Here is a 57,671-nt window from a genome sequence, read left to right as displayed (position 1 = left end):
AACGTGTGGCAAATGCCCGCACCCGTCTCGATCACGGGAACCGTGGCATTCTGAATGACGTTCTGGATCAGCGAGGCGCCGCCTCTGGGAATGACGACGTCCAGAAGCCCGTTCAGCTTCAGCATTTCATCCACGGAGCCGCGGCTCGGATCCTCGATCAGCTGGATCGCGTCCGGCGGGATTTCCGTTATGGCCAGCGCTTCGCGCAGGATCCGGACGATGCACCGGTTGGAGGAGAGGGCGGAGGAGCCGCCGCGGAGGACGACCGCGTTGCCCGTCTTCAGGCACAGGGCGGCGGCGTCAACCGTCACGTTCGGGCGGGCTTCGTAAATCATCCCGACGACGCCGAGCGGCACGCGCCGTTTCTCGATATGCATGCCGTTGGGCCGCGTGTAGCTTTCGAGAAGATCGCCGACCGGGTCAGGCAAGGCGATGATTTGGCGGATGCCTTCGGCGATGCCGGCGATCCGCTCTTCGTTCAGCTTCAGCCGGTCGAGCAGCGAGGGGGAGGTGCCCGACTCGCGGCCGCGGGCCAAATCTTCTTCGTTCGCTTTTATGATTTCCTGCGCGCCCGACAGCAGAGCGTCGGCCATTCCGCCCAGCGCGCCGTTTTTCGCTTCCGTGGTCAACCGGGCCAGAATGCCGGTCGTTTCCTGGGCCGCCAGCGCTTTGGCTTTCACTTCACTCATGGGAACCAGCCTCCTTCAAAATCGGGGTCGCGACCCATTCGTCGCGGTGGATGACTTCTACACGGGACACTTCGACCCGTTTCATCGCTTCTTCGGTGCCGAGCTTCGCCACCGCAGTCACTTGCCAGGAAGCGTAATGGGTGACGCCCCTGCCGAGCGTCCTGCCATCCGGACCGGCAACTTCCACGACATCTCCGGGATGGAACTCCCCTTCCACGGAGACGATCCCGGCGGGGAGCAGGCTTTTGCCCCCGTGCAGCAAAGCCGATTCGGCTCCCGCGTCGACGTGGATGCGGCCTTGGGGCACCGAAAGGAAGCCGATCCATTGCTTCTTGGCGGAGAGGGAGTGGAGAGAGGAGGAGAAGTAAGTGCCCCTGCCGTCACCTGCCACTGCGGCCCGTAGGTCGCCCGGCTTGGCGACTTTTCCGATGAATGTCGGAATGCCGCCCTGCATGGCGATCCGCGCGGCTTCGATTTTGGAGCGCATACCGCCCGTTCCGACGGCCGACCCGGCGCCGCTCGCGATCCGGTACAAATCTTCGGAGATGACGTCGACGCGTCCGATCTTCTCGGCGTCCGGCGTCTTCCGCGGGTCGGCGGTGTACAGCCCGTCCATGTCCGTGAGGATGTACAGGCCGTCGGCCTTGACCAAGTTCGCCGTCTGCGCGGACAGCGTATCGTTCTCGCCGAACTTCAATTCGTCGACGGCGACCGTGTCGTTCTCGTTGAAAATCGGGATGACCCGCTGCTTGAGCAGCTCCTCGATCGTCCGCCGGGCGTTCAGGGCGCGGCTTCGGTTGCCGAAATCCGGCCGGGTGAGCAAGATTTGCGCGACCGAAATGCCATGGCTGCCGAACGCCTCGTGGTAAGCCTGCATGAGCAGGGCTTGGCCGACGGCGGCGGCCGCTTGCTTCTCGTGCACCAGCTTGGGCCGGACGGCATAGCCGATGCTGCGGAAACCGGCGGCCACGGCGCCCGACGTCACGAGGAGCACGTCGTGGCCGGAGGCGTGCAAGGAGGCGAGCTCATCGGCGAGGAATCCGACTTTGCTACGCTCCAGCCCGCCTTCGTCGGCGGTGAGGGAGCTGCTTCCGATTTTGACGACGATCCTTTGCCTCATTTTTGGGATACCTGCCTTTCGCTACCGGTGTCAAATTCCGAAATAATGGGAAAACCCCCCACTAATCTTCCGATTTCAGTCCGTTCTAGTCCATTTAGGTGGAAAACATACCACTAATTGCATTCATTCAACCGATTGTTGGTCCATTATCGAACATTAGTGGGAGAATTTCCGTCTATTACGTTCCAAGCCCGTGACTGGAGATCATTAGTGGTACCTTTTTCCCACTATTTTGGGAGGAGAAGGGCTTCGTCGTTTGGACGATGCGCCGACATTGCGTTTACAAAATAAAAAGCCCCCGTCCGCAAAGGACGGAAGCTCGGCTTCCGCGGTACCACCTTCGTTGACGGCCATGTGCCTAGGCTTGCAGCCGTCCTCTCGAATCCTGATAACAGCAGGAACTGTCCGGTTTGTCGCCGGCCGCTCGGGGGTGGGGGATGCGGGGGTCAACGTAAATTCTCTCAGCCTGCGGAATTTACTCTCTGATTTGCCCGGTTCCGCGTGTTGGTCCCGTCAATGCGTTTTCCTCAGAATACCATGCGCCGCAAGCCTTGTAAAGAAAACCGGCCCAATCCGGTTAGTTCCTGAACAAGCCCAGCCTTCCGATCCGCTCCGCGGCTTCTTCCAGGCGAGCCTCCGGGGCGAGCAGGCCGAGCCGGACATACCCTTCGCCGGAGGAGCCGAAGCCGTTGCCCGGAGCGACGACGACGTCGGCTTCCTCGAGCAGCAGATCGGCGAACGATTCGGACGTGTACCCTTCCGGCACCGGCAGCCAGCAGAAGAAGGAGCCGGCTGGTTTATCCGCTCTCCATCCGATCCGCTCTAGCGCCGCATACAACGCGTCGCGTCTCCGTTCGTAGGTCGCGACGAGCTCCTTGACCGGCTCCTGGGATCCGGTCAGCGCTTCGGCCGCCGCTTCCTGGATGCCGCCGAAGAGGCTGCAATAGTAGTGGTCCTGGATCAGGTTCAGCATTTCGATGACGGCGGCGTTGCCGAGCGCGAAGCCGACGCGCCATCCGGCCATATTGTAGGTTTTCGACGCGGTATAGAACTCGACTCCGACTTCCTTGGCCCCGGGAGTCTCGAGGAAGCTGACCGGCCGTTTGCCGTCGAAGCCGATCGCTCCGTATGCAAAATCGCTGGCGACCACGATCTCATGCTTGCGCGCGAAAGCGACGGTTTCCTCGTAGAAGGCGGGGGTTGCCGTCGCGGCCGTCGGATTGTTCGGGTAGTTCAGGAACATCAGCTTGGCCCGACGCAGCGTTTCCGCATCGATCCGGCTGAAATCGGGCAAGAACTTGCGCTCGGCCGTAAGCGGCATAAAGGCCATTTCGGCTTCCGCCAGCGCGACGCCGGACCAGTAATCGGGATAGCCGGGGTCGGGGACCAGGCAGACGTCTCCCGGGTTCAGCAGGCATTGGCTGATTTCCACGAGACCGGTTTTGCCGCCGAACAGAATCGCGACTTCCGCCGCCGGGTCCAAGCGGACGCCGTAATCCTCTTCGTAGCGCTTGGCGACGGCCTCCTTCAGAAACGGATAGCCGCGAAAGGGAGGATACTTGTGATAGGCGGGGTTGGCCGCCGCTTTCTGCAGCGTCTGCACGATATGCGGCGGCGTCGGCATATCCGGGTTGCCTTGTCCGAGATTGATCACGTCGCGGCCCATGGCGATGCGGGCGTTCGCTTTGGTCACTAGCGCGGCGAAAAACTGTTTGGGCAGCGTCCGGATTCGGTGTGCCGGCTGGATCGTATAAGTCTTCAAAAATCGTCACGCTCCGTCTGGCAAATGGATAAGATAGGTTGACTGTAGCATAACGGACTGGCCAGGGCAATGGAAGAGGCATATTGCCGAGCCGTCTCCGATCGGGTACGATGAGAGCATTCCATTTTGACGAAATATCGGAGGGACAAGCGTGACGGGAAATTTGCGACTGGCGCTGATCCAGATGAACATAGAAGCGGGGAACCCGGAGGACAATTTCGCCCGCATGCAGCGATGGATGACGGACGCGGTATCGCGCGATCCGAAGCCGGATGTTCTGGTGCTGCCGGAAATGTGGAACACCGGTTATGCGCTGGACCGGATCGGAGAGCTGGCCGATCCGTCCGGCGAACGGACGAAAGCTTTCTTCTCGGCCTTCTGCCGCGAACACCAGGTGAACGTGCTGGCCGGATCCGTAGCGGAGAAACGCGCGGAAGGCGGCGTCACGAACACGATTCACGCGTTCGGGCGGGACGGAAGGGAAATCGCCGAATACTCGAAAATCCACCTGTTCCAGCTGATGGACGAACATTTGCACCTCCGGGCGGGAGAACGTCCCGGCCGCTTCGAGCTGGAGGGCGTTCCGGCAGGCGCGATGATCTGCTATGACATTCGTTTTCCGGAACTCGCCCGCAGGCTGGCATTGGAAGGCGCCAAGATCCTGTTCGTGCCGGCCGAATGGCCGCATCCGCGCCTGCATCACTGGAGAACGCTGCTCCAAGCGAGAGCGATCGAGAACCAGATGTTCGTCGTTTCCTGCAACACGGTCGGGATGAGCGGAGGCACCTCGTTTTTCGGCCATTCGATGGTCATCGATCCGTGGGGCGAGGTATTGGCCGAAGCCGGGGAAGAAGAAACGGTGCTGGAAGCCGAAATCGACATGGCGTTGGTGGACGACGTGCGCGGACGGATCCCCGTCTTCGCCGACCGGCGGCCGCACTTGTATGAGTAAATGGAGGAAGCTGCCCGCAATTTGGGCAGTTTTTTCGTTTGGGGGAGTCGCTTCGTATGCGGAACAATGGAGGGTGGGGAGAGGAGTTTTTTGGAAAACATACGAGCGGTATGGAAGGGGCAGGCTGAATCGGGAACTCTGCTTCCTTAAGGTTCCGGCGCTCTCCCCCCCACCGTCAAATCAGCGCTGTCACTCCGCCTCAGTCCAACCAACCGTTCCGCTCCGCGATGCCGATCGCATCGATCCGGTTCTTCGCCTCCAGCTTCTGGATGGCTTCGGACAAATAATTGCGCACCGTGCCGGCGGAGAGATAGAGCCGCCCCGCGATGTCGCCCGCGGACAAGCCTTCGCGGGCCAGCTTGAGCACTTCGCGCTCCCGCTCGGTCAGCGGGTTTTCCGCCTCGTAGAACGACAGCGCCAGCTCGGCGTTGACCGCGCGTTTGCCGGCGTACACGTTGCGCAGCGCGGCCGCCAGTTCGTCGATCGGCGAGTCTTTGAGCATGAACCCGCGCGCGCCGGCGCGCATGGCACGCTGGAAATACCCCGCGCGCGAGAAGGTCGTCAGGATAACAACACGGCAAGGGTCGCCTTCTTCTTTCAGCTTCTCGGCCACGTCCAGTCCGGACAACTTCGGCATTTCGATGTCCAGCACGCACAAGTCGGGGCGAAGCGACCGGATGAGCTGCAGCGCCTGCTCGCCGTTCTCCGCTTGCCCGACGACTTCGATATCGTCTTCCAAATCCAGCAGCGCGCTTAAGGCGCCGCGAAGCATCCCTTGATCCTCGGCTACGATCACTTTCACCGGTTCGATCTCTCCTGTCCGGCCGATTTCGCCACGCGCGGCACTCGGATGTCGATGCGCGTGCCGCGGCCCGGTTCCGACCGCATCTCCATTTTCCCTTCGACCAATTTGAGCCGCTCGCGCATCCCTTTGAGCCCGTTTTTGCCGTCATCGACGGTATTGGCGGCCCGATACGTGCCAGCACCGTCGTCTTCGATCCATAATTCGTACGCATCCGGCGTTTCCGTCCACCCGACGGCGCAATTGCGGGCGCGGCTGTGCTTGACGACGTTCGTCACGGCTTCCCGCAAACACATGCCGAGCATGTTGTCGATCAGCGGAGAGGGAGATGGCCATTCTCTATCCGAACCGCCCTCGTGCCGAAGCTCGATTCCCGCGGACGTAAGGATGATCTTCGCCTGCGCGATTTCGTCCCGGACGGTGACGGCGTTCAAATCAGCAACGAGCTCGCGAACCTGCTTTAGCGCCGCACGCGAGGTCAGCTGGACGTCGCGGATTTCCTGCGCGGCCCGCTGCGGATTTTTCACGATCAGCTTTTCCGCGAGTTCGCTTTTGAGCGTGATGAGCGACAACGTGTGGCCGAGCGTATCGTGCAGGTCGCGTGAAATCCGCTGGCGCTCCTCGTTCTTGGACAGGCGGGCGATTTCTTCGTTGGCCAAAGAAAGCTTGTCGCGAAGTTCCCTGGAACGACGTCCGACCCGGATCGCGATCGGCATTAGCGAGATGACGAGCATTGCGGGCAGCAGCTGCAGCAATTCGTCCACGTCCGTGAACAGATGATAACGCCATCCGACCATGAGGAAAAGGGCGAAGAGTCCCGCATAGGCGGCTGCGGTTTTGCGGATGCTGTTCAGCATCGCGACGATCGGCGTCGCGTAAAACGCCAAATAGATAAAGTTCTCGTCGTACCGGTAAGCGAAATAGCCGACGATCGCGGTCAAAGCGAGCACGAAAGCCAATTTGCCCCGAGTCTCGCCAAAACCCAAGACATATACAATCGCGAACAATCCGAGCAACAGAAGACCGGCGGTCATTTGGTCCCAGGGTTGCTTCACCAAAGCGCTCACGGGAAAAATCAAATATACGAGAAAAAAAATCCGAAAGGCAAAAGGCGGCCCGTACCGGGGCCGCGAGCCGAAAACGCTCATGATCATACCGCTTCCTGCTTCTTCATGATATACGCCGATATTACCATAAACACAAGGACATACGCAGCCAGGATCAGCAGGCCGTTCCAGTCGATCGAACCGCCTCCGATCAAGTTCCAAGCGCCTTGGCCAAGCCGGTAGGTCGGGGTGAATTTGGAAATCGTCTGCAGCGCGCCCGACATCGAGGAAGTCGGGAACCATAATCCGCCCACGATCGACAGCGACATGTAGACGATCAGGGCCAGCAATTGCACGGCGTCCGGATTGCGCATCGAACCGATGAGCGATCCGAGCGCCATGAAAGAGAATCCTCCGATCCAAATCCAGAGCCCGCTTTCGAGCCAGACGGAGGCGGGGAGATCGATGTGTTTGCCGATTCCGCCGGCCATGAAGACGACAAGGATGATCAGCAAATTGATGATGCCTTGCGCGACCAGCTTCGAAAGCACGTAAGACCAGGAAGGAAGCGGGGTAAGGCGAAGCAGCCGGACCCAGCCTTGCGCGCGTTCCCTCGACAGCCGCTGGGCGAAGGAGGTCAGGCTGGCTCCCACGACCCCGTAAACGGTCATGGACATCAGGTAATAAGGGACCCAATCCACATTGTCCACCTTGACGTCGTTGCCTGCCGTGCTGGAGAAAATGAAGAAGAAGGCGACGGGCATGATGACCGAGAAGAAAACGAAACGTCTGTTTCGTACCGTGCGGAGCAGCTCCGCATTGCATTGCGCCATCGTGGCTTTCATCGTCGTATTCATCGTGTATCCGCTCCTTAGGAAACCGCCGCATTTTGGACGAGCGATTGAAACGCGTCTTCCAAACCGCCGCTTTGGATTTCGATATCCCGCATGTCTACGCGGCTTTCGATCAGCACCCGGATGAGCCTGTCCGTATCGCCGCTGTACAGCTTCACCCTGCGCCCGTTCCATTCTAGGTCCGCGACGCCGGGAAGCGACAGCAGCGATTCGGTCGTCACGGACGCGCCGGCGGTGAACGAAATCACGCGGCCCGTCGCATTCGCTTTAATTTCGCTGGGCGTGCCGTCGGCAATGATTTTGCCTTGATTGATGACCAGGATCCTGTCGGCAAGGCTGTCCGCTTCCTCCAGATAATGAGTGGTGAGGACGACCGTCTTGCCCCGAGCGGCCATCGCGCGGATCGTATCCCAGAATAACTGCCGCGACGTGACGTCCATCCCGACGGTCGGTTCGTCCAGGAAAAGAATCTCCGGATCGCTCGCCGCCGCCAAGGCGAATCCGAGCCGGCGCTGCTGGCCGCCGGAGAGCGACGTCGCCATCTTGTCCTTCGCGGACTCGAGTCCCGAAATCAGCAGCAGCTGCTCGAGCGGAAGCGGATGGGCATAGTAGCTGCGGAACAGGTCGATCGTCTCGCCGACCTTCAGGTTGTCGATGACGCTGACGTCCTGCAGCATCGCCCCGATGCGGCTTTTGATCCGCGGATCGCGGGGATCGCCGCCCAGCAGCTTTACGGTGCCGCTCGTCGGCTGCTGCAGGCCGAGGATCATGGAGATCGTCGTCGTTTTGCCCGCGCCGTTGGGCCCCAGCAGCGCCAGGACGGTGCCGGCTTCCACGCTTAGCGACAGTCCGTCGACCGCTCGCTTTCCCTTGTATGCCTTCGTAACGTTTTCCAATAGAATCGCGGTTTTCAATCGATTCACTCCTTGCGGATGGTGTTTGCTTTCGCAGCTGCGATTCGCATTTTGCGACCGCCTGAACCCATCCTAACGCAGGAGGAAACGATTCCCTACCCATGAACGTAATCACTTGGATATGACAAATGTCATCAGGGCCGCTTCGGGGTTAGATCTTCTTCAACGTACGCGTGAATACATCGATAAACGCTTCCGCGGCGTTGGACAGATACCGTCCTTTGCGGTAAGCGATGACGAGCGTCCGCGTCGGCCGTCCCTCGAGGTGCAGATAGACGGGGGCGCGGCCGTTCCAGTCGCTGCGCGTGATCATGCGCGGCACGAATGCGATGCCCATGCCCGCCGCGACGAGGGCTTGGACGGTGTCGATGTTGCCGCTCTCGAACACGACGCGTGGATCGAAGCCGGCGCTTACGCACAGCTGATGCGCGATCGCGCGGAAGCCCTGGCCTTTCTTCAGCAGGATGAACGGCTCCTTGCTTAAGCTGCCGATCGGAACAGGCTGCCCGCCGGCTTGGGATGCAAGCGGATGGTCGGGCGGAACGGCAAGGCAAATCTCCTCCTCGATGACCGGCTGATAGGCAAGGGCAGGATCGTCGATGGGCAACGAGAGCAGGCAAACGTCCGTGCTGCCGCTCACCGTCAGCTCCTCCAGGCGTTTGCTCGTTTCCTCGATGAGCACGATCTCAATGTCCGGATAGGCGGCCCGGAACGCGGGAAGCACGTCCGGAAGCACGTGAGCGCCCGTCACGGGCACGCTGCCGACGACGACGCGGCCTTTGCGCAGGTCTGCGAGATCCTCCATTTCCCGGCGGAGCTGCTCCGTCATGTCGACGATTTGCTGCGCCCGGTTCACGAATACGGTGCCCGCGTGCGTCAGCTCCACCGAGTTCGTGCTGCGTTTGAACAGCAGGACGCCGAGCTCCTTCTCCAGCTTGGACAGCTGCTGGCTGAGCGATGGCTGGGCGATATGCAGTTTCTCCGCCGCTCGGGAGAAGTTTCGTTCGTTAGCGATTTGGATGGCGTACATCAATTGGCGGAACTCCACGCGGCCAATCTCCTTCCATCAATCTATAGTTGTCAACTATTAACCTTATAGATATTATATCTTGGAACAATGAATGAGGAAATGATATGCTAGCATCAAGCTAAGAGAACCTTTTCGGGGTGAAAACACATGAGCAAACAAACGATGTTCGAGAAAATTTGGAACAACCACGTCATTGTCGCGGAAGAAGGCAAGCCAAGCATTCTGTACATCGACTTGCATCTCGTGCACGAGGTGACGTCGCCGCAGGCTTTCGAAGGCTTGCGCATGAGCGGCCGCAAGGTGCGCCGTCCGGACCTGACCTTCGCCACGATGGACCATAACGTGCCGACGAAGGACCGCTTCAACATTACCGATCCGATCTCCAAGCAGCAGGTCGACACGCTGACCCGCAACGCGCAGGAGTTCGGCGTCAAGTTGTACGACCTGAACACGATCGACCAGGGCGTCGTGCACGTCATGGGACCGGAGCTCGGCCTGACGCATCCCGGCAAAACGATCGTCTGCGGCGACAGCCACACGTCCACGCACGGCGCGTTCGGCGCGCTCGCCTTCGGCATCGGAACGAGCGAAGTCGAGCACGTGCTCGCGACCCAATGTCTGCAGCAGGCGAAGCCGAAAACGATGGAAGTCCGTTTCGTGGGCAAACGCCGTCCGGGCATCACGGCCAAGGACTTGATCCTCGGCCTGATCGCCCAATACGGGACCGACTTCGGCACCGGCTTCGTCATGGAATACACCGGCGAAGCGATCCGCAGCCTGTCGATGGAAGAGCGCATGACCGTCTGCAACATGTCGATCGAAGCGGGCGCCCGCGCCGGCCTCATCGCGCCGGACGAGACGACCTACAACTACCTGCGCGGACGCGAATACGCCCCGCAGGGCGCCGATTTCGACCGCGCCGTCGAGCGCTGGTCCGCTCTGCGCACCGATGAAGGCGCGGTATACGACAAAGTCGTCGAATTCGACGTCGAATCCCTCGTTCCGCAAGTGACCTGGGGCACGAGCCCGGGCATGGGCACGGGCATCACGTCTTCCGTGCCGGTACCGGAACAGTTGCCGACCGAGAACGAGCGCAAAGCCGCCGCCGCGGCGCTGGACTACATGGGCCTCAAACCGGGAACCCCGATGACGGAAATCCCGATCGACTATGTCTTCATCGGCTCCTGCACGAACGGCCGCATCGAAGACCTCCGTGCCGCGGCTTCGGTCGCCAAAGGCTACAAAGTGAGTCCCAACGTAACGGCGATCGTCGTGCCGGGCTCCGGCCGCGTCAAGCTGCAAGCGGAGAAGGAAGGCCTCGACAAAATCTTCGTCGAAGCCGGTTTCGAATGGCGCGACGCCGGATGCAGCATGTGCCTCGCGATGAATCCCGACGTTCTCCAGCCGGGACAACGCTGCGCGTCGACGTCCAACCGCAACTTCGAAGGACGCCAAGGCCGCGGAGGCCGCACGCACCTCGTGTCGCCCGAAATGGCGGCGGCCGCGGCGATCGCGGGACGTTTCGTCGACGTCCGCCATTGGGAATTCAAGTCCGAAGTGACGGCATAAGCGAGAGAGGAGATACGAACCATGCAACCATTTGTGAAAATGACGGGTCTCGTCGCGCCGGTCGACCGCGTGAACGTGGACACCGACGCCATCATCCCGAAACAATTCCTCAAGCGCATCGAACGCAGCGGTTTCGGCCAGTTCCTGTTCTTCGAATGGCGCTGGGACGAGAAGGGGAACGAAATCCCCGAATTCAGCCTGAACCAGCCGCGCTACCAAGGGGCTTCCGTGCTGATCTCCCGCGCCAACTTCGGCTGCGGCTCTTCCCGCGAACACGCGCCGTGGGCGATCCTGGACTACGGGTTCCGCTGCGTCATCGCGCCGAGCTTCGCCGACATTTTCTACAACAACTGCTTCAAGAACGGCATCCTTCCGATCAAGCTCAGCGAGGAGCAAGTGGAAGATCTGTTCCAGAGAACCGCGGCGAATCCGGGGTACGAGCTCACGGTCGATTTGGAAAACAAGGTCATCACGGACGGCTTGGGCCTGAACCTCTCCTTCGACCTGGACGAACACCGCCGCCAGTTCCTGCTGCAGGGCTTGGACGATATCGGTCTTACCTTGAAGCACGAGGACGCCATCGCCGCGTACGAAGCCAAGCGGGCCGCAGCCGGCATCTAAGCGGAAATTCCATCGGATCGCCAGTCATCTTTTGCAAATCCGGGCCTTTTGACCCCGAAACGGCAAGATTCGGGTCAAAGGGCCTTTTTTCGTGTCCGGATCGCAACTTTTGCGGGAGGCGAACGTCTAAATTCACGTGGGACAAGCTGGAAAGTTCGCCTCGTTTCCGGCATGGAACCGCAAGCAGAAATCATCACCGAGGTGAAGCATGAAGAAGTGGATTTCCTTGTTGTTCGTCGCTGTGGTCATGCTGTGCGTGAATGTCGCTTGGACAAGCGCGGCAGCGCAACCGAAGACGGCTGTTCCGGTTCCGAAGCTGTATATGGACGGGAAGGCATTGGAGGCGAAAGAGCCGCCCGCCATGGTTCACAATTCGGTATTGGTGCCGATTCGGACGGTCGCGGAGAAATTAGGGTATAAAGTGGGCTGGGACTCCAAGAAGAAGCAAGTCACCGTCGAACAAGGTTCCACGAAGATCCTGATGACGCTGAACAATCCGAAAGCGACGGTGAACGGCAAGACGGTCACCTTGGTGGAAGCTCCCATCTTGAAGTCGGACACGACGCTCATTCCGCTTCGGTTCGTGGGGGAAACGTTCGGCATCCAATTCCTGTGGGACAACGCGAGCAAGTCGGTGTACATGTTCTCGGACAAGTCGGATAACAGCCCGGATACCGGTTCCGTCGGAGACAAACCGGACACGGGGACAGGCGGCGAAAGCAACCCGACTCCAGGAACGGGAACCGGTACCGGAAGCGGCTCCACCCCGGCAACGGGCGACGGCAGCGGTACGAACGCGGGTACGGGTACCGGAACCGGAACGGGGACGACTCCCGGCACGGGCACGGGAAGCGGCACGGGTACGGGCACGGGAAGCGGCTCGGCCCCGGGAATGGGTACGGGGACGACTCCGGGGACGGGAACCGGCTCGGGTACGGGGGCGACTCCGGGCACGAGTACCGGCGGAGGGACCCAGACGGGAAGCTCCCCGGACGGCGGATTGATCGGCGTCGTGGAAGGCGCCGACGGCAGCGGAGGGACGGGCGCGACGAACGGAAACGCCGGTGCCGGAGGTTCCAACGGAAGCGGCACGACCGCGCCGGACGCCGCCACAGCGCATCTGCATCAAATCCGCTACGAGCCGGACGCCGTCATCATCACCTATGACGGTACGACGGCCCCGACTTCCAATGTGCTCACCGGTCCGGACCGGATCGTGATCGACATTCCGAACGCGGATTACGCCGCCGATTTCGCGGCGGGTTACGCGAACATCGTGATCCCTGACTTCACGGCCGTGAAGGGAATTCCGGGTCCGGGACAGATCGCGGAGCTGCCGGTTAGCGGCCATGAAGCATTGACCAAGGTTCGGTACTCCCAGTACTCGGACAACCCGAAGCAGGCGCGCATCGTGCTCGATTTGAGCCAGGCGTGGGGGTACGACCTCACCAACAACGCTTCTACCGGGGAAATCCGGATCGTGCTCAAGAAACCGGACATTCCGGTCAAGACGGGATATACGGTCGTGCTGGACGCGGGACACGGCGGAAGCGATCCCGGGGCCCAAAGCATTACCGGCAAGTGGGAAAAAGATTTCAATTTGTCCGTGGTGCTCAAGGTCCAGGCGATCTTGGCCAAAGAATCCAAAATCAACCTCGTCCTGACCCGGCAAGGAGATACATATCCGACGCTTGACGACCGGGTGAACCTGGCGAATTCGCTGAAGGCCGACCTGTTCCTGTCCGTTCATGCCAACAGTTATACGCCGTCCACGAACGGAACGGAAACGTACTATAACCGAGCCGAAAGCCTTTCTTTCGCCAAAATATTGCACAACAACGTGATTGCGGCCGGCGGTTTGAAGGATAATGGCGTCCGGACCGCGAATTACAAAGTGATCAAAGCGACGACGATGCCGGCCGTCCTTCTCGAAACCGGGTACCTTTCCAATGCAAGCGACGAAAAGAAGCTATTCAATGAAGAGTTTCAGAATCGGGTAGCGGAAGCGATCGCGGCATCCATCAAGCAATATTTTCATCTATCTTAAACGTCCATCCGGCCCTCTTCGGGGGGCCGGCATGTCTATGTGAAGGGGAGAGGGAACATCATGGCGAAGAAGACGCAGCTCAAAAAATGCGTAACGGCCGCCGCATTGACGGCGCTTGTGTGGACGGGAACGGTGTGGATCCCCGGCTCCGCCTCGGCAGCCGCCAACCCGTTCGGCGACGTGAAGGCAGGGCACTGGGCGGAGAAGCATGTGGTGAAGCTCGCCCTGCAAGGGATCATTAGGGGCAGCGAAGGTCAATTCCGCCCGAACGATTCGGTCCGCAGGGAGGATGCGGTCATCATCGCGCTGAAGTTCATGGGGCTCGCGGACGACGTCGGCAGCGCAGGATCGATCGCGTTTCCGAGCACGTTCCAGGTGGACGACTATGCGAAGCCTTACGTCATGGAAGCATTCAAAAGGAAGCTTCTTCTCACCGACGAAGAATTTGCGCTTGCGAACGCGGAAACGGATAAGCCGTGGGGCAAAACCCCGGCCTCGCGCGAATGGGTCGCCAAACTGCTGGTCCGCGCGATCGGTTTGCAAGCGGAAGCCGCGGCCAACGCCGGCAAAGCGACCGCCTTCTCGGATGACGCCAAAATGGACGCAAGCTTACGTGCTTACGTACTGACGGCGGTGCAGCAAGGCTTGGTCTCCGGTGTCACCCCGACGACGTTCGAACCGAAGCAGCCGATCACCCGGGCGGCGATCGCCACTTTGTTCAGCAAAGCCGAGTCGAAGGTGAACACGGCCTACTCCGGCCAAGTGTCCGGCGTCCTGCTGTCTGTCGGCGCGGACAAGCTTACCGTCCTTCACGACGACGGCTCCATCCGCGATTACACGCTCACGGCAGGCACGATGTTCGCCCGATATGATACGGACAAACCGTCTACGTTGGCCGGTTTGAAGCAGTACGGCAAAGCCATTCTCATCCATGATGCGGACGGCTCGATCGGATACGTGGAACAGACGGACGACAAATCGTACGTAACGAACGTCGACGGAACGTTTAGCAAGAATAATCCGATCGATGCGAAAATATGGCTGTCGGTCGGCAACGACTTCAAATCCTATTCGTACGACACGACTTATAAGCCCGCGGTAACGGACGCCGAAGGCAAAACGATCCAGTTGTCGGACATTCCGGAAGGCACGGCGGTCAGCCTCCTGGTGGATACGCTCCGTACCGAAGGCAAGGTTGTCGCCGTGAAGGTGAAGCAGTCCGTCGTGAACAAAAAAGGCAGCGGCGTCGTCACCGAATGGAACCCGGCTGCCGGAACCTTGAAAGTCAGCGATGCCGTCACCGGAACGGCGGAAACGTTGAACGTGTCGCCGACGGCAACGTTTAAGCAAGATGACGTCTTCGTTGGCGGCGATCAATTGAAGGTCGGCTACGCGGTCGAGTACGAAGTGAAAGCCGGCGTCGTCGTCAGCGTCAAATTCGCCAAGCCCGTCGTGACGACCGTGAACGGCAAGCTGTTTTCCGTCGACACGTCTACCCGGACAATTCAATATACCGACAACGGCAAATTGACCGCCAAGTTTTTGGCCGACAACGCCAAGGTCGAAATTCAGGGCATGACGAGCGCGGGACTCGGAGATCTGCAGCAGAACGACGACATCACGCTGGTGCTGGACGGCAACGACAAGGTGATGAAAATCTCCGTGAATAACCGGAGCGTTCAGTACCTGACGGGCGCCACGATCGCGGGGTACATCTCCGACACGAAGACGCTGTCGCTGAAGGACGCATCCGGCAAAGTTTACAACTTCGTCCTGGGAAGCAACGTGCGTTACGATTTGAACGACATGCCGCTTACCGCTGCCGACGCGCAAACCCGATTTACGTCGGGCAAGAAAGTAACGATCGCCTACAGCGGCGATAACGCCATCACGATCTATTTCGCGGCGAAGTACGCCGGCACCGTCGTCGAGAACAATACGACGGCCAAGACGCTTTCCGTCCGAGTAGGCACCAACAATACCGTCACTTTGCCTTATACCTATCCTTATGTCGACGCTTATGGGACGACCTCCGCCTCTTTCGCGGATGTTAAAGCCGGCGATCAAGTAACCGTCCTGATGAACGACAATCAGGACCAGATCACGTCGATCCAACTGCAGAAATCCGTCCAGCTTGAAGTCGTGTCGACGGACGTGACCGCTTCGAAAATCCGGTTCAAGAAACCGGGAACGACCACGATCGAGGAGTGGACGGTGCCGGCGACCGCGGTGTTGCAGGATGAGAACGGCACGGCCGTATCGCTCGGACAGTTCACGGCTGGCTCGGTGGCGAACGTTACGTTCTCCGGCAGATTCGCCTTGCTCAAAATCCGCCGAGTGACGATGACTTACGGCCGCGTAGCCGCGGTTAACGCGACCGCCGGTACGGTTGACCTTGCGCTTTCGAACGGATCGACCGTCACCAAGACCGTCGGTTTCACCCCCGTCGTATTGAAGGATACGGCGACCTACAATACGCTCGCCATGGTGCAGCCGGACGACCGGGTCGAAGTCCGCCAGGACGAGAACGACCGGACGGTGATCGAAATCGTATCGCCGGTGAAGAAGCTGTTCTGGACCTATAGCAGCTCCTCGAACTCGATTCAAGTAAGGCGCAGCACCCTGACCGAGAACAATGTCTACAATTTGGACGCCCAGACTTACATCCACCAGGGCACGACGACGCTCACCCCCGCTCAGCTGCAGGACGGGGATCCGATCTCCATCTACATCCTCCGCGGCAAAGTCGTCGAAATCGCCAAATAAAGACTGCCACACGGATAGGCCGCCTTCGGGCGGCCTTCTTTGATACACTTTGCGTCGTAATTAAGCCTGCGGGACGAGCTTAAAGTGCCGTGCGGCACCTGTTGACGGAGTTTAAGCCTGCGGGACGAGCTTAAAGTGCCGTGCCTGCACCTGTCGACGGAGTTTAAGCCTGCGGGACGAGCTTAAAGTGCCGTGCGGCACCTGTTGACGGAGTTTAAGCCTGCGGGACGAGCTTAAAGTGCCGTGCGGCACCTGTTGACGGAGTTTAAGCCTGCGGGACGAGCTGAAAGTGCCGTGCCTGCACCTGTCGACGGAGTTTAAGCCTGCTGGACGAGCTATATTTTCTGGAAGTGCGCACCCGGTGAAGTTGAAGCGAGTAAGAGTCTGTCGAGTAACTGTTCCTATCTTAAGAAATTGCGGGAAACCACAAAATGTATGCGTAAAACAATACATATTGAGCGGCTCACAAATCGAATCAGTCGAGTCTATTCGATATTTCATACAGAAAACGCGACTTAACCCGGATTCTATAAATGTATTCGAAATATCAAATACACTCTCTGCATGTCTCCATTCATTACAAACTGTTCACCATGAATCGACAGCCTCTAAGAAAGACTTACATTTTCGGTTTAGGGTTTTCCGATCATTGTGGACCGCCCTCGGGCGGCCTTGTTCATTTTCGCGCGGGATATTGCCGGAAGGGAGAAGATTCGGTACACTTGGGAGGAATTTCGACGATGGGAGAGCTTGACCATGAACGCCGCCGCCATGAGGCAGACCCTGGATACGATAGCCGAAATGTTCCCGGACGCCAGATGCGAGCTGAACCATCGGAACCCGTTCGAGCTGGTGATCGCCGTGCTGCTGTCGGCGCAATGCACGGACGAAACGGTGAACAAGGTCACGGCTGCGCTGTTCGAGAAATATAGAACCCCGCAGGACTACTTGAGCGTGCCATTGGAAGAGCTGGAGAACGACATCCGCCGGATCGGCCTGTTCCGCAACAAAGCGGCGAACATCCAGAAGCTGTGCCGGATCCTGCTCGACAAGCACGGGGGGGAAGTCCCGCGCGAGCACGAGGCGCTGACGGAATTGCCCGGCGTGGGGCGCAAAACGGCCAACGTGGTCGTGTCCAACGCGTTCGACGTACCCGCGATCGCCGTGGATACGCATGTGGAGCGGGTTTCGAAGCGGCTCGGCGTCGCCAAGCCGGACGACTCGGTGCTGGAAGTGGAGAAGAAGCTGATGAAGCTCGTTCCCCGCGACGAATGGACGATCACGCACCACCGGCTCATTTTTTTCGGAAGGTACCATTGCAAAGCCCAAAATCCGAAGTGCGACGTCTGCCCGCTGCTGGACCGGTGCAAGGAAGGAAAAGCACGGATGAAAGAGGCGCTCCGCAAGACACCGGCGAAAAAGACGAAGAGGAGCGCTGCGAATTGAACCGACCCCAAGAAACGGCTGCAACGGCTGAACGAACCGAATCGATCGAGCTTGAAAAATTGCGCGAGGCCATCATTCGGATGTCCGAATTTACGCAAACGGAGGGGGATCCGGAGCAAGGCGGCAAATATCGGGAGCTGGCCGGCAAGCTGGAGAAGGGGCTGCTCACGGTGGCGTTCTGCGGCCATTTCTCGGCGGGCAAATCGACGCTGGTCAACGCGCTGTGCGGCGCGAACCTGCTGCCGTCCTCGCCGATTCCGACGTCGGCGAACGTGGTCACCGTCCGGAACGGAAGCCCTTCCGCGAGGATGGTTTTCCGCGGCAATGACGGCTCCCGGTCGGAGGAACGCGAGATTCCGACCTCCGAGCTGCACGATTTCGCCGTCGACGGCGAAGGCGTCGCTTCCATAGAGGTGACGTATCCGATCCCGCTGCTTGGCGATCGGATGGCGATCGTGGATACGCCGGGGGTCGACTCCACCGACTCCGCCCATCGGGCGGCGACGGAATCCGCCCTCCATCTCGCGGACGTCGTGTTCTACGTGACGGATTACAACCATGTGCTGTCCGACGTCAACTTCCGATTCCTGCGGGCACTTTCGGAGTGGGGCAAGCCGGTCTACGTCATCGTGAATCAAATCGACAAGCACCGGGAGTCGGAAGTCTCTTTCGCCTCGTTCCGGGAAGGGATCGTGCAGGCGATGGAGGCTTGGAAAATCCAGCCCGTCGGACTGCTGTTCCTATCGCTTCGAGAACCCGCCCATCCGCTGTCCCAATGGGAGGAGCTGCAGTCGGTGATGACCCGCCTGCAGCCGCTGAGAGCGGAGCTGATGATCCGATCGGCGGAACGGTCGGCACGCTACTTGGCGGACCGGTTTCTCGAAACGCTGCAAGCCCGGCAACACGAGGAGAAGGAGCGGCTGCTCGAACGCATGGGCGTTCGCGGCGGGGAAGGCGCGGAGACATTGGAAACGCGGCGTGCGAGGCTCGAGGCCGAAGTTGAGGCGTTCCGGTCGGCGCCGGCGGCGCGGCGGGAAGTCCTGCGGTCCGAGCTGGACCGGCTGCTCGCGAACGCGAATTTGACTCCGGCGGAGACGCGGGACAAGGCGGCGGACGTGCTCGCGAGCCTGCAGCCCGGCTTCAAGGCCGGCTGGTTCGCCGGGGCCTCGAAGACGGAAGCCGAGCGGGAACGGCGGCTCGCCGCATTGGCTGACGATTTCAACCGCCAAATCTCCGCCCACCTGAGCGGACATGTCCGGGAGCTGCTGCGCCGCGCGGCTCGGGAGGCCGGCTGGGACGGGGCGGAGATGGAAGCCTCGTTGGCATCGGCGTTCGCGCCGGTCACGGCCGAATGGCTGCGCAGCCGGGTGAAGCCCGGCATGGGCGCGGACGGTCAGGCGACGCTGCATTATGCGGCGGAGCTGAGCGCGGACGTCAAAGGCGATTACCGGAAAGCCGCTTTGGCGTGGAACGAACGTTTGGAGGAGCGGAAGACGCCGGAACGAGAGCGCGAGGAGCGGCGGCTCGAAGGCGAACTGGCCGATCTGCGCGGGCGCGAAACGGCCGCCAAGGCCCTCGCGGAACTGGAGGCGGCCGAACGGACGCAGAGGGATCGTCTGCTTGAACGGCTGCCTGACGGCATCGGAGCGAAGGAGCTCGGGCTGCCCGTTCCCGAAGCCGCCATGATGCCGGAAGAGTTACCCGCGGATCCGGGGGAAGCGCGCCCGGATCCGAAGCAGTCGGGCGAGGCGGCAGAAACGGATCCGGCGAAGGCGGCGCCCGTGCCGATCGTCGAGCCCGATCTGCCCCTTGGCATGTCCGGCGCCGCAGCCGGATGGCTGGAACGGGCGGCGAAGGTGCTGGCGAAGGTGCCGGCGCTGGCCAAAACCGCGGACGGCCTGTCCGCGAAAGCGGCCCGTTACCGGGATCGCCGGTTCACGATCGCGCTGTTCGGGGCGTTCAGCGCCGGCAAGTCGTCCTTCGCCAACGCGCTGGTCGGACGGCCCGCGCTGCCGGTTTCGCCGAATCCGACGACGGCGACGATCAACCGGATCGTCGCGCCGACCGCGGAGCATCCGGACGGTACCGCCTGGATCACGATGAAAACGAAGGCGTCCCTGCTCGGGGACATCCGGCAATCGCTCAAGCGATTGGGGATCCCCGCGGCTCAGATCGGGCAAGCCGGCGATGACGCGAAGAACCTGCTGGCGCTGGCGTCCCGTCTGCCCGCGGAAGAGGTGCATCCGCGAGGCAAACCCCATCTCGCCTTCTTGAAAGCCGCCTCGGAAGGGTGGCAGACCTACGCCGGCCGGCTCGATACGAGTTTTATGGCATCGGGAGAGGATTACCGCCGGTATGCCGCGGACGAGCAAGCTTCCTGCTTCGTCGCGGAGATCGACCTGGCCGTGGACGCTCCCCTGACGAGGGGAGGCGCGGTGCTCGTCGATACGCCCGGCGCGGATTCGATCAACGCGCGCCATACCGGCGTCGCGTTCGAATATATCAAAAACGCCGACGCCGTCCTGTTCGTCACCTATTACAACCACGCGTTCACGGAGGCGGACCGGCAGTTTCTGAACCAGCTCGGAAGCGTCAAGGACGTCTTCGAGCTCGACAAAATGTTTTTCCTGATCAACGCGGCCGACCTCGCCTCCTCGGACAGCGAGCTTGCGGCCGTGAAGGAGCATGTGGCCTCGCAGCTGCTGAAGCATGGCATTCGCCATCCGCGGCTGTTCGCCGTTTCCAGCCTGAACGGCTTGCAAGCCAAGCAGGCAGGCGACCGGGAGGCGCTCGAAATCTCCGGCCTTGCCGCATTCGAGGCTTCGTTCCGCGCGTTCGCCGGACAGGAGCTCGGCGACCTCGCCGCCGCTTCGGCGCGCAAGGAGCTGGAGCGGGCAGGCAGGCAGCTCGACAGCTGGCTGCATTCCGTTTCCGCGGATGCGGCGAGCCGGGCGGCGGAAGCCGAGCGTCTGTTCGCGCAAGCGCGCGCGTGGCGGGAGCAAGGGACGGCGAACGACGCAGCAGCGGCGGTCCATCCTCTGCTGCAGGAGATCTCGGAGCAGCTGTATCATTTGCGCCAGCGGGTCTTCTACCGGTTCAACGAGCATTTCCAATCGGCTTTTCATCCTTCTGTGCTTCAGGACGACGGACGGGATTTGAAGAAGCTGCTGACCGCTTGCTGGGAAGATCTGAGGCGCGGCGTCGGGGAAGACCTGCAGCAGGAGCTCCGCTCGGCCGGCCTGCGGATCGAAATCGCCCTTCAGCGGACTGTCGATTCCAAAATGGCCGAAGCCGCATCCGCGCTCGCCGCCGCCGGGTTCTCCGCAGAGCCGTCTGCCCGGCCCGAGATCGGGTTCCCAGCGGAGGATCCTTTGGCGAGCGGACCGGACATGGAGGCCAAACGGTTGTGGCAACTCTTCAAGTCCCCCAAGCATTTCTTCGAAAACGACGGGAAACTCATTTTGCGGGATACGGCTTCGGAGCTTCTGTTCCGGACCGCCGACGATTCGCTCGCCCGCCTGCGCGAACGATGGGACGCGCTGGCCGCGGAGACTTGCCGCGGTACCCTTCGGCACGCGTACGCCGAACTTGCCGGCGAGCTCGAGGCTTACGCCGGCAGTTTGGGCGAGTCGGGGATGACGGATGGCTTGGCGTCCCCCGAAGACATTCGCGCATTATGGCAGCAAGTCGCGCGGGAAGCGGAAGCCGAATAAACCGTTAAGGCAGGGAATGATAAGTTCAGTTTGATTGAAAAAAGCTTCTTTATGACCCTTCAGGGCGTCAAAAGAAGCTTTTTTCTCGTTCAGGGTCCGCCATGCTGCGTTATCGATTCGAAATGCCGGGAAAGGGCACCATTTTCGACCATTTCGGAGATATCCCGGTATCCTGCCGCGGTAAATCCGGCAGGTTCCGCTTCAGTCTGCCATATAGGCCCAGAATGAAATTGCAGCTCCCACCAAATCGGGTTAAACTTCCGTGGTAACCAAATGAAGGAGGTCTGATTTTGGACATCTTCCGAGGGTTGAAAGCCTACTACTGGCAAGACAAACCGTTTTTGCTCGGTTCCGTATTGGGACTGGCGGCGGCGACGGCGCTTGGACTGATCTATCCGCTGCTGCTCCGCAGGCTGATCGACGACATGATCGTTCCCGGCAAGTACGATGGCGTGCTCGCCCTCGCGCTTCTCGCGGTAGGGATCGTCGTGATCAAGGCCGGTTGCCAATACGTTCACGGGTTCTGCGGAGGCAGGCTGGGGAACCGTTTGGCCTATCGGCTGCGCAACGGATGCTATTCCAAGCTTCAGGAGCTCAGCTTTTCTTTCTACGACACGGCGCGCACGGGCGACTTGATGTCCCGTTTGACCGCCGACATCGAGGGGATCCGGAACTTCATCGGCTTCGGCATGGCCCAGTTGATGAACACCGCGTTCCTCGTGCTGTTCGGCTTCTCCGTCATGTTCTTCCTCGATTGGCAGCTCACGCTGATCACGTTGTCCGTCATCCCGGTGCTCGGATACGTCGCGATCCGGTTCGAGCAGCAGATCCATCCGGTGTTCCGCGCCATCCGTTCGGCGGTCGGCCGGCTGACGGTCAGCGTCCAGGAGAACGTCACGGGGGTGCGCACGGTCAAATCGTTCGCCCGCGAACCGTTCGAGGTGAAGAAATTTTCCGGCAATAACGAGGAATACCGCGAAAAGCACCTCGAGATCGCGGGCGTGTGGGCGAAGTATTTTCCGGTCATGGAGTTCATCGCGAACTTCAGCGTCGCGTTGCTCCTTCTGGTCGGCGGCTGGCGGGTCATCGCGGGACATTTGACGCTCGGCGATCTCGTCGCCATGTCGAGCATGCTTGCCATCATCGTGGCGCCGCTGTGGACGCTCGGCTTCCAAATCAACGGATACACGATGTCCAAAGCCGCGGGGGAGCGTCTGCTCGAGCTGCTGAACCAGCCGATCGCGGTGCGCAACTCCGAGCATTGCCTCGTTCTGGAGGACGGGTCGACAGGCGGCCATCTCCGTTACGATGACGTTCATTTCCGCTACGGCTCCCGCGACGACCAGCCGGCCGCGCTGACCGGCTTCGATCTCGACGTGCCCCCGGGCTCCGTCATCGGCCTCCTGGGAGGAACCGGCTCCGGCAAATCGACGGCCGTGAATCTGCTGCTGCGGGCGTACGATGTGACCGAAGGCGCGATCACGCTGGACGGCGTCGATATCCGGCATATCGAGCTCGAGAGCCTGCGCCGCCATATGGCGATCGTGTTCCAGGAATCGTTCCTGTTCTCCACGACGATCAAGGAAAACATCGCATACGGCTGCCCGGACGCGACGATGGAGGATATCGAAGAGGCGGCGAGGCTGGCCAAGGCGGACGATTTCATCCGCGAGCTCCCGCAAGGCTACGAGACGGTCGTCGGCGAACGGGGCATGGGGCTGTCGGGCGGCCAGAAGCAGCGGATCGCCATCGCCCGGGCGTTTCTGCGAAAGCCGAAAGTGCTGATCCTCGACGACTCGACCAGCGCGCTCGACATGGAGACGGAGCAGGAAATCCAGCAGTCGCTGAGGGAAGTGATGAAGGGGCGGACGACGTTCATCATCGCGCACCGGATCTCCTCGCTCATGCACGCGGACGAAATCGTCGTGCTGGACCGCGGGCATATCGTGCAGCGCGGGCGGCATGACAAGCTGCTGCGTCAGCCGGGACTGTACCGGGAAACGTATAAAATCCAGTTCGCGGACCGTCCGGAGCAGCTGGACTCGTATGCGCTCGATTCCGTATCCGTGCTGGGAAGGAAGGTGACGGGATGAGCCGGAAATTCGTTTACCAGGATGACGAGCTGATCATGAAGCCGTTTAACTGGAAGCAGATGGCCCGCCTGTTCGATTTCATCCGGCCGTATCGGCTTGAGGTGGCCAAGGTCGCGGTGGTCATGACGGTGTTCGGCATGATGACGCGTCTCGCGATTCCGCTGCTGATGGGCACCGCGATCGACCGGGCGATCAAACCCGGGTCCGGGGAAGGAAACGTGCCGCTGCTCTTCGCGATCGCGGGCGCCATGCTGGCGCTGTACGGCCTCCGGTGGTGGTCGACGCACTACACGATCAACTTGACGAACCGGGTCGGGCAGAAGGTTATTTTCGACCTCCGATCGGCGCTGTTCCGCCATATCCAATCGCTGTCGTTCCGTTTCTACGACAAGCGCCCGGCGGGCTCCGTGCTCGTCCGGGTGACGAACGACGTCAACTCGCTCCAGGACACGCTTTCGAACGGAATCGTCAACTCGATCATCGACATCCTGCAGCTGATCGGCATCATCGTCATTTTGCTCGCGCTGAACTTCAAGCTGGGACTGGCCGTCATGATTACCGTGCCGATCATGTTCCTCGTTTCCGCTTCGCTCCGGAAGCGGATCCGTCTCGCCTGGCAGGTCGTGCGGATCAAGCAGTCGCGCATCAATTCCCACTTGAACGAGTCGATCCAAGGAATCCGGATCACGCAGGCGTTCGCCCAGGAGAACGAAAACAAACGGTTTTTCGACGGCATGAGCAAGAGCAACATCCGGTCCTGGAATTTCGCCTCTGCCTTGAACCAACTGTTCGGCCCGGTCATCGAAGTCACGTCGGCGATCGGGACCTTGATCCTGCTGTTGTACGGCACCTATTTGCTTCAGAATCACGCCATGACCGTCGGTACGCTCGTCGCTTTCGTCTCCTACGTCGGCAGCTTCTGGGAACCGATCACGCGGCTCGGCATGATGTATTCCCAGCTGCTCATCTCGATGTCGTCGGTGGAACGGATCTTCGAGTACATGGACGAGCAGCCCGCGGTGGCCGAGAAGGAGCAGGCCAAGGCGATGCCTCCGCTGCAAGGCGCGGTGCGCTTCGAGAACGTGTCCTTCGGTTATGAGGCAGACCGGCTCGCGCTGCGCGGCATCCATCTCGACGTGAAGCCGGGCATGTCGATCGCGCTCGTCGGGCACACGGGTTCGGGCAAAAGCACGATCATCAACCTGCTTTGCCGGTTCTACGACGTGACGGAGGGCAGCGTGAAGATGGACGGCGTGGACATCCGGGACGTGACGCTGGGGAGCATCCGCTCGCAAATCGGCATCGTCCTTCAGGATACGTTCATCTTCTCCGGCACGATCCGGGACAACATCCGCTACGGACGCCCCGACGCGACGGACGCGGAAGTCGAAGCGGCGGCAAGATCGGTGCTCGCGCACGATTTCATTACGAAGCTGCCGGACGGCTACGATACGCAAGTGCAGGAACGGGGCAACGCGCTGTCCGTCGGTCAGCGGCAGCTGATCTCCTTCGCGAGGGCACTGCTGGCGGATCCGAAAGTCCTGATTCTAGACGAAGCGACGGCGAGCATCGACACCGAGACGGAGCTGCGCATCCAGGAGGCGCTGAACACGCTTCTGCAGGGCCGCACGTCGTTCATCGTGGCGCACCGGCTGTCCACGATCCGCCACGCCGACAGCATCGTCGTGCTCGATCACGGCGTCATCGTGGAGCAGGGAACCCATGAGGAGCTGATGAAGCGCCCGGGCCATTACCGCAGCCTCGTCGACGCGCAATATCGTTTTTTGACGGCCTAATCCAAATGTGAAATTCTTGCGAGGTCCGTCCGACGTTGATGTCGGGCGGGCTTTTCGATTTGAAAAATAGGACCGGAAAAGTTATCGTGGAGAAAAGCGCTAGTGGAGAAGGATACCGGAATCGAGAGGGAGAGGGAGAGGCGTATGGGATCGACGACGTGGTTATGGCGCGGGCTGGGCACAGCGGCGCTCGCTTGCCTGCTCTTATTGCTGGCCGGCTTCGGCTGGGCGCTGAAGGATCAATGGATGCCCACCGCGGGAATGGCGGTTCCCGAGGCTTCGCCGCCGCCTGCGGCAACCGGGGGGAGCCTGGCGGGGAAGCCGGAAATCCTCATCGCGGCGCTCGGCGATTCCTTGACCGTGGGGACGGGGGACGCGACGGGGAACGGATACGTGAAAACGGCGGCGGAAGCGTTGGCCAAGGCGATGGACAAGCCGGTTCGCGTCGTCAACAACCTTGCGCTCGGGGGCCTTCGGGCCGATCAGCTGCTCGAGAGATTGGACGACACGGGGTTCGTGAACGCGATCCGGCAAGCCGACGTCGTCATGCTGACGATCGGAGGCAACGATCTGTTCCAGTTCGCGACGAACGGAGGCTCGATGGCGCAGGGCAGCGACATCTCTCCGGCTCAGCTGGAAAGCAGGCTGCCGGAGGCGGAGAACCGGCTGCGGGACGTGCTGGCGAAAATTCGGAGCCTGAACGGGACGGCGCGGATCGTCTATGTGGGGCTGTACAATCCGTTCTACGATTTGGAGCGAATCCGGGTTGAGGCCAGCGACATCGTGCAAAGATGGAACGCCTACGCGCACCATCTCGCCGTCGCCGACGGCAACGCCACGGTCGTGGCGACGTACGATCTGTTCGAATCCGACATCGCCCGGTTTCTGTCCTCGGACCATTTTCACCCGAACGAAGCCGGTTACGCGCGCATCGCCGATCGGATCGTGCAGGTTCTGCAGTAAGGGGGAGGAAACGTCCATGTCCACGAATACGCCAAAGGCTCAAGAAACGGTCCTGTCCGTGCAGGGCTTGAAAAAGAGTATCGGCCGCAAGGAGATCATCAAAGGCGTCTCGTTCGACGTCCGCGCGGGAGAGATTTTCGGATTCCTCGGCCCGAACGGTTCCGGCAAAACGACGACGATCCGCATGCTGGTCGACCTGATCAAACCGACATCCGGACGCATTCTGGTGTGCGGCGAAGACGTTAACCGCAACCCGGAGCGGGCGCTCCGCCACGTCGGCTGCATCGTCGAGAATCCGGAAATGTACGGTTATTTGACCGGGTGGGAGAATCTCGAGCATTTCGCCCGGATGCAGGAGGGCATCACCGCCGAGAGGATCGCCGAAGTCGTGGAGATCGTCGGGATGGACCGCCGCATTCACGACAAGGTCAAAACGTATTCGCTCGGCATGCGGCAGCGGCTCGGCATCGCGCAGGCGCTGCTCGGCAAGCCGAAGCTGCTCATTCTCGACGAACCGACGAACGGCCTCGATCCCCTTGGCATCAAGGAGCTGCGTGCATTCATCCGCCGGCTCGCCGACGGGGGCATGAGCCTGTTCATTTCGAGCCATCTGCTGAGCGAAATCCAACTCATGTGCGACCGGGTCGCCATCATCGCGAGAGGCGAAGTGATCGCAGTCGGCGACGTCGACGAGCTCGTCTCGCAAGCGGACACGTATACGGTTTGGCTGCTGGACCGGCCGGAAGCGGGCAAGGCGATGCTCGAAGCCGATCCGGGCGTCCGCCTCATCGGAGAGCACGAACACCGGATCGACGATTCGATTCTCGCGGGAATGCCGGAGGCGATCATCACCGTGATGGAGGAAGACCGGATTGCCGGCACGGTGGCCCGTTTCGTCGGCGCGGGGATCGGTGTGAAGGCGGTCCAGCGGGTTTCCCCGTCGCTGGAGGAGCTATTCCTGGGACTGACGGAGGGTGAGAAAATTGGCTAACCTGCTGGCGCTCGTCCAGAACGAAACGATCAAAGTGTGGAAGAAAAAACGTTTTGCCGTCGTCGTCCTCATTTTGCTGATTCTCATTCCCGTTTTCGTTTACGCCCAAATGAAAATCGCCCAGAACAGCGCGGAAAAATTCAAAGGAGACTGGCGCGCGGAGCTGCAGAACCGGATCACGGACAATACGAGGGCGCTCGGCAGCGACCGGATTCCGGAGGAATGGAAAAAATGGCGCCGGGCTCTCGTGCAGCAGCTGCAGTATTATTTGGACCATGACATCAATCCGCAAACCCCGAACGCCGTCACGTTTACGCGCGGCTTCATGGATAACGCCGTCACGCTGTTCATTCCGCTCATGGTGCTGGCAATCGCATCCGACCTCGTATCGGGCGAGCGGTCGACGGGGACGATCAAAATGCTGCTCACGCGGCCCGTCCGGCGATGGCGGATTCTTTTCTCCAAGCTGGTTACGCTGACGTTATACGTTTCCCTGATCATCGTGTCCACGGTCGTCCTCTGTTATTTGATTTCGGGACTCGTATTCGGATATCGAGGGTGGGGCGAGCCGATCTTCGTCGGGTTCCAAGTGAGCGGGGCCGACGTGAATACCTCCGCCGTTCACGCCATCCCGCAATATTTGTATGTTCTCATGCAGGCCGGCCTCATCTGGTTTGCCTCGATGACGGTGGCGATTCTGGCGCTGATGGTGTCCGTCCTGGTCCGAAGCACGGCAGCCAGCTTCGTCACGATGATGGCGGCGATTATCGCGGGCGCGATCCTGACGAACATGGCTTCGTCCTGGCACAGCGCGAAATACCTGTTCAACGTCAATTTGGAGCTGACCTCCTACCTGCAGGGGACGCCTCCCCCGATCGAAGGCATGACGCTCGGTTTTTCTCTCTGCGTTTTGGGCCTATGGGCGCTTGCCGGGTTGGTCGTTTCGTTTGCCGTCTTTACGAAGCAAGATATCTTGAACTAAAATAGGACGAAGGTAAAGAGAGTGTAAGGAGGTCCCTCGGTGACCGAACAATTGGACCTGTTCGCGGAGAAAGCAGTTCAGCCGGGCACGGAATACGGCGCGGACGACATTCAAATTCTCGAAGGATTAACCGCGGTCCGCAAGCGGCCGGGAATGTATATCGGCAGCACGACTTCGTCGGGGCTGCATCATCTGGTCTGGGAGATCGTCGACAACGCCGTGGACGAGCACCTGGCGAAGTTCTGCTCGCGCATCGACGTGACGGTGCACGCCGACAACTCCGTTACCGTGACGGACAACGGGCGCGGCATTCCGACCGGCATGCACAAGACGGGAATCCCGACGCCTCAGGTCGTATATACGATCCTGCACGCGGGCGGCAAATTCGGCGGCGGCGGCTACAAGAAATCCGGCGGCTTGCACGGCGTCGGGGCGTCCGTCACGAACGCGCTGTCGGAGTGGCTGGAAGTGGAAATTTACCGCGACGGGAAAGTACATAAAATGCGGTTCGAAACTTGGACGGACCCGGACGGCAAAGAGCACGTGGGCGAACCGGTGACGGGGCTCGAGGTGCTGGGCAACACGAACAAGACCGGGACGAAGGTCACGTTCAAGCCGGACCCCAAGGTGTTCCACGGCAACATCAACCTGAGCTACGACACGTTGGCCGAACGCTTGCAGGAGATCGCGTTCCTGAACTCCGGCTTGAAAGTCACCTTGACGGACAAGCGGGCGGGCAAAGAAGACGCTTTCCACTACGAGGGCGGAGCCAGCCAATTCGTGCAATACCTGAACGAAGATAAAACGGTGCTGCACGACGTGATCCATTTTGCCGCGGAGAAGGACGAGATCGAGGTCGAGGTGGCGCTCCAGTACAACGACGGATACACGGAGACGATCGCCTCGTTCGTCAACGCGATTCCGACGCGCGGCGGCGGCACGCACGAAACCGGCTTCAAAACCGCTTACACGCGGGTCATGAACGAGTACGCCCGCAAGACGGGCCAATTGAAGGAAAAAGAGAAGAACCTCGAGGGCAACGACCTGCGCGAGGGCATGATGGCCGTCATCAACATCAAGATGTCGGACGTCGAATTCGTCGGACAGACGAAGGACCAGCTCGGCAGCGCATCGGCCCGCAGCGCCGTTGACGCCGTCGTGGCGGAGAAGATGGCGGTGTTTCTCGAGGAGAATCCCCAGGTCGGGGGCATGCTGATCCGCAAGGCGGTGCAGGCATCCAAAGCCCGCGAAGCCGCCCGCAAAGCCCGCGAGGAGGTGCGCAGCGGCAAGAAGCGGAGCGAGAGCCCGAGCCTCGGCGGCAAGCTGTCTCCCGCGCAGTCGAAGGATTATACGAAGAACGAGCTGTTCATCGTGGAAGGCGATTCGGCGGGCGGATCGGCGAAGCAGGGGCGCGACTCCAAGCATCAGGCGATTTTGCCGCTCAAGGGCAAGCCGATGAACCCGGAGAAGGCGAAGCTTATCGACATCCTCAAGAACGAGGAGTACAAGGCGATCATCTCGGCCATCGGAGCGGGCATCGGCTCGGAGTTCGACGTGGACGAGTGCAACTATTCGAAAATCATCATCATGACCGACGCGGATACGGACGGCGCGCACATCCAGGTGCTGCTGCTGACTTTCTTCTACCGGTATATGAAGCCGCTTATTGACGCCGGGCGCGTCTACATCGCGCAGCCGCCGCTGTACAAGATCACGCGCAAGTCCGGCAAGCTGGAGACCATCCGCTACGCGTGGACGGACGAACAGTTGCAGAGCTATCTGAAGGAGTTCGGCAAAAACGCGGAGCTGCAGCGGTACAAGGGTCTCGGTGAAATGAACCCGGAGCAGCTGTGGGAGACGACGATGAACTACGAAACGCGTACGCTGCTGCAAGTGCAGATCGAGGACGCGGCCAAGGCGGAGCGGCGGGTGTCCACGCTGATGGGCGATAAAGTCGATCCCCGCAAGCGGTGGATCATCGAGAACGTGGACTTCACGGAGTTCGAGGAGTGAGTGGTCGCCAACCCCTAAGTCCTCCATCGAGGGTCGCCAACCCCTAAGTCCCCCATCGAGGGTCGCCAACCCCCCAAGTCCCCCTTCCCCGGAAGGGGGATCCGAGGCGCTGCGCCCTCTGGACTCCCGCATGGGCACCTTCGGGGGCGTGGATGGGGAAGTTGCGGATGGCGGGACGAAGGGCGGCAACAGGTTGGTCAGGGAGATAACGGAACTTCGTTCCGTTATATTGCCGAAAACAAGCTTGCTGGCCTAAATAAGGGAACCAAGTTCCGCTTTTATGCCCGAAAACCGCTCGATGCGTCGAAATAACGGAACTCCGTTCCGCTATTTGCGAGCGCACGTGAGCGGAAATCGTGACTTGTGGGGACGATATTTCGGCGATTGAGCGCACGTGAGTGGAAGTAGTGACTAATGGAGACGTTATTTCGGCGATTGAGCGCATGTGAGTGAAAATAGTGACTTATGGAGACGTTAGATCGCAATAATGCGTATGGAAACGTGACTTAGGCAACACTCCGGTTCGAATGAATTGTCGCGAGGAGGAAGCAGCATTTGAGCATTCTTGAGAATTTCCTGCCGGCGTATCTCGAAGAGGTCGTGGGGGACCGGTTCGGGCGCTATTCCAAATACATCATCCAGGACCGGGCCATTCCCGACGTGCGGGACGGGCTGAAGCCGGTTCAGCGGCGGATTCTGTACGCGATGTACGATGCCGGCAACACGCCGGACAAGCCGTACCGCAAATCGGCCAAAACGGTCGGGGACGTCATGGGGAACTACCATCCGCACGGAGACTCTTCGATATACGAAGGCATGGTGCGGATGGCGCAGCCTTGGAAAATGGCCCATCCGCTGATCGACGGCCACGGCAACTGGGGATCGATGGACGACGATCCGGCCGCAGCCATGCGCTATACGGAAGCGCGCCTGTCCCCGATCGCGATGGAATTGCTGCGGGATATCGAGAAACGCACGGTGCTGTTCAAGGACAACTTTGACAACTCGACCAAGGAGCCGGTCGTGCTGCCTTCGAGGTACCCGAACCTGCTGGTGAACGGGGTCAGCGGGATATCTTCCGGATTCGCGACCGAGATTCCGACGCACAACTTGCGGGAAATCATCGACGCCTGCATCGCGGTCATGAACAACCCGAATCTGACCGTTCAGGATCTCATGGGAATCGTCAAAGGCCCCGATTTCCCGACGGGCGGCATCATCATGGGTGAAGAGGGCATCCGGGAGGCCTACGAGACAGGCAAGGGCCGGATCTATATTCGCGCCCAAACGGCGATCGAAGACATGAGGGGCGGCAAGCAGCAGATCGTCATCACCCAGATTCCGTATCAAGTCGTGAAATCCAAACTGGTCGTCGCCATCGACAATTTACGGCTCGAGAAAAAGGTGGACGGCATCGCGGAAGTTCGGGACGAGAGCGGCCGCCAAGGCTTGCGGATCGTCGTCGAGCTCAAGAAGGACGCGGACGCCGAAGGGATTCTCGCTTTCCTGTTCAAGAAAACCGATCTCCAAGTCGCCTACAACTTCAACATGGTGGCGATCGTCAATAAGGCGCCCCGCCAGCTCGGAATCAAAGCGATGCTGGAAGCGTACATCGAGCATCAGAAAGAAGTCGTCACCCACCGCACGCGGTACGACCTGGAGAAAGCGGAGGATCGGGCCCATGTGCTCGAAGGCCTCGTCAAAGCGCTGAACATCCTGGACGCGGTCATCGAGACGATCCGGGCTTCGAAGAACCGGCAGAACGCGCAGGACAATCTGGTTCAGAAGTTCGGCTTCTCCGAGCGCCAATCGGACGCGATCCTGACGCTTCAGCTGTACCGGTTGACCAATCTCGAGATCACGCAGCTGCAGAAAGAATTGGACGAAACGAACAAGAAAATCTCCCAGCTCAGGGCCATTCTGGAGAGTCCCCGCAAACTGCTCAAGGTGATCCAGGACGAACTGACGGAAATCCGCGACAAATACGGCATCGACCGGCGTTCCTCCATTCAGGGCGAAGTGGAAGAGATCAAGGTGAACCTGGAAGTGACGGTACCCGCCGAAGACGTGCTCGTGTCGATCAGCCGCGGCGGATACGTGAAGCGCACGAGCCTGCTATCGTTTACGCGTTCCGGGGGCGAGCTGGGCAGCGCGGGCGTGAAGGAAGGCGACGTCATCCGTTGGAGCCTGGGCGTCAGCACCGTGGATCCGCTTCTGCTGTTCACGCAGAAGGGACAATATTTCCTGCTCCCGGTGCACCAGATTCCCGAGTTTAAGTGGAAGGATACCGGAACGGCGATCGTCAACGTGCTTCCGCTTTCCAAGGACGATAGAATCGTTTCCGTCGTACCGGTGAAACCGTCCGAGCTTGTCCCGCCGGAAGGGGCGGCGGATCACGGTCCCGTGCTCGTCTTCGTGACGAAACGCGGACAGGTGAAGCGCACGCCTCTCGCGGAATACGCGACGAACCGGAACATGGCCATCGCCGCCTGCAAAGTCGCGGACGGAGACGAAGTGCTCAAGGTTTTCCGTTCCGACGCGCCGGAAGATTTGCTCCTCGTGTCGGAACAAGGGATGGGCATCCGGTTCGCGGAGAACGAAGTCAGCCTGCAAGGCCGGGTGGCGGGCGGCGTCCGCGGCATCACCCTGAAGGAGGGCGACATCCTTGCGGACGCGATCCCCGTGTCCGGAGACGAAGGGGAAATACTCGTCCTCACCGACCTCGGTTACGCCAAGCGCACCCTGCTTCTCGATTATCCGTTGCAAGGGCGCGGGGGCAAAGGCATCCAAACGTTCGAATTCAAGGAAGGCAAGCGGGTCAAGCCGAACGGTACCCGCCTGATCGCGGCATTCCACGTGAAAGAAGCCATCACCCTGCTCACGGTGACGGCGGCGGGGAATCAAACGTCGGAGTTCCTGTCCGAATCGGCCCCGATCGACGATCGACGTTCCCAGGGCAAGGCGGTTGTGCAAGCGGACCGCACGGATACGATCGCGGAAGCGTTCGTGAAACCGCTGCAAAGCCCTGAACGCTAGGTTCAGTCGAACGGTCCGTCCTGCGGATCCGTCCGGTCGATCCACCGCAGCAGCATATCCAATACGACCCAAAGCGGCACCGGTTCCTCAAGCCGGTTCATCCACTGTGGGTCTTCGATTAATCCGGCATCCCGGGCCATTTGGCCGATCATTCGGATTCGTTCCTCAGTCATCGACATGGGGCGCCTCCTTGCTGGACATCTACGCGTTTCACCATGTTCTGCCACCAGTATATGTGATAGGCTGTCGCCTGGTTCGCGTTTTTGCGGATTCATGTCGTAAATATTTAATTGCATTAAACTATCTTTCGACAATGCCTCTGCGTATAATGAAAGAGAAGGCACGGTTCGGGAGGAGTGAGACGTTTCGATGGACACGGCGGCGGAATTTGTGAAAATCTGGATGAGACTCACGAAAGATTGGAACGCTGCGCTGGAGGAAGAGCTGGCGCCGCAGCTGACGGCCGGGCAGTTGGAAGTGTTGGAGCTCCTGCTGGCGAAGGAGCCGATGAAGCCATCGGAATTGCTCCCATACCTGGAGACGACTCCCGCGGCGATCACGACTCTGCTGGATCGCATGGAGCGGGCCGGTCTGGTTGAACGCAGGCGGGACGAAAGCGACCGCCGGATCGTCTGGATTCATATGACCGAGCTCGGACGTTCGGAGGTCGAAAGGGGGCTTCGCGTCCGGGCCGAAGTCGCAGGTCGGTCGCTGGACCGCATATCGGCCCATAACCGGCAATTGCTCGTGTATCTGATCGGCAAGGTGGCCGGTACCCGCGACAACGCCTCGGCTGCACCCGATAAAACCGCGGACAAGAGCCCTGAACAAGAGAGGGAGAAGGGCGCTTGAAGAAGGGAACGGCCATTGGATCGATACATGAAGGAAGCCTCGGACGACGACACCGTCGCACGAGGCTTCTCGTTAAATGCGGAAGGTATGCAAATGGCGCTCGATCCCGGCCAGCAGCTTCTCCATCCGGGCGTAATCGGAGTCGGTGAGCATAGGATCGCTGCGGGTTTCAAGCGTTTGCCGCAGAGGAAGTACGGTATAATATCGTTTATTGTCCGCGAGCCGGATGTGGACCCAGGTCGGCGTCAAATCGATGCGGTCCCAGGTTGTTTCGGTCGAACCGTCGGCCTGCTTGGATTTGACGAGATGCACGCCGAAGATGAGGCCGACGTCTTTCCAATTCTCCGTCTGGTTGGAGATGAAGTTGCCGAGCGAGTAGATGACCAGGCCTTGGCGCGCTTGCTTGAGCGGGCTTTCCGTCGCAGGAACCCGAATCACGTCGTAGGGCTGAACCACATGGGGATGGGATCCGAGAATGATGTCCGCGCCCGAACCGACGGCGGCACGGACGATTTTCCGTTGGTCGTCGTTCGGGAGACGCTGGTATTCCATCCCGAAATGCAGCGATACCGTTACCACGTCCGCCCCGGCTTCACGCAGACGCCGAATGTCCGCCGCCATCCGTTTCGGATCGATCAGGGAGACGGCGAACGATTTGTCCGCCGGGACCGGAATGCCGTTCGTGCCGTACGTATAGGCAAGAAACCCCATCCGAATGCCGCCTCGTTCGACGATGACGAGCCGTTTGGCATCTTGCAGCGATTCGGCGGTCCCGAACGGAATCAACCCGGATTTCCGCACGTTCCGCAGCGTGCGCTGCACGCCGGCAAAGCCTCGGTCCATCGAATGGTTGTTCGCGGTCGACAAGATTCCGAAACCCGCCTTGCGCAAGGCGTCCGCCAGTTGCTCCGGCGCATTGAACCTGGGATAGCCCGTATACTTCAAATCGGCTCCGGCCAGCGTCGTTTCGAGATTGCCGACGACCCAATCTCCTTCGCTGAGAAGGGGAGCGACCCTCGAGAACCACGGAGAGAAGTCATACCGTTTGGCCTTGGAGTCGTAATACCCGGGCAGCTGCGGCGAATGGACCATGATGTCGCCTACCGCAAGCAAAGTCGCTTCACCGGTTTCCGGGGCGGGAGCTTCGGATCCGTCGCTTCCGGCTGCCGCGTTCTCCGATTCGCCGTTCCCGGCTTCATCGGGCTCCGCTCCGGCAGCTATCGAACCCGAGGCTCCGGATCGAGCGGCGGCAGGCGGCGGTACGGCGCCCTGCGGAGTGGCGGAAGTGGGATGGACGGTAAGAGATGCGTCCAGGCAGGCGCTCAGCAGCATCGCGCATAAGAGCAGAACGAGGGGCGGTCCACGCCAAGCGATGCCGATCTTGGACCGGGACTTAATCATCGTTCTCCCATCGCCCGAAAATTCCGCAAGGGAGCACGAGTCCGCTGGACGTAATCGGCAGGCCGATTTCCCCGCAGTTCAGGCTTCCTCCCCGTTTGCGCCGGATCGCCATATGAAGCAGGTTGTGCAGAACCGTGGGTGAGAGACCCGCCGTATACGAGTTCACCAGAACGAACAGCGGACGGTCGGAGAGAATGGAAGCGCAGGACTCCAGGAACGGATAGAGATTCTCTTCCAGCTTCCAGACTTCGCCGTTCGGTCCGCGGCCGTAGGAGGGCGGATCCATGATGATCGCTTCGTACTGGCGCCCGCGCCGGATCTCGCGCTCGACGAACTTGAACACGTCGTCCGTGATGTAGCGGATCGGGGCTTCCCCCAGACCGGACAGCTGGGCGTTCTCCTTGGCCCACTGGACCATGCCTTTGGCGGCGTCCACATGGCATACTTCCGCGCCAGCGGCGGCCGACGCGGCCGTGGCTCCTCCCGTGTAGGCGAACAGGTTCAGTACCCGTACCTGCCGCCCAGCGCCCCGGATTTTGTCCATGATCCAGCTCCAGTTGAACGCTTGCTCCGGGAACAGGCCGGTATGTTTGAAATTGGTGGGCTTGATATGGAATTTGAGCGGCCCGTAAGAGATGTTCCACCGTTCGGGCAGCGAGCGCCGGAACGTCCAATGGCCGCCGCCGGACGAGCTGCGGTGGTAATGTCCGTCCGCATTCTTCCAGGCTGCGGTTTCTGCGTGAAGCGGCCAAATGATTTGGGGATCGGGACGCCGGAGCACGACGTCGCCCCAACGCTCCAGCTTCTCTCCGCCGCCGGTGTCGATCAATTCGTAGTCCTGCCAGTCTTTCGCCATTTGGATCAATTTCGTTACTTCCTTTACCGTTCAGATATAATGCGATGGGTCTTGCTCCGGTATGGATCCGACTTCGGCGCCGGCATCCGGACAGAACCGGTACCCGAACCCCCGGACGGTCTGGACCCACAGCGGGCGGGAAGGGTCGGCTTCGACCTTCTTGCGCAGGTTGCTGACATGCACCATCAAGGTGCGGGTATCGCCCATGCTCTCCGTCTGCCAAACGCGACGGTAGAGCTCGTCGAGCGGGAACACGCGGTTCGGCTGGCGGGCCATGACGGCCAGAAGCTCGAACTCTTTGACGGACAAGGGGATTTTCTCACCGCCGCGTCTAACCTCCAGGCTTCGGAAATCGATTTCGAGGCCCGGGAACGAAAGGGCGGGCGGATGATCGTCTTGCGTTTTCTCGTTCATCCGGCGCCGCCGGATATGCGCATGGACGCGGGCAACCAGCTGACTCGGGCTGAAAGGCTTGGTGATGTAGTCGTCCCCTCCCTCGGACAGGCCGGTTATGATGTCGCCGTCCTCGCCCTTGGCGCTCACGAACAGGATCGGGACGTCCGCGCACGGACCTCCTCGCAGCGTCCGGCATACCTCGATGCCGTCGGGTTTGCCGAGCAATACGTCCAGGATGATCAGATCGGGCTGAAGCCGCTCCGCCATCCGTATCGCTTCGGTGCCGTTATCGGCGGTGTGAACCGAAAAACCTTCTCTTTCCAAATAAAGCCTGATTAAATCCGTGATTTCCATTTCATCGTCTACGACCAGGATGTCGGCTGCCGGCCCGTTCACGACATTTCCCCCAAACAAATGCGGTCTCCTCAAGCTTCCTCCCATTATAACGAAAGCGTTGACGCCGAATCAATGCACCGTTACAATGACGAACGAAAACATTCTTGCGGACGGATCCGCGGAATCGGTCGGGAGTGAAAGGCATGGAAGTCGGCCGTCGGCTCGGCTGGAAGGGAAGATTGGGATGGCTGCTGCTGGCCGTGGTCATCCTGCTGATGCTGGCGAGCCGGAGCCCCGCAGGGGAAACGGTGCCGCATCCGCTCGCGGAGAACGGCGTTCTTGATCTCTCCGCATGGGATTGGGACCGCGACGGCATCGTTCCGCTGGCCGGACGGTGGCAATTCGAGTGGATCGCTCCCGTGAGCGGAACGCGGCCTGGAGATCCGAAGCTGATGGACGTGCCCGGCATGTGGAGCGACGACAACGCCGAGAACGGGAATCGCATCCCGGATTGCGGTTACGCAGTGTATCGCCTCAAAATTATCCTCCGGAACGACCGCGATTTGCTCGCGATTCGGGTGCCGAACATATCCACCTCCTACGAAATGTATATTGACGGGAAGCGATCCCTATCCCGCGGGCGTGTCGGCCCGGATGCGGCCCGCACCGTTCCGTTCCAGCTGCCGGGCACCGCTTACATTACCTCTCCGGGCAGCGTCGTCGACATCCGCCTGTTCGTCGCCAATTTCTACCACCGCCACGGCGGCATCCGCACCGACCTGATCATGGGTACCGCCGAACAAATCGACCGGCTGCAGTCCCGGAGCGCCGCGCAGGAGCTCATCGTCTTCGGCTGCCTGCTCATGATCGGCTTGTATCATCTCGGGCTGTTCGCGCTGCGGCGGAAGGAATACGCCAACCTTTTTTTCGCTTTGCTCTGTTTGCTCGTGGCGCTGCGGATGGGAGTGATCGGGGAAGGATTCCTGGTCCGCTGGTTCTCCATCCTGAATTGGCAAACCTCGGTCCGTCTCGAATATATCGCGTTTGTCCTGAGCGGGTGGACAGGACTAGCCCATTATCACCGGATGTATCCCGGGGAATTGCGACGGAGCTGGGTTGTCGCTTCGGGTGCGGCGGCCGTCCTGCTGACGGCGGGATCGGCTTTGCTGCCGACCGTCGTCTTTACGTCGTGGCTCGCCGCCTACCAGGTCTACGTCCTGGCGAATTGCTTGCTGATCATCTCGGGGTTGCTATTAAGCGGATACCGGAAACGGGAAGGGGCCTGGTTGGCGTTGACGGGCGTGGCGGTCATGGTCGCCGCGGTCGTCAACGACATGCTGTTCTACAACGGTTGGTGGCGGTCGACGGATCTCGTGCCTTTCGGCCTGCTGTTCCTGATCATCATGAATTCCTTCATCATCGCGCTTAGGTCCTCAAGAACATTCGAGCGGGCGGAGCAGATGTCCGTGGAATTGAAGGAATGGAACGACCGCTTGGAGGAGCGGATCGCCGAGCGTACGGAAGAGCTTCGCAAATCATACGAGACGCTGGAGGAAGCGAAAACGGGGCTCGAGCGCATGGAGCAGTCGCGCCGCCAGCTGATCAGCAACATTTCGCACGATTTGCGGACGCCCATCACGCTCCTGCAAGGATATCTGGAGGCGCTGAGGGACGGCGTGATCAGCGACGCGAAGCAGCGGGAATCGACGATCCGCCTCATGCTGGGCAAAGTGGAGGGCTTGAACGGACTTATTCACGACCTGTTCGAGCTTTCGGTGCTCGAAGCCCGCAGGGTGGAGCTGTCGCGCGACAGCGTCGCGCTGGAAGAGTGGAGAGAACGGCTTCTGGAGCAATACGGGATGGACATGAAAGAGAAGGGGATATTCTTCGTCTGCAAATTGGGATCCGAAGAAGATGCTCCGGTTGAGGTGCAGATCGATGCGCGCCGGATGGACCGGGTGTTCGCCAATCTGCTCTACAACGCCGTGCGGTATACGCCGCGTGGCGGAATGATCGGCATTACGCTCAAGTCTTCCCCGGAAGCCGGAATGGCGGAGATCACGGTGGAAGACAGCGGCACCGGCATTCACCCGGACGATCTGCCTCATATATTCGACCGGTTCTACAAGAAAGACAAGTCCCGTCATTCCTCTTCCGGGGGAAGCGGTCTGGGACTTGCCATTTCGAGGGAAATCGTGGAGTTGCACGGAGGCTCCATCGGGGCATATAACCGGCCGGAGGGCGGAGGCGCGTTCCGGATTATGCTGCCGTTGCGGGTAAGGGCAGCAAGCGAATCTCCAACTTGACGGGCGCTCGCGGTTCACGGCCCCGTCAGCTGCCGCTGCCTTCCTTAGGATCTTTCAGGATCAAATCGTTCATCAATCGGATGGACTTTCTGCGCTGTTCCTGGTCCATATGCTGAAGAAGCGACATGATTTCCCGCGTATCCTGGGCATCCGAGGTTTCGGATTTGTGCTTCGAGGCGGTGCCTCCGATAATATAATCCAAGGACACGTCGAAAAAAGCGGCGAGCTTGATCAGCGTCTCGTATACAGGTTGCCGGTTGTTGATTTCGTAGTGGCTGTACGCCGAACGGGTAATGCCGATATGCCGGGCCACTTCCTCTTGCGATATATTGCGCCGGAGCCGGAGTTCTCTCAGACGCTCTCCCATGTTCATAAGCATATCTCCTTGACAATATTTCGACTAAACCCTATCTGTAATTTATGATACAAAATGTATCATGTCAAGGGCTTCGGCCGAAAATGTTTGCGCTTTCTCCCTCAAACCCAGCCTATGGAGAAAGCCGGGAAAGCGTATAATGAGGGTATTCCCATGAAAGATGGAGGAGAAGGCGTTGACCATTGAATCCGAAAACGAACTGATCTCCATGAGGCGAATCGGCAAAATCGTCGCCATGGCCCGCGAAGAGATGCTTGCGAACGTTCGACCGGGCATCACGACCGCCGAATTGGACCGCATCGGCAAAACCGTACTGGATCGGCACGGGGCGGTATCCGCGCCGAACCGGACGTACGGGTTTCCCGGGACGACCTGCATCAGCTTGAACCACGTGGCGGCGCACGGAATCCCCGGACAGACCGCGCTGCGGGAAGGCGATATGGTCAATATCGACGTCTCCGCGGAGCTCGGCGGCTATTACGCGGATACGGGTGCAACGATGGTCGTTCCTCCCTATCGTTCAGCCGTGCAGGAGAAGCTGTGCGACAGCTCCCGCAGAGCGCTGACCCGAGCGATCGGGCAAGCCAGGGCGGGAACCCGGGTGAATCAGATCGGCCGGGTCATCGAACGGGAAGCGAAGGCGGACGGCTTCCGCGTCATCCGAAATTTGGCGGGACACGGTATCGGCCGTGCGCTTCACGAGCAGCCCGACGACATTCTCAATTTCCGCGACCCTCGCGACGGGCGGTTGCTGACGAACGGGCTCGTGCTGGCTGTCGAAACGTTCCTGACGAACGGCGCGGAGTTGGTGGAGGAAGCGGAGGACGGATGGGGACTGGTGTGCCCGGAAGGCACCCTGGTTGCCCAATTCGAGCATACGATCGTGGTGACGCGCGGAGAACCGATCATTCTGACGGCCGTGTGAAACGAGAGGGGGAATACGATGAAAGCGAAAGTAATGGACGCGCAAATGGCGCATAGTGAGCGGGAAGGCTATCTAGGTTACGTTCGGTTCGAGGTGGAGGGGCACAAGCAGCCGTATGAATTGACGCTGCAGAGCGAAGAGCGGATGGACGATTGGAATTATTCGCTGAATTTCCTGAACGAATCGGGCAGCGAACAGGATATCGAAGCCGTCGAACAAGCGATCGAGCAGGACGACGATTTCTTCGACGATTTGGTTGAAGCAGCTATCAGTAAACTGAACGCATGAGCTTACCTGACACATGGAGATGGCGTTGTAACGGTTACCGGAACATGAGAAGAGCGATTAGCGGCTTACGTCCGCTTAATCGCTCTTTTTCTTTCCTTGGCTTAAGGCAGACTCCCGTACCGTCTACATCGAGAACTCCCCGGAATCATAATTGAACTGCCATTCGATGCCGAACTTGTCCGTCAGGTTGCCGTAACATTTGCTCCAGAACGTTTCCTGCAGCTCCATGCCAACTTTGCCGCCTTCTTTGAGCTGATGGAAGGCGGATTTGATTTCCTCGAGATCCTGGCTGACTATTGTGAGGCTTACGTTGTTGCCGAGGGTGAAGGGCATACCGGGGAAAACGTCCGAGAACATGACCCGGCTTCCGCTGATCGTCAGACGGGCGTGCATCACCAGGTTTTTGGCTTCTTCCGGCAGCGGATATCTCGGATCGGAAGGCGCTTCCCCGAACGTCATGATTTGGGGGTTCTCGTTTCCGAACACTTGCGCATAGAATTCTACGGCTTCGCGGCAATTCCCGTTGAAGTTCAGGTAAGCTTCTACGGCCATTTTTTTCACTCCCTGCAAAATGTTAAATGTTGCTAGTCCATATTGTAGCATTGAGCGGAAAAAATGCCAATGAAGTGTTACAATGGTGCATGACGACGATGGGAGGAGACAGGCCCATGACCGAGCCGAATATTCCATACCGCAGGCTGCTTAATCATAGGATCGCGGGCGGAAAACCGGGCAAGCCCGAACAGGCCGTCCTCCGACTCGGAGCTTTGCAGGCGCAGGATTATCACCAAGCCCTCTGGGCTGTCGGATTACGAACGGCTGACGCGTCCGTCGCGGCGGTCGAACGAAGCATCGAAGATGGAAAAATTCTGCTCACTTGGCTGATGCGCGGCACGATCCATATGGTGCCGGCGGAGGACGCGAAGTGGATGTTGAAGCTGCTCGCGCCGCGCGTTCTGGCGCAGGATAAGCGCAGGCTGCAGCAATTGGAGCTCACCCCGGAGATCATGGAACGCGGCAAGCATTTGGTCTATGATGCCCTGCGCGGGCACAAACGGGTGTCCAGGACCGATCTGATGCATAGGCTGAAGGAAGCGGGAATCCGCACCGACGGGCAGCGGGGTTACCATATGCTCTGGCATTTCGCGCAGGAAGGCTTGATTTGCCTTGGACCGAAGGAAGGCAAGCAGCAAACGTTCGCTTTGCTGGAAGAGTGGGTGTCCGGGGCCAAGGATATGCCTCCGGATGCAGGGCTTGCCGAATTGGCGGTGCGGTATTATCAAGGACACGGGCCTGCCACCGTTCCCGATTTCGCCTGGTGGACAGGGATGACGCTTGCGGACGCCAGGAAAGCCGTCGAATTGGCGCGGAGCCTGTTGATGGTCGAGAAATTCGGCGGTCAGGAATACTGGCTGGCATCATCCTCGCAAGCGGATACTTCGGACGAGAGGACAGGCGTCTATTTGATTCCGGGCTTCGACGAATATTTGCTCGGGTATAAGGATCGCGGCCGTGTGTTGAAACCGGAACACGCGCCTTATATCGTCCCAGGGGGCAACGGAGTCTTCATGCCGACCGTCGTCATCGACGGCCAAGTCGCGGGTCTATGGAAACGAACCGTCAAGAAAAAAGGGATCGACATCGAGATCCGCCTGTTCGTTCCCGGCCAAGATCGCGAAGAGGGTCTGATCGAAGCAGCCGGCCGGTACTGCGCGTTCATGGAGCAGCCACTCGTTTCGACGGACATCCGGCTGCTGGAATGAGACTTGACACGTTACTTTTTGGTAACGTATCATAAAGGTAACCAAACGGTAACATTAAAAGAAAACGAGTTTCAAGAGGTGACCGAAAACCCATGTTAACGAACGATGAAATCAAAGCTTACCTTAGAAGAATCGGAATCCCGGACAGACAGCCGCCGACATTACCTTACTTAATCGAGCTCCACCAAGCCCATGTGCGGAACGTTCCGTGGCAAACCGTCGATATTTTTGCCGGCAAACCGGTCTCCATCGATCTCAAAGCATCCGTGCAGCTGTTGCTAAGCGGAAGAAGCGGCTACTGCTTCCACCTGAACGGAGCGTTCAGCGAGCTTCTGCGGTCGTTGGGCTATCGCGTATCGTGGCATCGGGCAGGCGTTCAGCCATTGGGCGAGGAGCCCCGAATCAATTCGTTTCATCTCGGCATGACGGTCAATATGGAGAATGAGCGGGGAGAAGAAGAGAGCTGGATCGCCGATGTCGGATTGGGCGATATGCCATACGAGCCGCTGCCGCTTCGGGCGGGGAACTATGAACAAGGGCCCTTGCGATATGCGGTGACGGAATCCCGCGTGGTCCAGAACGGCTGGAGGCTGGTTCACGATCCTCAAGCCTCGTTTGCCGGCGTCGACTACGATCCCGAGGTTCTCCCGTCTCTGGAAGAGTTCAAGCCGAAACACGAGCATTACAGCCGCTCGCCCGAGTCTCCGTGGATTGACCTGTTCCTGGTCCGGCACCGGCATGCCGGCGGCAGCAACGAGCTCAGGGGCTGCGTTTGGTCGAATCGGGACGGGAACGGCACTCGGAAAACGGAAATTCAGACGAAAACCCGCTGGTTCGAGGTCTTGGGGGACGTATTCGGCGAAACCTTGGCGAACTATAGCCGCCTGGAACGGGATGATTTGTGGAAGAAAGCCCGGAGCAAGCACGAGGAGTGGAAACGGGTCAAATCATAGCTGGAAGCAAACACGCCCAAGCGGCGTGTTTTTCGTATGTGTCGCGACTTCGCGAGGTGCCGGCAAAAAAAGAAAGGAAAATGAAGGAAGATGTCGAACTGTCCTTAAGGGTGTATCCGTTCCATCAGGAAAAACATGTCACTTTTCCGACGGCCCGACGTATTCCTAATGTGGGAATGAAGGAGGTATCCGGATTGACTGCCGCCAAGTTCTCGAAACTGATGGCTCTTATTACCGGCGTGGCGGTTATCGATATTCTCGTGCTCTCGCCCGGATTTATCGGACTAAGGCTCGGCGCAAGCGCGCTGTCGACCGCTATCGGGGCAACCTTGCTCTGCGCAAGTGCCTTAACGATTATTTATGGAAGCTATACGATCCTGTTCAAACAACCCGTTAAGGTACCGATCAAGCAAATCCGAACGCACGACGATTATGTGGATGCGTTGACCCGCTACAAAAGCGTGAAGGCGCTCGAGGATGACATGATGCTCGCCTTGGAGCAGTTGGAGCGGATCCGGAAAAAGCGGGAAAGCTTGTTCGACGTCCTGAAAGAAAGGTTCGATCCCGCCGAGATCAGCTTCAAGAAGTTCTCCGGCGTCATCGAGGAAGTCGAGAAGCTCTTTTATTTGAATGTACGGAGCATCTTGGGCCGGCTGAGCGTATTCGACGAATCCGATTATAAGCGTACGATGCGCCAACCGTCGGCGAAACTTTCTCCGGAGCTGATTCAGGAAAAAGCGAAGCTGTACGAGGAGTTTCTGGCATTCGTCAAAGGCTCGCTCGGCACCAACGAGGAGATCCTCCTGAAATTGGATCGGCTGCTGCTGGAAATATCCCGGTTGGACGGATTGGATCCGAACGAGATCGAAAACATGCCCTGCATGAGGGAAATCGACTCGTTAATTAAGCTAACGAAATATTATAAATCGTAAGAGGTGCCATGATGCCAAGCAAAGCCAAATTCTATGTTACCTCTGGAATCATCCTGGTCTTGGTGTTCGCCTTCGTCTATTTCGGGGTCAACCTCACCTCGAATTGGGGCAAATCCGAAAACCAGGTCACTTCGGAAAACGCGGGCAAACGATTAAGCAAGCTGTATTCCGATGTCGCGGTTACGACGGAAACGCCGGTGAAAGGCCAGATCGACTTGGATCCGATCGATATCGCGGAGTCGCTTCCGGACATCTCCAAATTCCCGATCACCGTGAACAACACGACGGACCAATTCGTGGAGATCTTCTCTTCGACGGAAAAATCGGGCAGCGGCGAGGATGGATGGCTGACCGAGGCGGCGACGGCGTTTAACCAGGCGAATATCGCCGTAGACGGCAAACCCGCCTCGGTGAAGATCCGCAACATCGCTTCGGGTACGGCGGCGGACTACATCAAATCCGGCAAATACGTTCCCGACGCATTCACGCCATCCAACGAGCTGTGGGGAGAAATGGTGAAAGCGAGCGGAGTGAAAGCGCAGCTGGTCGCCAAACGACTCGTCGGGAACGTGCCCGGCATCGTCATCGCCAAATCGAAATACGACGCGCTGGTGGACACGTATGGAGCGGTGAATGTCAAAACCGTGACGGAAGCGATCTCCAATAACGAATTCGCGATGGGGTACACCGACCCGTTCGCGAGTTCCACGGGCTTGAACTTTCTCGTTACCGCGCTCCAAACGTTCGACAGCGCCAATCCGTTAAGCGACAAAGCGGTTCAAGGCTTCGAGAAGTTCCAAGCGAACGTGCCTTTTATCGCTTCCACCACGATCCAAATGCGCGACGCTGCGAAATCGGGGGCACTGGACGGCTTCGTTTTGGAGTATCAAACCTACGTTAATGCAGGGGATCTGAAAAACGGGTACGTATTCACGCCATTCGGCGTCAGGCACGACAGTCCGTTGTACGCGCTGGGCGACTTGCCGCAGGAGAAGCTGGACATCATCAAGAAATTCGCGGAATTCCTGTCGCAGGACAAGTATCAACAATCGGCCAAGGACAAGGGCTTCAATCAGTTGGAGGACTATAAGTCGGAAATCGCCGCGATGGACGGAAGTCTGCTCTCCTCCGCGCAAAAGGTGTGGAAAGAGAAGAAGAACGGGAATAAGCCCATTGCCGCGGTATTCGTCGCCGACGTCTCCGGCAGCATGGCCGGCGAGCCGATAAACCGCTTGAAAGAGTCCCTGCTGAAGGGTCAGAAGTATTTGGGCAAAGACAACCTGATCGGCCTCGTGTCCTACTCGGACGATGTGACCATCCGTTTGCCCATCGGCAAGTTCGACACGAACCAACAGTCCATGTTCGTAGGAGCGGTGGACAGTCTCCAATCCGGCGGCGGTACGGCGACGTTCGACGGGGTGATCGTCGCTTTGAAGATGCTGCAGGACGAATTGGCGAACAATCCGAACGTCAAACCGCTGATTTTCGTGCTCAGCGACGGGGAGACGAATGAGGGCCATTCGCTGAAGGATATCAAAGAGTTGATCGAGAACTACAAGATCCCGATTTACACGATCGGCTATAATGCCAACATCAAAGCGCTCCAAAGCATTTCGAGCATCAACGAGGCCGCGAGCATCAACGCGGATACGGACGATGTGGTTTACAAAATCGGAAATTTGTTCAACGCCCAAATGTAACCGATAAACTCGAGGAGGATGGCCATGTCGTTTTCGATGGAAGTCGCCAGTCCGGAAGAAATCAAAGCAGCGATCGAGCAAGAGGTAAAACCGGTTCCCGAGGAAGTGGCGAAGCTCAAGGAACTCGCCGACTCCAACGTCTCCGCGATCCTGTCTCTCGATATCGAGTCGCTGGAGAAACGGAAAGAGATTCTGCAATCCATTGAAGCCTTCGGGATGGGCACGATGAAGTCGTCGTCGGAGAAAAACGCGTTGCTGCAGGTTTCGGTCGGCCATCTCTCTAGGACGGGGGATGAAGGCGGCCAAGTGGCGAAAGGATTGGCCGAGCTTCATACGCAATTGAAGGATTTGGATCCGAGCTTGATCGATTTCGCGAAGAGGGGTTTCCTGGGAAAGCTGTTCAATCCGATTCGCGCTTACTTCCTGAAATACCAGAAAGCCGATTCCGTCATCGCGGATATCGTAACCTCCTTGGATAAAGGCAAGACGACGCTCAAGAACGACAATACGACGCTCGAGATCGAGCAGCAGGCGCTTCGGGATCTGACCAAGAAGCTTCAGAAGGAAATCCAGCTGGGCACCTTGATGGACCAATCGATCGAAGCGCAAATCGAAGCGGCCAAACAGCGTGGGGAAGACCCGGACAAAATCCGTTTCATCACCGACGAAGTGCTGTTCCCATTACGTCAGCGGCTCATGGATCTGCAGCAGATGCTGGTGGTCAATCAGCAGGGGATCATGGCGATCGAGGTGGTGATCCGGAACAACAAAGAATTGATCCGCGGGGTTGACCGCGCGAAGAACGTGACGATATCGGCACTCAAGATCTCCGTCACGGTGGCAAGCGCGCTTTACAATCAGAAGATCGTGCTGAAGAAAATCGAGCTGCTGAACGAAACGACGAACAATTTGATCGCCGGCACCTCGAAAATGTTGAAGGAGCAGGGTGCCGAAATTCATAAGCAATCGCTGGAAACGAGCATTTCCGTGGACACGTTGAAGCAAGCCTTCGCGGATGTTTTGTCTGCTCTGGAATCGATCAGCACCTACAAGCAGGAAGCGTTGCCGAAAATGCGGGAGACGATCGGCCGGTTCCGGGAGCTCGCCGATCAAGGCGAGAAGCAGATCCAGCGGCTCGAGAAGGGGCACAAGCTGGGGCTGTGACAGGGAAGAAATGGAATCGGAAGAAGCGGTTGCGGAAAATGCCTGAACGCGCGCCCAAGGTGGCGCGCGTTTTTGATTTCCTTGGGCGGACGGGTAGAGGCTCGAAAATGCGGAGGCCACTTGTAATGTCTTCCCATCCGATTCCGATTTGACGGTTTCGCCCACAATCGATAAAATCGGAACTAATCAATCGGAAAGGGGATGCCGGCCGATGCGAATATCCGATTTTCTGTTCCCCAAAGAGAAAGTGGCCTATATCGATTTATCCGCGAGCATGCAGGATGCGATCGAAATGCTCGAGCGCCATCATTTGACAGCCATTCCCGTGATCGACGGCGAGGGGAAATACGTGGGCACGTTATCCGAAGGGGACCTGCTTTGGAAAATGAAGTACACCCCCGGATTGGATTTCCACAATTTGGGCACCGTCATCGTCAAAGAGATCAAACGCCGGATTCATAACGAATCCGTGGAGATCGAAGCCGATCTGGATGATATGCTGCAGCTGGCAGCCGATCAGAACTTCGTCCCCGTTACCGACGAGCACCGTATCTTTATCGGCATCATCCGGCGTAAAGACATCATCGAGTACTACACGAGAAACATTACGGATTAACTTCATAGCAGGCACGCTTGGAGCCGCTGCGGCCCCCGTTGGCTGAGAGCTGCTCCTTTTTACGACCGCGGAGGCACGAGAAGCTTCCAAAGCTGGACTCGATCCGCTTGCAATTCAAGCGTGAATCGAATAACATCATTCGTAACGATGCTGGAAAGGGTGACCTTTAGTCCGATGCGCTGCTAATCCTGTTCTTGAGAAAATCGTAAGTTTGTGCGATTTTTCCGGACGGGATACGTATGCGTTGTGGAGGACTGGGTTACCGCTTGGCTGCGGCCCGATCGGGGCTGCAGCGCAAGTCTATTTCCCGTTCGAACGCGGCGAATAACCTCCTGTCCGGATTCCCGGACAAGGAGGTTTTTTTGTATGGTGATTTTGGAAGCGAACCATCTCGAGCTATCGATTGGAGACCGCCTGTTGTTCAAGGCGGAGCGGCTCAAAATCGGCCGGAACGACCGGATCGGCATCGTGGGCAGGAACGGCGCCGGGAAAACGACGCTGCTGAACGTGCTGACCGGGCGGATGGAGACGGATCGGGGCAGCGTCTCGGTCGCGGTGCCGGTCTCGTTCATCCCGCAGCTAAAGCCGAATCCGTCCCACCTGAGCGGCGGGGAGGTCACGTGGCGCTATGTCGACCAGGCGCTCCTGGGACCGCACGGGCTGCTGTTCGCGGACGAACCGACGATGCATCTCGATGCGGATCATATTCGGCAGTTGGAGGAGCGGCTGGCCGCCTATGAAGGCGCGCTTGCGATTGTTTCCCATGACCGGGCCTTCTTGGATCGAATCTGCACGCAGATTTGGTCGATCGAAAATGCGGTCGTTTCCGTTTATGCGGGCAATTACAGCGACTATGAGAGCATGCGGGAGCTCGAGAAGCGTCAGCACGCGGAGAAGTACGGGGAATATATCCGTAAGAAAGAACAGCTGGAAGAGGCGATCGTGTCCAAGTCGGCTAAAGCTGCCGGAATGATGAAGCCGCCGAAGCGGATGAGCAAGAAGGAATCGAACCTGTACAAAGCAGGTAAAGGCGTCCAGCAAAAAGGCGTTCACAAAGCGGTCAAAGCGCTGCAAACTCGCGTGGAGAAGCTGGAGAAGGTGGAGAAACCCCGGGAGCTGCCGAACGTCAGGCTGGACATACCGGGCGGAAACGAGTTCGCCAGCAAAACGGCTTTGCGGGCGGAGGGACTGACGGCTTCGTTCGGAGACAGGATACTGTGGAAAGGCGCCAGTTTCACCATCGGCAGAGGCACCAAGACGGCGTTGATCGGACCCAACGGTGCCGGCAAGACGACGCTTCTGAAACGGCTGCTCGAGGGGGGAGAGGGCGTGTACGTTTCTCCCGGCGTCCGGATCGGCTATTTCAGCCAGAACCTGGATATCCTCGATCCGGATCGGAGCGTGCTGAGGAACGTAGCCGGCACCGCCGTCCACCCCGACGCGACGATAAGGTTAGTCCTGGCCCGGCTGCTGTTCCGGGGAGACGACGTATTCAAGCCGGTCGGCGTGCTCAGCGGCGGAGAGAGGGTGAAGACGGCGTTCGCGAAAATTTTCCTGAGCGACATCAACGTTCTGGTGATGGATGAGCCGACGAATTTCCTGGACATCCCGTCGATCGAAGCGCTGGAACAGCTGCTGTCCGAGTATGAGGGAACGGTGCTGTTCGTGTCGCATGACCGGCGTTTCGTCGAACGGGTGGCCGATCGGGTTCTCGATATCCGGGATGGTAAAGTCGTGCCGTTTGCCGGGAAGTACCAGGACGATCGGGAGCGTCTGGCGGAGACTCCGAAGATGGGGAAGACGGAGGCGGAGGAGGAGCTGCTTCGCGTGGAGACGAAAGTGACCGAAGTGTTGGGCAAACTGGGCATGCCCGGCATTCCGCCGGTTGAGGCGTCGGAGCTGGACCGCCATTTCCGCGAGTTGGTTGCCCGCCGGAATGCGTTAAGACAGGAGCTTAACAAGCGCTAAACGGTCTTCCGAATGAAGGAAACCCCGAATCCGGACGTTGTCCCGGTTCGGGGTTTCCTTTTCCTGCGTTAATCCGCGATGTCCGCCCACATTTCATCTTCGACGTCCAGCGTGATTTGGGATGGATAGACGCGCCGGCCGTATTCGGTTTCCATGTAACGCACGATCGCTTCTTTCAGATTCGCCTCGACCAGGAATCGGCTCCTGCCTTGGACCCACACTTCGGCGGAGAAGCCGTTGTCCTCGTCGTACAGCAGCTCCACCTGAATCGATTCGACCGGTACCTGGTGCCGGTCCGCGAGGTTCAGGCAGACGGCGTTGACGATTTCGTCCATCGATAGTCTCATGGCGTTTTACCAGCGGCGGTGTTGGTTCGGGTACTCCGGACGCTGGGCCGAGCGGCGCCTGCGGATCGCATCGAACACGGCGCGGATGATCATGAACAGAGCGACGATGGCGATCAGGTTCACCAGGAAGCCGAGAACGTTACCCATGAAGCCCATGCCGCCGAACAAGCCGCCGAACAGCAAGCCGGCAAGGCCTCCGATCATCATGCCTTTCAGGAAGCTGCCTCCGCTGAAGAAGCCCCGGTTCGCGGTCGTCGCCGCGGCGCCGGTCGTAGATTTCGCCGCGCTGCCGCTGTTGACCGAGCTTTGGGATTTGTTAGGCGTGTTCGTGAACGATTTCGTTCCGGATCTGAACGAGCGCGGTTTCGCTTCCGCGCTGTCGTACAGCGGGGCCGTTACCGCGAACGTAAACGTAAACAGGCTGAAGAGCAGCAAAGCTTTTTTCCACATGAAGGATATTCCCTCCGTCAAGAATATTGGTGAATCTGATGATGTAATACGAAGACCGGGCGCCTTGGTTTCAGAAATATTTAAGGATGCCGGTTTCGCGAATTTGCGTTATATTGGGAACATCACGATCCGTTTACGCAAGGAGAACGCCGACACATGAACAGTATGGACCGATATCCGAAGGCTTATATCGATTTTCTGGCGGAGTACCATGGTTCCCGCGATTATTTCGAATGCCATGAAATCATGGAGGAATATTGGAAGGAGCAAGCGGGTACACGCCATACCGGGTGCTGGCTCGTCTTCATCCGGATTGCCGTCGCCTGCTATCACGCGCGCAGGGGCAACTGGGCGGGCGCGCGCAAAATGATGGCCAAAGCCGCCGAAGAGGCAGAGCCGGCGCTCATGGCCGAGCTCGGCATGGATGGGGAGGAGCTGGCAGCGAGGCTGCAAGCCGCCGCCGTGGCTTGGAGCCGTCCGCGGCCGCCCGCTTACCGGGATATCGAATTGCCGATCGCCGATCCGGCACTGAAGGAGGCGGCACAGTCGGCTTGCCTGAATCGAGGTTGGGAATGGGACACGCCGCTGGACCGGGTGGACGCGGACACCGTGAACCGGCATTTGACGAGAGACCGTACCCGCGTCGTCGAAGCCCGCCGTTTGTCCGCCGAACGGAAGAGGCTGAACAGGCAGAAGGACTGAACCGGCCGGTTCAGTCCTTCGCTTTTTATTTTTGCTGAGCGTTCCCCAAATACTCGTAACCATCGACGACAAGCTCGAGCTTGCCCGTTTCCGGGTGGATGATGAGGCCGTGAACCGGCGTTCCCGGCGGCAGCAACGGATGCTTGCGCACGATGTCGACGCTGTTCTCGACGCTTTCCCGGACGGTGTCGAAGCCTCGCAGCCAGCGGCTGAAATTGACGCCCGAGTTGTGCAGCGTATGCACGACATGCTCCGGAACGCCCCGGTCGATCATCTTGGCGACCACTTTCTCGGAATCGATGGCCGCCATCCCGCATTCGTGGTGGCCGATGATCATGACTTCGTCGGCCGCCAGCTCGTAGAGAGCGACGATGATGCTCCGCATGATGTTGCCGAACGGCGAAGTCAGGATCGCGCCCGCGTTTTTGATGATTTTGGCATCTCCGTTTTTCAGGTTCATCGCCTTCGGGAGCAATTCGGTCAACCGGGTATCCATGCAAGTGACGATTACCAGACGCTTGTCCGGAAACCGGGTGGTCATGTATTTCTCGTATTCCTTGTTCTCCACGAATTCCTGGTTAAAACTTAAGATTTCGTCAATTCTGCGCATTTTCGTTCCCTCCAAGCTTTAATTGCGGTTTTCGGCGGCCGCTCCCGTTCTTCTGCGATCCGCCAAAACCAGTCTCGTCGTATAGGTCTGGCTGTCGCTGGAAAGCCGGAAGCTTTGTCTCTCCGGCAGGAAGGAGACTCGCAGCACTTCGTCGAAAAAAACGGCGTGGCGCGGATCATGCCACAAAGCAAACGGATCGCTCTCCGCCGCGACGTCACCCGGTTCGGGGCGGTCCGCCGACCATAATGCCGGCACTCCGTTCACGGCGCAGCCGCAGCCTTCCGTATCGTAAACCAGGCGAAATCCGCGGACCTCGGCCCCGAATTTCTCGCGCAGCCTCCGGACCGCTTCCGCGCTCCATTCCATTTTCATCGATGAATCCTCCTCTAATAGGGAGTTTGACGGAGTCAAACTCTCACCGCTCTAGGGAGTTGACGGAGTCAAACTCTCACCTGCCGGGCGAACTGCCGCCGCCGCTTCAAGTAAGTTGATTATAGATTTTCAGGAAGGTATGATCAAGAGGATGTATCAAATGAAGGGAAGGCGGATCCATTTGAACGAGTCTCAAGCGGCTGAGCCGGACATTCTCAAACGATTCCGGGATTTGACCGGCAGAATCAAGCACTACGGGGAAATCTTAAGCGTCGTTTACTGGGACATGAGAACGGGAGCCCCGCGCAAGGGCATCGACCTGCGTTCCGAAGCGTACGGCGATTTGTCCGCCGAATCGTTCCGGCTCGCCACGTCCGACGAAATAGGGGAGCTCCTGGAGAAGCTCTCGGAGCCGGATATGCTGAACAGTCTTGGACGAATCGACCGCAGGCACGTGGAAGAGTGCAAGCTGGACTACGAACGGAACCGCAAGCTTCCCCCGGAATTATTCCGCGAATACGTGGTGCTGGCCTCGCAAGCCGAAGCCGCCTGGGAGGAAGCGAAAGCGAAGGACGATTTCCCCGGTTTCCTTCCTTACCTGGAGAAGATCATTGACTACAAGCGCCGCTTCATCGAGCTGTGGGGCGTCAAGACTACTCCGTACGATACGCTGCTCGATCAATACGAGCCCGGCATGCTGACTTCGGATTTGGACCGGCTGTTCGGCGAATTGAAGGGCCGCCTCGTGCCGCTCGCCGAAGCGATCTCGAAAGAGGGAGACCGGCCGGATACAACCTTCCTGCAGGGCAAGTTCGATATCGAAGCGCAGAAAACGTTCAGCAAATTCATCCTGGGCGAAATGGGCTTCGACTTCGAAGCGGGCCGGCTCGACGAAAGCGTCCATCCGTTCATGACGGGACTGAACCCGGGGGACGTTCGAATCACCACCCGCTATTGGCCCAACGATATCATGAGCGCTCTATTCGGGACGATTCACGAATGCGGACACGCGCTATACGAGCAGAATCTGGATCCCGAGCTGTACGGCACCCTTCTGTGCACGGGGACTTCGCTCGGCATCCACGAGTCCCAGTCGCGGCTGTGGGAGAACATGATCGGACGGAGCCGCGGGTTCTGGCATCGTTATTTCCCCGAGCTCAAGAAGCATTTTCCCGGCAAATTCGAAAGCGTCTCCGCCGAAGAATTCTACCGGGCCATCAATCTCGTGGAACCGTCCTTGATCCGGATCGAAGCGGATGAACTGACCTACAACCTCCATATCATCATCCGCTACGAAATCGAAAAGATGCTGTTCAACGAAGGGTTGTCCGCGCGCGAGCTGCCGGAAGTATGGAACGCGAAATATAAGGAAGCGCTCGGCATCGTGCCTCCGAACGACGCGGAGGGCGTCTTGCAGGACGTGCATTGGTCCGGCGGCGATTTCGGATATTTTCCGTCGTACTCCTTGGGCAACATGTACGGGGCCCAAATCATGGATGCCGCGCGGCGCCGGCTCAATTCCTTGGATGAGCAGATCGCGGCCGGCAACCTGCACCCGCTCAAGGCTTGGCTGACGGAGCAAGTGTACCGGTACGGGAAATCGCTCCGCCCTTCCGAGATCATCCATCAGATCAGCGGGCAGGAATTGCAATCATCGTATCTCTGCGATTACCTGGAAGGGAAATACAAGGAGATTTACCGATTGAAGTGATGCCCTGCCAGACGCCTGTTTCGTGCGGGCGTCTTTTTGATGAAATAGCGGCAATCAATTTGACGCATTGGTCCGCGATGGCTACGATCGGAGGGACGTTCGCCGCCGCGGCGGCGGACAGATCGCGAGAAAGGGGACAAGCTTCGATGCGCCCGGAGAAGGTCTGGGGATCCATTCGTTCTTATTTCGGCTTCCGGGTGATTAAAACCGCTGCGGCCGCGCTGGCCGCCATCTTGACGGCGACGTTCGCGGGAGCCGACAATCCGCTGTCCGCTGGACTGCTCGCGATTCTGGGCGTCGAGACGACCCGGTGGAAGGGCTTGCGGATCGTCTTCGCGCGGTTTGCCGCGTCCCTGCTCGGACTTCTGCTCGCCATGGCCTTGTTCCGGCTTATCGGGTTTCATATCTGGGTGTTGTCGATCTATATTCTGATCGCGTTCCCGCTGCTCGGGCGTTTCGGACTCAAGGACGGCATCGTGACCGGCTCGGTCGTCGTTTTCCATCTGTTCTCGAAACGCGAAGTTTCCCCCGACGCGCTGGTCGCCGAACTTCAGCTGCTGCTGATCGGTCTGGGCTGGGCGACGGCGTTCAACCTCGCATATATGCCGAAGGAGGGGAAGAAGCTGACGGCGCTGCGGGACAGGACGGAAGATTCCCTTGCCGCCATATTTGTCCAATTGGCCCGCCATCTGCGCGATCCGGAGACGCTGTGGGCGGGAGAAGAACTGATCGCCGCCGAGGACGCGATCGAACGCGGGATCGTCTTGTCCGACAGGGCGCGCGAAAACAGGCTGATCCCGCAGGATGAGCCTTGGCAGCTCTATTTCCATATGAGGCGCGAACAGCTCGATTCCGTCAAACTGATGATGGAATCGGTAGCGTTTGTATCCAGTAAGGTTCCGCAAGCGGAGATGATCGCAGGGCTGTTCGACCGCTTGTCCCAGGACGTGAAATCCGAATTCTACGAGGGCGAAACGGAACGTAAACTCGGCGTGCTCGAAGAGAGTTTCCGCCGCATGCCCCTTCCCGCCACCCGGGAGGAGTTCGAGACAAGGGCGGCGCTTCTGCAATTGTCCCGGGAACTCAAACGCTGCCTTCAAATCGCGAAACGCTCCAAAAAACGGAAGTCTTCTTCCGATCCTGCGGTCATAGAATAAAGCTTGAAGGGTGCGTGCACGGATACATTTTTGTCACTCTAGACGAATGTCCTGCATAGACTTTAAGTGACTTGATCGTATGGAGGAGGTCTACCGAATGGCTATTGCGGATAGACGGCTGCAGCGGAGGGAAATCATCACGAAAGCGGTTTGCGGCAAAGGCCGGAAGTTTTCGACGGTTACCCACACCGTAAAGCCGCCGCACCATCCTTCCAGCATATTGGGGGCATGGATCATCAATCATCAGTACGAAGCGGTAAGATCGGGGGACGGCATCGAGGTGATCGGGTCCTACGATATTAACATCTGGTATTCGTACAGCAAAAACTCCCAAACGGACGTGGCCAAAGAGACCATTTCCTACGTCGATCTCGTGCCTCTCTCGTACGTGGACCCCAGGCACCGCTCCTCCACGGAAGAAGTCTCCGCGGATGCAACTCAGGAGCCGAACTGCGTGGAAGCGACGATCGGAGGCGGAGGTTCCACCGTGGTCATCCGAGTGGAGAAAGAGTTCGCCGTGGAGATGGTGGCGGAAACGAAAGTCAGAGTCCTGGTGGATCCGAACGGAGATGACGACGAAAAGGATCATGATTTCGGGCTCGGCGGCGACGACGCGGATTACGAGGATCTCGATTCCGACTTGTTGGAAGACGATCTGTGACCCGCAGGCCCGGGTCTGTACTTAAGTCTATGTCGAAGCGGGTGCGAAGGCGAGGGCGGATGCCCTTTCGGGACGTCGGGAACGGCCCATTTTTCGTGGAAAGCGCCGCAAATGGGATTCCGTTCGGGATGCAACAAGGGAAGGGTCATTCGGCTTCGGCGTTCAACCGCCGGCGGGACGGCCCTTCCCGTGTTTTCGGCGGGGGGTGCGGGCTTTGAAAACAGGCGCTGGCGCGGACCTTGCCGGGCGTTTGCCGGCGGATGAAATCGTCCGGAGGCTGCGGAGGGAAGGCTTCCGTTTCGACAATCAAGCGGATGGGCGCACGTTTTCGGTTACGATATACGACTTGGAAGCGACGGACGTCCGGCGCGTCTGGGGGGCTTCGGGACCCGCGGGAAAGACTGCCGCGAGACTCGAGCCGGATGACCGGCTTCGCAGGATCGTGACCCGCGCGGCGTCGAGGACGCTGCTCGCGCTCGGTCTCGACGAGGGACAAGTTCTGGTGGGCACGGACGAAGGGGGACGGCCCTGGATCGCGGGCATTTCCGGGACGATGCGGCCCTCGCCGGGAGAAGGTGAAGCAAGAACGGAACGGATTCGGAGGGTAAAGGAGGAGCTTGCGGCGAAAGAGAAGGAGCTTGGCGTACGCGCGACGCTTGGCGCGGATCCCGAATTCTTGCTGCAGGCCCCGAACGGGAGGGTCGTTCCCGCTTCCCGGTATTTGCCGCCGGACGGTTCGGCGGGATGCGATTCGGTCGTTCGGCGGGGCGTCCGCCTATGGCCGCTGGTCGAACTGCGCCCGGAGCCGGCGGAAGAGCCGGCCGCCGTCGCGGATGCGATCGGCCGGCTGCTGGCCGCCGCCGCGCGGAAAATCGGCCGCGAGCCGCTGATCTGGCGCGCCGGGGCTTGGCCCGTGCCCGGTCTTCCGCTCGGCGGCCACGTGCATCTGAGCGGCGCCGCCTTGACTTCCGAGCGGCTGCGCGCGCTCGACAACGCCGTCGCGCTGCCGCTGCGGCTGCTCGAGCCGCCCGGAGCCGCGGCCAGGAGACCGCGTTACGGCGCGCTCGGCGATTTCCGTCGCCAGCCGCACGGGGGATTCGAGTACCGCACTCCGCCCAGCTGGCTGGTGTCGCGCCGGCTCGCGCTCGGCGTGCTGTCGTTGGCCAAAATTGCGGCCGAGCACGCCGGGGAGCTGGCCGGCCGGCGGCCGCTCGACGAGGATGCGCTGCGGGATGCGTTCTATGGAACGGACCGTGCGGAAAGCGGGGAAGGAGAAGCGAGATTGCGGAAAGCGGCTCTCGGATTTTACGAGGAGCTCCGCCGCACAGCGGGGTACCGGAAATACGCCGAAGCCGTCGATTTCGTTTACGAAGCCGTGGCCGCGGGGCGAAAGTGGGACGAAACGGCGGACATTCGGGCCAAGTGGGGAATTCCCGTTGGGTGAGGCGCCTGCCGTACCGCATCACCTATCACCATACCCAGCACTCCGCCCGGCATAAACCGCAAACCGCAAACCGCAAACCGCAAACCGCAAACCGCAAACCGCAAACCGCAAACCGCAAACCGCAAACCGCAAACCGCAAACCGCAAACCGCAAACCGCAAACCGCAAACCGCAAACCGCA

At 59.4% G+C, this 57,671-nt stretch carries 49 protein-coding genes (1 of these 49 running past the window's edge); 31 read left to right on the top strand and 18 right to left on the bottom strand.

All coding sequences use genetic code 11. From position 1 onward, the window contains the following. From GE107_RS11025 to GE107_RS11015, 3 genes are all read right to left on the bottom strand, one after another. Positions 1 to 689, bottom strand: the 5' portion of a protein-coding gene (locus GE107_RS11025) for a glutamate-5-semialdehyde dehydrogenase (RefSeq protein WP_219639893.1). Its footprint begins 559 nt before the window's first position; only the first 689 of its 1,248 coding nucleotides appear in the window; its start codon is at positions 687 to 689; the stop codon falls past the left edge of the window. Continuing rightward, entirely contained in the window at positions 682 to 1,809 is a 1,128-nt protein-coding gene (gene proB / locus GE107_RS11020; RefSeq protein WP_219639891.1) for a glutamate 5-kinase, read from the bottom strand. The genes GE107_RS11025 and proB overlap by 8 nt, the downstream gene beginning before the upstream one ends. A 577-nt stretch (positions 1,810 to 2,386) precedes the next feature. Then, positions 2,387 to 3,571, bottom strand: coding sequence for a pyridoxal phosphate-dependent aminotransferase (locus GE107_RS11015; protein WP_219639890.1), 1,185 nt, complete (start codon positions 3,569 to 3,571; stop codon positions 2,387 to 2,389). A 151-nt stretch (positions 3,572 to 3,722) separates the two neighbouring features. Between GE107_RS11015 and GE107_RS11010 the strand changes: the two genes are divergently transcribed. Then, the gene (locus GE107_RS11010; protein WP_219639889.1) at positions 3,723 to 4,523 is read left to right on the top strand and encodes a carbon-nitrogen family hydrolase; all 801 of its coding nucleotides are present in this window, start codon (positions 3,723 to 3,725) and stop codon (positions 4,521 to 4,523) included. A gap of 199 nt (positions 4,524 to 4,722) precedes the next feature. Here the strand turns inward: GE107_RS11010 and GE107_RS11005 are convergent, their stop codons facing one another. From GE107_RS11005 to GE107_RS10985, 5 genes are all read right to left on the bottom strand, one after another. Then, entirely contained in the window at positions 4,723 to 5,325 is a 603-nt protein-coding gene (locus GE107_RS11005; protein WP_219639885.1) for a response regulator transcription factor, read from the bottom strand. Beyond that, positions 5,322 to 6,473, bottom strand: coding sequence for a sensor histidine kinase (locus GE107_RS11000; protein WP_219639883.1), 1,152 nt, complete (start codon positions 6,471 to 6,473; stop codon positions 5,322 to 5,324). The genes GE107_RS11005 and GE107_RS11000 overlap by 4 nt, the downstream gene beginning before the upstream one ends. A gap of 2 nt (positions 6,474 to 6,475) precedes the next feature. Beyond that, positions 6,476 to 7,228: an ABC transporter permease gene (locus GE107_RS10995; protein WP_219639881.1), complete on the bottom strand. Its 753-nt coding sequence runs from the start codon at positions 7,226 to 7,228 to the stop codon at positions 6,476 to 6,478. A gap of 14 nt (positions 7,229 to 7,242) precedes the next feature. Then, positions 7,243 to 8,139 (bottom strand): ABC transporter ATP-binding protein, encoded by an 897-nt coding sequence (locus GE107_RS10990; RefSeq protein ID WP_219639880.1) that lies wholly within the window; start codon positions 8,137 to 8,139, stop codon positions 7,243 to 7,245. Between the two features lie 151 nt (positions 8,140 to 8,290). Beyond that, positions 8,291 to 9,187, bottom strand: a complete 897-nt coding sequence (locus GE107_RS10985; protein ID WP_219639879.1) for a LysR family transcriptional regulator — start codon at positions 9,185 to 9,187, stop codon at positions 8,291 to 8,293. A 129-nt stretch (positions 9,188 to 9,316) separates the two neighbouring features. Between GE107_RS10985 and leuC the strand changes: the two genes are divergently transcribed. The 13 genes from leuC (at position 9,317) to gyrA (ending at position 33,205) form a co-directional block, all read left to right on the top strand. Further along, positions 9,317 to 10,738, top strand: a complete 1,422-nt coding sequence (gene leuC / locus GE107_RS10980) for a 3-isopropylmalate dehydratase large subunit (protein ID WP_219639878.1) — start codon at positions 9,317 to 9,319, stop codon at positions 10,736 to 10,738. A gap of 21 nt (positions 10,739 to 10,759) precedes the next feature. Continuing rightward, complete coding sequence (leuD, locus tag GE107_RS10975) at positions 10,760 to 11,359, top strand: 3-isopropylmalate dehydratase small subunit (protein ID WP_219639877.1); 600 nt, start codon at positions 10,760 to 10,762, stop codon at positions 11,357 to 11,359. Between the two features lie 208 nt (positions 11,360 to 11,567). Beyond that, on the top strand, positions 11,568 to 13,406 hold the full coding sequence (locus GE107_RS10970) for an N-acetylmuramoyl-L-alanine amidase family protein (RefSeq protein WP_219639876.1): 1,839 nt from the start codon (positions 11,568 to 11,570) through the stop codon (positions 13,404 to 13,406). A gap of 60 nt (positions 13,407 to 13,466) precedes the next feature. Then, entirely contained in the window at positions 13,467 to 16,172 is a 2,706-nt protein-coding gene (locus GE107_RS10965) for an S-layer homology domain-containing protein (RefSeq protein ID WP_219639875.1), read from the top strand. Positions 16,173 to 16,928: 756 nt separating this feature from the next. Continuing rightward, positions 16,929 to 17,618: an endonuclease III gene (gene nth / locus GE107_RS10960; protein ID WP_219639874.1), complete on the top strand. Its 690-nt coding sequence runs from the start codon at positions 16,929 to 16,931 to the stop codon at positions 17,616 to 17,618. Then, positions 17,615 to 21,331: a dynamin family protein gene (locus tag GE107_RS10955; protein WP_219639873.1), complete on the top strand. Its 3,717-nt coding sequence runs from the start codon at positions 17,615 to 17,617 to the stop codon at positions 21,329 to 21,331. The genes nth and GE107_RS10955 overlap by 4 nt, the downstream gene beginning before the upstream one ends. 290 nt (positions 21,332 to 21,621) lie before the next feature. Then, positions 21,622 to 23,424 (top strand): ABC transporter ATP-binding protein, encoded by a 1,803-nt coding sequence (locus tag GE107_RS10950; RefSeq protein ID WP_219639872.1) that lies wholly within the window; start codon positions 21,622 to 21,624, stop codon positions 23,422 to 23,424. After that, the gene (locus GE107_RS10945) at positions 23,421 to 25,220 is read left to right on the top strand and encodes an ABC transporter ATP-binding protein (RefSeq protein ID WP_219639871.1); all 1,800 of its coding nucleotides are present in this window, start codon (positions 23,421 to 23,423) and stop codon (positions 25,218 to 25,220) included. Before GE107_RS10950 ends, GE107_RS10945 begins: the two co-directional genes overlap by 4 nt. Positions 25,221 to 25,322: 102 nt before the next feature. After that, entirely contained in the window at positions 25,323 to 26,183 is an 861-nt protein-coding gene (locus tag GE107_RS10940) for a GDSL-type esterase/lipase family protein (RefSeq protein ID WP_219639870.1), read from the top strand. Between the two features lie 16 nt (positions 26,184 to 26,199). Then, complete coding sequence (locus tag GE107_RS10935) at positions 26,200 to 27,174, top strand: ABC transporter ATP-binding protein (RefSeq protein ID WP_219639869.1); 975 nt, start codon at positions 26,200 to 26,202, stop codon at positions 27,172 to 27,174. Then, positions 27,167 to 28,156 carry an ABC transporter permease gene (locus GE107_RS10930; protein ID WP_219639868.1) on the top strand — a complete coding sequence of 330 codons (990 nt, stop codon included), beginning with the start codon at positions 27,167 to 27,169 and terminating at the stop codon, positions 28,154 to 28,156. The genes GE107_RS10935 and GE107_RS10930 overlap by 8 nt, the downstream gene beginning before the upstream one ends. A gap of 39 nt (positions 28,157 to 28,195) precedes the next feature. Continuing rightward, positions 28,196 to 30,169 carry a DNA topoisomerase IV subunit B gene (parE, locus tag GE107_RS10925; protein ID WP_219639867.1) on the top strand — a complete coding sequence of 658 codons (1,974 nt, stop codon included), beginning with the start codon at positions 28,196 to 28,198 and terminating at the stop codon, positions 30,167 to 30,169. Between the two features lie 555 nt (positions 30,170 to 30,724). Then, a complete protein-coding gene (gene gyrA, locus GE107_RS10920) occupies positions 30,725 to 33,205 on the top strand; it encodes a DNA gyrase subunit A (RefSeq protein ID WP_219639866.1) in 2,481 nt (826 codons plus the stop codon). A gap of 2 nt (positions 33,206 to 33,207) precedes the next feature. On the opposite strand, the gene GE107_RS10915 is transcribed toward gyrA, so the two are convergent. Then, on the bottom strand, positions 33,208 to 33,384 hold the full coding sequence (locus GE107_RS10915; protein WP_219639865.1) for a hypothetical protein: 177 nt from the start codon (positions 33,382 to 33,384) through the stop codon (positions 33,208 to 33,210). 190 nt (positions 33,385 to 33,574) lie between these two features. Here GE107_RS10915 and GE107_RS10910 point away from each other — a divergent pair, with 190 nt between their 5' ends. Next, positions 33,575 to 34,057 carry a MarR family transcriptional regulator gene (locus tag GE107_RS10910; protein ID WP_219639864.1) on the top strand — a complete coding sequence of 161 codons (483 nt, stop codon included), beginning with the start codon at positions 33,575 to 33,577 and terminating at the stop codon, positions 34,055 to 34,057. A gap of 72 nt (positions 34,058 to 34,129) precedes the next feature. On the opposite strand, the gene GE107_RS10905 is transcribed toward GE107_RS10910, so the two are convergent. The 3 genes from GE107_RS10905 to GE107_RS10895 are packed head-to-tail and all read right to left on the bottom strand — an operon-like array spanning position 34,130 to position 37,124. Further along, positions 34,130 to 35,458 carry a CapA family protein gene (locus GE107_RS10905; RefSeq protein ID WP_219639863.1) on the bottom strand — a complete coding sequence of 443 codons (1,329 nt, stop codon included), beginning with the start codon at positions 35,456 to 35,458 and terminating at the stop codon, positions 34,130 to 34,132. Continuing rightward, positions 35,451 to 36,314, bottom strand: coding sequence for a class I SAM-dependent methyltransferase (locus tag GE107_RS10900; protein WP_255570412.1), 864 nt, complete (start codon positions 36,312 to 36,314; stop codon positions 35,451 to 35,453). Before GE107_RS10900 ends, GE107_RS10905 begins: the two co-directional genes overlap by 8 nt. A gap of 30 nt (positions 36,315 to 36,344) precedes the next feature. Continuing rightward, complete coding sequence (locus GE107_RS10895) at positions 36,345 to 37,124, bottom strand: response regulator transcription factor (protein WP_255570400.1); 780 nt, start codon at positions 37,122 to 37,124, stop codon at positions 36,345 to 36,347. A 125-nt stretch (positions 37,125 to 37,249) separates the two neighbouring features. On the opposite strand from GE107_RS10895, the gene GE107_RS10890 reads away from it, so the two are divergent. Continuing rightward, complete coding sequence (locus GE107_RS10890; RefSeq protein ID WP_219639861.1) at positions 37,250 to 39,352, top strand: sensor histidine kinase; 2,103 nt, start codon at positions 37,250 to 37,252, stop codon at positions 39,350 to 39,352. Positions 39,353 to 39,377: 25 nt separating this feature from the next. On the opposite strand, the gene GE107_RS10885 is transcribed toward GE107_RS10890, so the two are convergent. After that, on the bottom strand, positions 39,378 to 39,725 hold the full coding sequence (locus tag GE107_RS10885; protein WP_219639860.1) for a helix-turn-helix domain-containing protein: 348 nt from the start codon (positions 39,723 to 39,725) through the stop codon (positions 39,378 to 39,380). Positions 39,726 to 39,903: 178 nt separating this feature from the next. Here GE107_RS10885 and map point away from each other — a divergent pair, with 178 nt between their 5' ends. Both map and GE107_RS10875 read left to right on the top strand, forming a co-directional pair. Beyond that, on the top strand, positions 39,904 to 40,653 hold the full coding sequence (gene map / locus GE107_RS10880; protein WP_219639859.1) for a type I methionyl aminopeptidase: 750 nt from the start codon (positions 39,904 to 39,906) through the stop codon (positions 40,651 to 40,653). Positions 40,654 to 40,671: 18 nt separating this feature from the next. Beyond that, the gene (locus GE107_RS10875) at positions 40,672 to 40,941 is read left to right on the top strand and encodes a hypothetical protein (protein WP_219639858.1); all 270 of its coding nucleotides are present in this window, start codon (positions 40,672 to 40,674) and stop codon (positions 40,939 to 40,941) included. A 123-nt stretch (positions 40,942 to 41,064) separates the two neighbouring features. Here GE107_RS10875 and GE107_RS10870 read toward each other — a convergent pair whose 3' ends face one another. Continuing rightward, positions 41,065 to 41,493 carry a VOC family protein gene (locus tag GE107_RS10870; RefSeq protein WP_219639857.1) on the bottom strand — a complete coding sequence of 143 codons (429 nt, stop codon included), beginning with the start codon at positions 41,491 to 41,493 and terminating at the stop codon, positions 41,065 to 41,067. A gap of 116 nt (positions 41,494 to 41,609) precedes the next feature. Between GE107_RS10870 and GE107_RS10865 the strand changes: the two genes are divergently transcribed. The 7 genes from GE107_RS10865 to abc-f all read left to right on the top strand — a co-directional run bounded on the left by GE107_RS10865 (position 41,610) and on the right by abc-f (position 50,037). Continuing rightward, the gene (locus GE107_RS10865) at positions 41,610 to 42,704 is read left to right on the top strand and encodes a winged helix DNA-binding domain-containing protein (RefSeq protein WP_219639856.1); all 1,095 of its coding nucleotides are present in this window, start codon (positions 41,610 to 41,612) and stop codon (positions 42,702 to 42,704) included. 92 nt (positions 42,705 to 42,796) lie between these two features. Then, positions 42,797 to 43,657 carry an arylamine N-acetyltransferase family protein gene (locus GE107_RS10860; RefSeq protein ID WP_219639855.1) on the top strand — a complete coding sequence of 287 codons (861 nt, stop codon included), beginning with the start codon at positions 42,797 to 42,799 and terminating at the stop codon, positions 43,655 to 43,657. A gap of 194 nt (positions 43,658 to 43,851) precedes the next feature. Continuing rightward, the gene (locus GE107_RS10855; protein WP_219639854.1) at positions 43,852 to 44,589 is read left to right on the top strand and encodes a hypothetical protein; all 738 of its coding nucleotides are present in this window, start codon (positions 43,852 to 43,854) and stop codon (positions 44,587 to 44,589) included. Positions 44,590 to 44,600: 11 nt separating this feature from the next. Continuing rightward, positions 44,601 to 46,289, top strand: coding sequence for a vWA domain-containing protein (locus GE107_RS10850; protein WP_219640214.1), 1,689 nt, complete (start codon positions 44,601 to 44,603; stop codon positions 46,287 to 46,289). 24 nt (positions 46,290 to 46,313) lie between these two features. Next, on the top strand, positions 46,314 to 47,453 hold the full coding sequence (locus tag GE107_RS10845) for a toxic anion resistance protein (RefSeq protein WP_219639853.1): 1,140 nt from the start codon (positions 46,314 to 46,316) through the stop codon (positions 47,451 to 47,453). Between the two features lie 211 nt (positions 47,454 to 47,664). Then, positions 47,665 to 48,069, top strand: a complete 405-nt coding sequence (locus GE107_RS10840) for a CBS domain-containing protein (protein ID WP_219639852.1) — start codon at positions 47,665 to 47,667, stop codon at positions 48,067 to 48,069. A gap of 366 nt (positions 48,070 to 48,435) precedes the next feature. Beyond that, the gene (gene abc-f / locus GE107_RS10835; protein ID WP_219639851.1) at positions 48,436 to 50,037 is read left to right on the top strand and encodes a ribosomal protection-like ABC-F family protein; all 1,602 of its coding nucleotides are present in this window, start codon (positions 48,436 to 48,438) and stop codon (positions 50,035 to 50,037) included. Positions 50,038 to 50,105: 68 nt separating this feature from the next. On the opposite strand, the gene GE107_RS10830 is transcribed toward abc-f, so the two are convergent. Then, on the bottom strand, positions 50,106 to 50,384 hold the full coding sequence (locus GE107_RS10830) for a DUF2653 family protein (protein WP_219639850.1): 279 nt from the start codon (positions 50,382 to 50,384) through the stop codon (positions 50,106 to 50,108). A 6-nt stretch (positions 50,385 to 50,390) separates the two neighbouring features. Next, positions 50,391 to 50,834, bottom strand: a complete 444-nt coding sequence (locus tag GE107_RS10825; RefSeq protein WP_255570399.1) for a hypothetical protein — start codon at positions 50,832 to 50,834, stop codon at positions 50,391 to 50,393. Between the two features lie 156 nt (positions 50,835 to 50,990). Between GE107_RS10825 and GE107_RS10820 the strand changes: the two genes are divergently transcribed. Next, on the top strand, positions 50,991 to 51,536 hold the full coding sequence (locus GE107_RS10820) for a DUF309 domain-containing protein (RefSeq protein WP_219639849.1): 546 nt from the start codon (positions 50,991 to 50,993) through the stop codon (positions 51,534 to 51,536). Between the two features lie 25 nt (positions 51,537 to 51,561). Here the strand turns inward: GE107_RS10820 and GE107_RS10815 are convergent, their stop codons facing one another. Next, positions 51,562 to 52,146: a beta-class carbonic anhydrase gene (locus tag GE107_RS10815; protein ID WP_219639848.1), complete on the bottom strand. Its 585-nt coding sequence runs from the start codon at positions 52,144 to 52,146 to the stop codon at positions 51,562 to 51,564. A gap of 18 nt (positions 52,147 to 52,164) precedes the next feature. After that, positions 52,165 to 52,518, bottom strand: a complete 354-nt coding sequence (locus GE107_RS10810) for an iron-sulfur cluster biosynthesis family protein (protein WP_219639847.1) — start codon at positions 52,516 to 52,518, stop codon at positions 52,165 to 52,167. A 160-nt stretch (positions 52,519 to 52,678) separates the two neighbouring features. Between GE107_RS10810 and GE107_RS10805 the strand changes: the two genes are divergently transcribed. The 5 genes from GE107_RS10805 to GE107_RS10785 all read left to right on the top strand — a co-directional run. Continuing rightward, positions 52,679 to 54,229: a carboxypeptidase M32 gene (locus GE107_RS10805; RefSeq protein WP_219639846.1), complete on the top strand. Its 1,551-nt coding sequence runs from the start codon at positions 52,679 to 52,681 to the stop codon at positions 54,227 to 54,229. Positions 54,230 to 54,375: 146 nt separating this feature from the next. Further along, the gene (locus GE107_RS10800; protein ID WP_219639845.1) at positions 54,376 to 55,386 is read left to right on the top strand and encodes an aromatic acid exporter family protein; all 1,011 of its coding nucleotides are present in this window, start codon (positions 54,376 to 54,378) and stop codon (positions 55,384 to 55,386) included. 97 nt (positions 55,387 to 55,483) lie between these two features. Continuing rightward, complete coding sequence (locus tag GE107_RS10795) at positions 55,484 to 56,047, top strand: outer spore coat protein CotE (protein ID WP_219639844.1); 564 nt, start codon at positions 55,484 to 55,486, stop codon at positions 56,045 to 56,047. Positions 56,048 to 56,261: 214 nt separating this feature from the next. Next, positions 56,262 to 57,491 (top strand): putative amidoligase domain-containing protein, encoded by a 1,230-nt coding sequence (locus tag GE107_RS10790; RefSeq protein WP_219639843.1) that lies wholly within the window; start codon positions 56,262 to 56,264, stop codon positions 57,489 to 57,491. After that, on the top strand, positions 57,488 to 57,671 hold a 184-nt coding region (locus GE107_RS10785; protein WP_219639841.1), incomplete at its 3' end, for a hypothetical protein. The genes GE107_RS10790 and GE107_RS10785, both read left to right, overlap by 4 nt.

This window comes from Cohnella sp. CFH 77786, assembly GCF_019400745.1.
Lineage (GTDB): Bacteria > Bacillota > Bacilli > Paenibacillales > Paenibacillaceae > Cohnella.
The sequence above is the reverse complement of the archived record's forward strand: the minus strand, read 5'-3'. Positions and strand labels throughout refer to the sequence as shown.

Excerpts from the sequence above, each read along its gene's own strand:
- GE107_RS10935 (WP_219639869.1), top strand. The coding sequence starts at position 26,200 with ATGTCCACGAATACGCCAAAGGCTCAAGAAACGGTCCTGTCCGTGCAG.
- GE107_RS11000 (WP_219639883.1), bottom strand. The coding sequence starts at position 6,473 with ATGAGCGTTTTCGGCTCGCGGCCCCGGTACGGGCCGCCTTTTGCCTTT.
- GE107_RS10805 (WP_219639846.1), top strand. The coding sequence starts at position 52,679 with ATGAAGGGAAGGCGGATCCATTTGAACGAGTCTCAAGCGGCTGAGCCG.
- leuD (WP_219639877.1), top strand. The coding sequence starts at position 10,760 with ATGCAACCATTTGTGAAAATGACGGGTCTCGTCGCGCCGGTCGACCGC.
- GE107_RS10995 (WP_219639881.1), bottom strand. The coding sequence starts at position 7,228 with ATGAATACGACGATGAAAGCCACGATGGCGCAATGCAATGCGGAGCTG.
- GE107_RS10820 (WP_219639849.1), top strand. The coding sequence starts at position 50,991 with ATGAACAGTATGGACCGATATCCGAAGGCTTATATCGATTTTCTGGCG.
- GE107_RS10850 (WP_219640214.1), top strand. The coding sequence starts at position 44,601 with ATGCCAAGCAAAGCCAAATTCTATGTTACCTCTGGAATCATCCTGGTC.
- GE107_RS10815 (WP_219639848.1), bottom strand. The coding sequence starts at position 52,146 with ATGCGCAGAATTGACGAAATCTTAAGTTTTAACCAGGAATTCGTGGAG.
- GE107_RS10890 (WP_219639861.1), top strand. The coding sequence starts at position 37,250 with ATGGAAGTCGGCCGTCGGCTCGGCTGGAAGGGAAGATTGGGATGGCTG.
- GE107_RS10910 (WP_219639864.1), top strand. The coding sequence starts at position 33,575 with ATGGACACGGCGGCGGAATTTGTGAAAATCTGGATGAGACTCACGAAA.
- GE107_RS10840 (WP_219639852.1), top strand. The coding sequence starts at position 47,665 with ATGCGAATATCCGATTTTCTGTTCCCCAAAGAGAAAGTGGCCTATATC.
- abc-f (WP_219639851.1), top strand. The coding sequence starts at position 48,436 with ATGGTGATTTTGGAAGCGAACCATCTCGAGCTATCGATTGGAGACCGC.
- GE107_RS10825 (WP_255570399.1), bottom strand. The coding sequence starts at position 50,834 with ATGTGGAAAAAAGCTTTGCTGCTCTTCAGCCTGTTTACGTTTACGTTC.
- GE107_RS10865 (WP_219639856.1), top strand. The coding sequence starts at position 41,610 with ATGACCGAGCCGAATATTCCATACCGCAGGCTGCTTAATCATAGGATC.
- GE107_RS10860 (WP_219639855.1), top strand. The coding sequence starts at position 42,797 with ATGTTAACGAACGATGAAATCAAAGCTTACCTTAGAAGAATCGGAATC.
- GE107_RS10900 (WP_255570412.1), bottom strand. The coding sequence starts at position 36,314 with ATGGCGAAAGACTGGCAGGACTACGAATTGATCGACACCGGCGGCGGA.
- GE107_RS10905 (WP_219639863.1), bottom strand. The coding sequence starts at position 35,458 with ATGATTAAGTCCCGGTCCAAGATCGGCATCGCTTGGCGTGGACCGCCC.
- proB (WP_219639891.1), bottom strand. The coding sequence starts at position 1,809 with ATGAGGCAAAGGATCGTCGTCAAAATCGGAAGCAGCTCCCTCACCGCC.
- GE107_RS10965 (WP_219639875.1), top strand. The coding sequence starts at position 13,467 with ATGGCGAAGAAGACGCAGCTCAAAAAATGCGTAACGGCCGCCGCATTG.
- GE107_RS10870 (WP_219639857.1), bottom strand. The coding sequence starts at position 41,493 with ATGGCCGTAGAAGCTTACCTGAACTTCAACGGGAATTGCCGCGAAGCC.
- GE107_RS10795 (WP_219639844.1), top strand. The coding sequence starts at position 55,484 with ATGGCTATTGCGGATAGACGGCTGCAGCGGAGGGAAATCATCACGAAA.
- GE107_RS10845 (WP_219639853.1), top strand. The coding sequence starts at position 46,314 with ATGTCGTTTTCGATGGAAGTCGCCAGTCCGGAAGAAATCAAAGCAGCG.
- GE107_RS10810 (WP_219639847.1), bottom strand. The coding sequence starts at position 52,518 with ATGAAAATGGAATGGAGCGCGGAAGCGGTCCGGAGGCTGCGCGAGAAA.
- GE107_RS10800 (WP_219639845.1), top strand. The coding sequence starts at position 54,376 with ATGCGCCCGGAGAAGGTCTGGGGATCCATTCGTTCTTATTTCGGCTTC.
- leuC (WP_219639878.1), top strand. The coding sequence starts at position 9,317 with ATGAGCAAACAAACGATGTTCGAGAAAATTTGGAACAACCACGTCATT.
- GE107_RS10915 (WP_219639865.1), bottom strand. The coding sequence starts at position 33,384 with ATGTCGATGACTGAGGAACGAATCCGAATGATCGGCCAAATGGCCCGG.
- GE107_RS10875 (WP_219639858.1), top strand. The coding sequence starts at position 40,672 with ATGAAAGCGAAAGTAATGGACGCGCAAATGGCGCATAGTGAGCGGGAA.
- GE107_RS10830 (WP_219639850.1), bottom strand. The coding sequence starts at position 50,384 with ATGAGACTATCGATGGACGAAATCGTCAACGCCGTCTGCCTGAACCTC.
- GE107_RS10885 (WP_219639860.1), bottom strand. The coding sequence starts at position 39,725 with ATGAACATGGGAGAGCGTCTGAGAGAACTCCGGCTCCGGCGCAATATA.
- GE107_RS10970 (WP_219639876.1), top strand. The coding sequence starts at position 11,568 with ATGAAGAAGTGGATTTCCTTGTTGTTCGTCGCTGTGGTCATGCTGTGC.
- nth (WP_219639874.1), top strand. The coding sequence starts at position 16,929 with ATGAACGCCGCCGCCATGAGGCAGACCCTGGATACGATAGCCGAAATG.
- GE107_RS10945 (WP_219639871.1), top strand. The coding sequence starts at position 23,421 with ATGAGCCGGAAATTCGTTTACCAGGATGACGAGCTGATCATGAAGCCG.